The 57,671-nt window shown below is 48.9% G+C and carries 53 protein-coding genes, 1 tRNA gene and 1 pseudogene (1 of these 55 running past the window's edge); 28 read left to right on the top strand and 27 right to left on the bottom strand.

Annotation, left to right across the window (positions count from 1 at the left end):
- Positions 1-58 carry the 3' end of an ACP S-malonyltransferase gene (gene fabD, locus B5F34_RS10925; protein ID WP_087338705.1) on the top strand. The gene continues 830 nt to the left of window position 1, outside the view, so 58 of the gene's 888 nt are visible here — the last part of the coding sequence; the start codon falls outside the window, past its left edge; it ends in the stop codon at positions 56-58.
- Positions 59-475: 417 nt separating this feature from the next.
- Positions 476-2,251 (top strand): oxaloacetate decarboxylase, encoded by a 1,776-nt coding sequence (locus B5F34_RS10920; protein WP_087338702.1) that lies wholly within the window; start codon positions 476-478, stop codon positions 2,249-2,251.
- Positions 2,252-2,576: 325 nt separating this feature from the next.
- Here B5F34_RS10920 and B5F34_RS10915 read toward each other — a convergent pair whose 3' ends face one another.
- The gene (locus B5F34_RS10915) at positions 2,577-3,308 is read right to left on the bottom strand and encodes a DUF169 domain-containing protein (RefSeq protein ID WP_087338699.1); all 732 of its coding nucleotides are present in this window, start codon (positions 3,306-3,308) and stop codon (positions 2,577-2,579) included.
- Between the two features lie 15 nt (positions 3,309-3,323).
- Positions 3,324-4,532 carry a BamA/TamA family outer membrane protein gene (locus B5F34_RS10910; RefSeq protein WP_087338696.1) on the bottom strand — a complete coding sequence of 403 codons (1,209 nt, stop codon included), beginning with the start codon at positions 4,530-4,532 and terminating at the stop codon, positions 3,324-3,326.
- Between the two features lie 165 nt (positions 4,533-4,697).
- Between B5F34_RS10910 and B5F34_RS10905 the strand changes: the two genes are divergently transcribed.
- The 7 genes from B5F34_RS10905 (at position 4,698) to nqrF (ending at position 12,538) form a co-directional block, all read left to right on the top strand.
- A complete protein-coding gene (locus tag B5F34_RS10905; RefSeq protein ID WP_087338693.1) occupies positions 4,698-6,095 on the top strand; it encodes a C1 family peptidase in 1,398 nt (465 codons plus the stop codon).
- 559 nt (positions 6,096-6,654) lie between these two features.
- Positions 6,655-8,007 (top strand): Na(+)-translocating NADH-quinone reductase subunit A, encoded by a 1,353-nt coding sequence (locus tag B5F34_RS10900; RefSeq protein ID WP_087338690.1) that lies wholly within the window; start codon positions 6,655-6,657, stop codon positions 8,005-8,007.
- 61 nt (positions 8,008-8,068) lie between these two features.
- Positions 8,069-9,241, top strand: a complete 1,173-nt coding sequence (locus B5F34_RS10895) for an NADH:ubiquinone reductase (Na(+)-transporting) subunit B (RefSeq protein WP_087338687.1) — start codon at positions 8,069-8,071, stop codon at positions 9,239-9,241.
- Between the two features lie 15 nt (positions 9,242-9,256).
- A complete protein-coding gene (locus tag B5F34_RS10890; RefSeq protein WP_087338684.1) occupies positions 9,257-9,946 on the top strand; it encodes a Na(+)-translocating NADH-quinone reductase subunit C in 690 nt (229 codons plus the stop codon).
- Between the two features lie 4 nt (positions 9,947-9,950).
- Positions 9,951-10,586, top strand: coding sequence for an NADH:ubiquinone reductase (Na(+)-transporting) subunit D (locus tag B5F34_RS10885; protein WP_087338681.1), 636 nt, complete (start codon positions 9,951-9,953; stop codon positions 10,584-10,586).
- Positions 10,587-10,620: 34 nt separating this feature from the next.
- Positions 10,621-11,247, top strand: coding sequence for an NADH:ubiquinone reductase (Na(+)-transporting) subunit E (nqrE, locus tag B5F34_RS10880; protein WP_087338678.1), 627 nt, complete (start codon positions 10,621-10,623; stop codon positions 11,245-11,247).
- Positions 11,248-11,266: 19 nt separating this feature from the next.
- Complete coding sequence (gene nqrF / locus B5F34_RS10875; protein WP_162609322.1) at positions 11,267-12,538, top strand: NADH:ubiquinone reductase (Na(+)-transporting) subunit F; 1,272 nt, start codon at positions 11,267-11,269, stop codon at positions 12,536-12,538.
- 227 nt (positions 12,539-12,765) lie between these two features.
- Here nqrF and lepA read toward each other — a convergent pair whose 3' ends face one another.
- The 12 genes from lepA to B5F34_RS10815 form a co-directional block, all read right to left on the bottom strand.
- Positions 12,766-14,547: a translation elongation factor 4 gene (gene lepA, locus B5F34_RS10870; RefSeq protein ID WP_087338675.1), complete on the bottom strand. Its 1,782-nt coding sequence runs from the start codon at positions 14,545-14,547 to the stop codon at positions 12,766-12,768.
- A 170-nt stretch (positions 14,548-14,717) separates the two neighbouring features.
- On the bottom strand, positions 14,718-14,918 hold the full coding sequence (locus B5F34_RS10865) for a winged helix-turn-helix domain-containing protein (protein WP_087338783.1): 201 nt from the start codon (positions 14,916-14,918) through the stop codon (positions 14,718-14,720).
- A 193-nt stretch (positions 14,919-15,111) separates the two neighbouring features.
- Positions 15,112-15,594, bottom strand: coding sequence for a C-GCAxxG-C-C family protein (locus tag B5F34_RS10860; RefSeq protein WP_204245600.1), 483 nt, complete (start codon positions 15,592-15,594; stop codon positions 15,112-15,114).
- 98 nt (positions 15,595-15,692) lie between these two features.
- Positions 15,693-16,952: an Nramp family divalent metal transporter gene (locus tag B5F34_RS10855; RefSeq protein ID WP_087338672.1), complete on the bottom strand. Its 1,260-nt coding sequence runs from the start codon at positions 16,950-16,952 to the stop codon at positions 15,693-15,695.
- 508 nt (positions 16,953-17,460) lie between these two features.
- Positions 17,461-17,706: a TIGR03905 family TSCPD domain-containing protein gene (locus tag B5F34_RS10850; RefSeq protein WP_087338669.1), complete on the bottom strand. Its 246-nt coding sequence runs from the start codon at positions 17,704-17,706 to the stop codon at positions 17,461-17,463.
- A 9-nt stretch (positions 17,707-17,715) separates the two neighbouring features.
- Positions 17,716-18,453: a YebC/PmpR family DNA-binding transcriptional regulator gene (locus B5F34_RS10845; RefSeq protein WP_087338665.1), complete on the bottom strand. Its 738-nt coding sequence runs from the start codon at positions 18,451-18,453 to the stop codon at positions 17,716-17,718.
- Positions 18,454-18,495: 42 nt separating this feature from the next.
- Positions 18,496-20,961: a phenylalanine--tRNA ligase subunit beta gene (gene pheT, locus B5F34_RS10840; RefSeq protein WP_087338662.1), complete on the bottom strand. Its 2,466-nt coding sequence runs from the start codon at positions 20,959-20,961 to the stop codon at positions 18,496-18,498.
- Positions 20,962-22,045: 1,084 nt separating this feature from the next.
- A complete protein-coding gene (locus B5F34_RS10835) occupies positions 22,046-23,122 on the bottom strand; it encodes an ABC transporter permease (protein ID WP_087338778.1) in 1,077 nt (358 codons plus the stop codon).
- Complete coding sequence (locus tag B5F34_RS10830) at positions 23,122-24,222, bottom strand: ABC transporter permease (protein WP_087338658.1); 1,101 nt, start codon at positions 24,220-24,222, stop codon at positions 23,122-23,124. Before B5F34_RS10830 ends, B5F34_RS10835 begins: the two co-directional genes overlap by 1 nt.
- Positions 24,219-25,679 (bottom strand): ATP-binding cassette domain-containing protein, encoded by a 1,461-nt coding sequence (locus B5F34_RS10825; protein ID WP_087338654.1) that lies wholly within the window; start codon positions 25,677-25,679, stop codon positions 24,219-24,221. The genes B5F34_RS10830 and B5F34_RS10825 overlap by 4 nt, the downstream gene beginning before the upstream one ends.
- Positions 25,680-25,705: 26 nt before the next feature.
- Complete coding sequence (locus B5F34_RS10820; RefSeq protein ID WP_087338650.1) at positions 25,706-26,596, bottom strand: HlyD family efflux transporter periplasmic adaptor subunit; 891 nt, start codon at positions 26,594-26,596, stop codon at positions 25,706-25,708.
- A 114-nt stretch (positions 26,597-26,710) separates the two neighbouring features.
- The gene (locus B5F34_RS10815; protein ID WP_087338648.1) at positions 26,711-28,009 is read right to left on the bottom strand and encodes a TolC family protein; all 1,299 of its coding nucleotides are present in this window, start codon (positions 28,007-28,009) and stop codon (positions 26,711-26,713) included.
- A 175-nt stretch (positions 28,010-28,184) separates the two neighbouring features.
- Here B5F34_RS10815 and B5F34_RS10810 point away from each other — a divergent pair, with 175 nt between their 5' ends.
- Both B5F34_RS10810 and B5F34_RS10805 read left to right on the top strand, forming a co-directional pair.
- The gene (locus tag B5F34_RS10810; protein ID WP_087338645.1) at positions 28,185-29,069 is read left to right on the top strand and encodes a helix-turn-helix domain-containing protein; all 885 of its coding nucleotides are present in this window, start codon (positions 28,185-28,187) and stop codon (positions 29,067-29,069) included.
- A gap of 269 nt (positions 29,070-29,338) precedes the next feature.
- Positions 29,339-30,106 (top strand): RNA methyltransferase, encoded by a 768-nt coding sequence (locus B5F34_RS10805; protein ID WP_087338643.1) that lies wholly within the window; start codon positions 29,339-29,341, stop codon positions 30,104-30,106.
- 211 nt (positions 30,107-30,317) lie between these two features.
- Here B5F34_RS10805 and B5F34_RS10795 read toward each other — a convergent pair whose 3' ends face one another.
- The 4 genes from B5F34_RS10795 to ileS all read right to left on the bottom strand — a co-directional run bounded on the left by B5F34_RS10795 (position 30,318) and on the right by ileS (position 35,822).
- On the bottom strand, positions 30,318-31,181 hold the full coding sequence (locus tag B5F34_RS10795) for a DUF4296 domain-containing protein (protein WP_239448923.1): 864 nt from the start codon (positions 31,179-31,181) through the stop codon (positions 30,318-30,320).
- Positions 31,178-31,810 carry a lipoprotein signal peptidase gene (locus B5F34_RS10790; protein WP_087338633.1) on the bottom strand — a complete coding sequence of 211 codons (633 nt, stop codon included), beginning with the start codon at positions 31,808-31,810 and terminating at the stop codon, positions 31,178-31,180. Before B5F34_RS10790 ends, B5F34_RS10795 begins: the two co-directional genes overlap by 4 nt.
- Positions 31,811-31,907: 97 nt before the next feature.
- Positions 31,908-32,291, bottom strand: coding sequence for a TraR/DksA C4-type zinc finger protein (locus B5F34_RS10785; protein ID WP_087338631.1), 384 nt, complete (start codon positions 32,289-32,291; stop codon positions 31,908-31,910).
- 36 nt (positions 32,292-32,327) lie between these two features.
- On the bottom strand, positions 32,328-35,822 hold the full coding sequence (ileS, locus tag B5F34_RS10780; protein ID WP_087338628.1) for an isoleucine--tRNA ligase: 3,495 nt from the start codon (positions 35,820-35,822) through the stop codon (positions 32,328-32,330).
- A 30-nt stretch (positions 35,823-35,852) separates the two neighbouring features.
- On the opposite strand from ileS, the gene B5F34_RS17365 reads away from it, so the two are divergent.
- Complete coding sequence (locus tag B5F34_RS17365; protein ID WP_140392997.1) at positions 35,853-36,056, top strand: hypothetical protein; 204 nt, start codon at positions 35,853-35,855, stop codon at positions 36,054-36,056.
- 54 nt (positions 36,057-36,110) lie between these two features.
- Here the strand turns inward: B5F34_RS17365 and B5F34_RS10775 are convergent, their stop codons facing one another.
- The 4 genes from B5F34_RS10775 to B5F34_RS10760 form a co-directional block, all read right to left on the bottom strand.
- The gene (locus B5F34_RS10775; RefSeq protein ID WP_087338775.1) at positions 36,111-37,649 is read right to left on the bottom strand and encodes a bifunctional GNAT family N-acetyltransferase/carbon-nitrogen hydrolase family protein; all 1,539 of its coding nucleotides are present in this window, start codon (positions 37,647-37,649) and stop codon (positions 36,111-36,113) included.
- 36 nt (positions 37,650-37,685) lie between these two features.
- Positions 37,686-38,759: an alcohol dehydrogenase gene (locus tag B5F34_RS10770; protein ID WP_087338625.1), complete on the bottom strand. Its 1,074-nt coding sequence runs from the start codon at positions 38,757-38,759 to the stop codon at positions 37,686-37,688.
- 113 nt (positions 38,760-38,872) lie between these two features.
- Positions 38,873-40,828, bottom strand: a complete 1,956-nt coding sequence (locus tag B5F34_RS10765) for a cytochrome c biogenesis protein CcdA (protein WP_087338622.1) — start codon at positions 40,826-40,828, stop codon at positions 38,873-38,875.
- A 179-nt stretch (positions 40,829-41,007) separates the two neighbouring features.
- On the bottom strand, positions 41,008-41,307 hold the full coding sequence (locus B5F34_RS10760; RefSeq protein WP_087338619.1) for a Dabb family protein: 300 nt from the start codon (positions 41,305-41,307) through the stop codon (positions 41,008-41,010).
- Positions 41,308-41,417: 110 nt separating this feature from the next.
- Between B5F34_RS10760 and udk the strand changes: the two genes are divergently transcribed.
- Positions 41,418-42,023, top strand: coding sequence for a uridine kinase (gene udk / locus B5F34_RS10755; protein ID WP_087338618.1), 606 nt, complete (start codon positions 41,418-41,420; stop codon positions 42,021-42,023).
- Between the two features lie 307 nt (positions 42,024-42,330).
- Here the strand turns inward: udk and B5F34_RS10750 are convergent, their stop codons facing one another.
- The 5 genes from B5F34_RS10750 to B5F34_RS10730 all read right to left on the bottom strand — a co-directional run bounded on the left by B5F34_RS10750 (position 42,331) and on the right by B5F34_RS10730 (position 45,910).
- Positions 42,331-42,786 (bottom strand): DUF4293 domain-containing protein, encoded by a 456-nt coding sequence (locus B5F34_RS10750; protein ID WP_087338614.1) that lies wholly within the window; start codon positions 42,784-42,786, stop codon positions 42,331-42,333.
- Positions 42,787-42,788: 2 nt separating this feature from the next.
- Entirely contained in the window at positions 42,789-43,124 is a 336-nt protein-coding gene (locus tag B5F34_RS10745) for a DNA-directed RNA polymerase subunit omega (protein WP_087338611.1), read from the bottom strand.
- A gap of 42 nt (positions 43,125-43,166) precedes the next feature.
- Positions 43,167-43,970, bottom strand: a complete 804-nt coding sequence (bamD, locus tag B5F34_RS10740) for an outer membrane protein assembly factor BamD (protein WP_087338608.1) — start codon at positions 43,968-43,970, stop codon at positions 43,167-43,169.
- A gap of 184 nt (positions 43,971-44,154) precedes the next feature.
- Positions 44,155-44,580, bottom strand: coding sequence for an ACT domain-containing protein (locus tag B5F34_RS10735; protein WP_087338606.1), 426 nt, complete (start codon positions 44,578-44,580; stop codon positions 44,155-44,157).
- 28 nt (positions 44,581-44,608) lie between these two features.
- Positions 44,609-45,910: a phenylacetate--CoA ligase gene (locus tag B5F34_RS10730; protein ID WP_087338603.1), complete on the bottom strand. Its 1,302-nt coding sequence runs from the start codon at positions 45,908-45,910 to the stop codon at positions 44,609-44,611.
- Between the two features lie 455 nt (positions 45,911-46,365).
- Here B5F34_RS10730 and uvrB point away from each other — a divergent pair, with 455 nt between their 5' ends.
- The 15 genes and pseudogenes from uvrB (at position 46,366) to B5F34_RS10670 (ending at position 57,321) form a co-directional block, all read left to right on the top strand.
- Positions 46,366-48,429, top strand: a complete 2,064-nt coding sequence (gene uvrB, locus B5F34_RS10725) for an excinuclease ABC subunit UvrB (RefSeq protein WP_087338600.1) — start codon at positions 46,366-46,368, stop codon at positions 48,427-48,429.
- 151 nt (positions 48,430-48,580) lie between these two features.
- Complete coding sequence (locus B5F34_RS10720) at positions 48,581-49,384, top strand: MBL fold metallo-hydrolase (RefSeq protein ID WP_087338597.1); 804 nt, start codon at positions 48,581-48,583, stop codon at positions 49,382-49,384.
- A 270-nt stretch (positions 49,385-49,654) separates the two neighbouring features.
- Positions 49,655-49,727 (top strand) — tRNA-Gly (locus tag B5F34_RS10715).
- Between the two features lie 70 nt (positions 49,728-49,797).
- The gene (locus B5F34_RS10710) at positions 49,798-50,427 is read left to right on the top strand and encodes a phage integrase SAM-like domain-containing protein (RefSeq protein ID WP_239448922.1); all 630 of its coding nucleotides are present in this window, start codon (positions 49,798-49,800) and stop codon (positions 50,425-50,427) included.
- Positions 50,428-50,483: 56 nt separating this feature from the next.
- Positions 50,484-50,702, top strand: coding sequence for a dephospho-CoA kinase (locus B5F34_RS10705; RefSeq protein WP_087338770.1), 219 nt, complete (start codon positions 50,484-50,486; stop codon positions 50,700-50,702).
- A gap of 24 nt (positions 50,703-50,726) precedes the next feature.
- Positions 50,727-51,119, top strand: a complete 393-nt coding sequence (locus B5F34_RS10700) for a putative toxin-antitoxin system toxin component, PIN family (RefSeq protein ID WP_343224311.1) — start codon at positions 50,727-50,729, stop codon at positions 51,117-51,119.
- A 42-nt stretch (positions 51,120-51,161) separates the two neighbouring features.
- A complete protein-coding gene (locus B5F34_RS17590) occupies positions 51,162-51,314 on the top strand; it encodes a hypothetical protein (RefSeq protein ID WP_162609321.1) in 153 nt (50 codons plus the stop codon).
- Entirely contained in the window at positions 51,271-52,074 is an 804-nt protein-coding gene (locus B5F34_RS10695) for a fimbrillin family protein (RefSeq protein WP_087338593.1), read from the top strand. Before B5F34_RS17590 ends, B5F34_RS10695 begins: the two co-directional genes overlap by 44 nt.
- Before the next feature lie 187 nt (positions 52,075-52,261).
- The gene (locus tag B5F34_RS10690; RefSeq protein ID WP_087338590.1) at positions 52,262-52,501 is read left to right on the top strand and encodes a DUF6364 family protein; all 240 of its coding nucleotides are present in this window, start codon (positions 52,262-52,264) and stop codon (positions 52,499-52,501) included.
- Positions 52,473-52,649, top strand: a complete 177-nt coding sequence (locus B5F34_RS17360; RefSeq protein ID WP_140392996.1) for a PIN domain-containing protein — start codon at positions 52,473-52,475, stop codon at positions 52,647-52,649. Before B5F34_RS10690 ends, B5F34_RS17360 begins: the two co-directional genes overlap by 29 nt.
- Positions 52,650-52,697: 48 nt before the next feature.
- The gene (locus tag B5F34_RS10685; RefSeq protein ID WP_087338588.1) at positions 52,698-54,545 is read left to right on the top strand and encodes a fimbrillin family protein; all 1,848 of its coding nucleotides are present in this window, start codon (positions 52,698-52,700) and stop codon (positions 54,543-54,545) included.
- Between the two features lie 12 nt (positions 54,546-54,557).
- A complete protein-coding gene (locus tag B5F34_RS10680; RefSeq protein WP_087338586.1) occupies positions 54,558-55,481 on the top strand; it encodes a fimbrillin family protein in 924 nt (307 codons plus the stop codon).
- 205 nt (positions 55,482-55,686) lie between these two features.
- Entirely contained in the window at positions 55,687-55,836 is a 150-nt protein-coding gene (locus tag B5F34_RS17750; protein ID WP_204245599.1) for a hypothetical protein, read from the top strand.
- The gene (locus tag B5F34_RS10675; RefSeq protein WP_087338583.1) at positions 55,808-56,290 is read left to right on the top strand and encodes a DUF6169 family protein; all 483 of its coding nucleotides are present in this window, start codon (positions 55,808-55,810) and stop codon (positions 56,288-56,290) included. The genes B5F34_RS17750 and B5F34_RS10675 overlap by 29 nt, the downstream gene beginning before the upstream one ends.
- A gap of 53 nt (positions 56,291-56,343) precedes the next feature.
- Positions 56,344-57,321, top strand: a pseudogene (locus tag B5F34_RS10670) (DUF3089 domain-containing protein).
- The last annotated feature ends 350 nt before the right edge of the window (positions 57,322-57,671 follow it).

The raw sequence follows: 57,671 nt of genomic DNA, 5'->3' as shown, positions 1-57,671 counted from the left end.
ACTGCAAGGACTCATCAAGAAAATCGACAAAGAAGCCATAGCCCACGGCATTGCCTGATACATCCGAGCATTAAGCAAAAGATATATTGTATCTTCTATCACTACCACAAGAGCTGCAATTTTCTCGATTGCAGCTCTTTTTATAAACAGACGGCAGTAACGGTACCATTCACAGCGTATTTCCCCCTCCATCAGTAGATGTTTATTTCTTAGCTATAAGCAGCACGCTGCCACGCCATAAAAAGCCGGCTTCCAAAGTATAAGCAATCTGCTTCCGTAAGATAAGAGTCTGTCCGGCATAGCAGACCCAAGAAAATGTCACGGATTCTGGCTGGTCAACCAAAAACATGATATTAAACATATCTTCCTACTACATTTTTTTCTTCCTTTCCATGACAATATGTCAAAGGAAAGTCCTACATTTGCATCTGTTCAAAGTTAACCTACATAGAAAAACTATAATTGCAGAATCAAGATGAAAAAGGAAATCAAATTCAGCCTCGTCTATCGGGACATGTGGCAATCCTCCGGCAAGTATCAGCCACGGGTAGACCAACTGGTGCGTGTAGCTCCACTCATCATTGACATGGGCTGTTTTGCCCGCGTAGAAACCAATGGAGGTGCATTCGAGCAAGTCAACCTGCTTTATGGCGAAAACCCCAATAAAGCCGTGCGTGCTTTCACCAAACCTTTCAATGAAGCAGGCATACAGACACACATGCTTGACCGCGGCCTGAATGCGCTCCGCATGTATCCCGTACCTGCCGATGTACGCCGATTGATGTACAAGGTAAAACATGCCCAAGGCGTAGACATCACCCGTATCTTCTGCGGATTGAACGAGACAAGAAACATCATACCCTCCATCAAATATGCCCTTGAGGCAGGCATGATTCCGCAAGCTACACTTTGCATCACTTATTCGCCAGTTCATACTGTAGATTATTATGCCGACATAGCCGACCAGCTAATTGCAGCGGGAGCTCCGGAAATCTGCCTGAAAGATATGGCCGGCATCGGACGGCCGGCTATGTTAGGACGTCTTGTAAAACGCATCAAAGACAAACATCCTGATGTCCTCATCCAATATCACGGACACAGCGGACCGGGACTTTCCATGGCTTCCATCTTAGAAGTATGTGAGAATGGCGCCGACATCATCGACGTAGCCATGGAGCCAATGTCGTGGGGCAAGGTGCATCCCGATGTCATCTCCGTACAGGCCATGCTGAAAGATGCCGGGTTCCAAGTGCCCGAAATCAACATGAAAGCTTATATGGAAACACGCAGCATGACACAAAGCTTCATCGATGATTTCCTGGGCTATTTCATGGATCCCACAAACAAGCACATGTCTTCTTTATTGCTTAAATGCGGACTTCCGGGCGGCATGATGGGCTCCATGATGGCCGACTTGAAAGGGGTACACTCAGGTATCAATATGATTCTCAAGAGCAAAAACGAATCGGAATTAAGCCTGGACGATCTGCTCGTCATGCTGTTCGATGAAGTTGAATACGTCTGGCCGAAACTGGGTTATCCTCCTTTGGTTACACCTTTCAGCCAATATGTTAAGAACGTTGCTCTGATGAACCTGATGCAACAGGTTAAAGGGGAAGAACGCTGGACCATGATAGACAACCATACTTGGGATATGATCTTGGGTAAAAGCGGTCGCCTGCCCGGAAAACTGGCTCCTGAAATCGTAGAACTTGCCAAACAGAAAGGCTATGAGTTTACTGATGCCGATCCGCAACTGAATTACCCCGACGCCCTCGACACCTACCGCAAAGAAATGGATGAAAAGGGATGGGAATATGGACCGGACGATGAAGAACTGTTTGAATTGGCCATGCACGACCGCCAGTATCGCGACTATAAATCTGGCGTAGCCAAGAAACGCTTCGAAGAAGAACTGATTCGCGCTAAAGATGCTGCTATGGCTAAAGGAGGATTCAACGAAGAAGAAATCAAAAAACTGAAACGCGCCAAGGCAGATCCCATCATCGCTCCATCTAAAGGACAAGTGCTTTGGGAAGTATCGGTAGAGGGACCATCATCTGCACCGTTCATCGGCCGCAAATACCAGCATGACGAGGTATTCTGTTATGTCTCTACCCCATGGGGAGAATATGAAAAAGTGATGACCGGATTTACAGGACGCGTGGTTGAAGTATGCGCCAAGCAAGGTGATATAGTAAATAAAGGAGATGCCATCGCTTATGTAGAGCGGAGCGACATCTTTGCATGACGCGAACCGTTGCGCCACTGACAGAAAGATAGCCAATCAAGATGCAGTAATAAAGGGCGGGGATGAGTGCTTTGCCTGTCAAGCCATATCCCCGCCCTTATTTTTATGACTTTCCCGCCAACTTTTATCCAGACAAAAAATCTTCCCGTAGTTCCGTAACCCGGCATGTCACATAGGCGGAATTGGAATTATGTCAGGAAAGAGAACTGTTACGGTACAGGCTGCAAAGTCCAACCAAATCATTCTCAAGCCAAAGCATCCCGAAATTCCAGATATTCCCAATACGCTAAGGCTACTTTTTCTCTAACTTGAAAGAGCCGAATAATTATAAATCGGTTCCTTTACGGATTTCTCCATTTATACGTTTCCTTACAACAGAGTAAGCCTTCTGAAAGAGAGCAGATTGTTCCATGGTCTGCATCATCTCTTTAAACCTGCATACCGGTATGGAAAAAGTCAGTTCATGCTTTGGAATCAACGGACGAGCCGACGGGTCGAGCAAGCCAATGAAACAGCGTCGGCCACCCTCTGCATTTTCTTTCGCCGCAAAAGTCACTATACTACAACATCCTGAAGCAAACCGTGTGCAGACGGCATCATCGTCATTATTATCATAAAATGCCCAAGAACAAAGCCCGGAAAGAACATCTGGCGTAGCGAAACACAAAATGCCTTCCATTCCATCCAAATTATCCAGATGATCCATGCGGACAAAGTTGAGATATGGCTTTACGGACAAACGGATGCCTAACCGGTCAATATACGTCTTTACCTGTTCCTTGGTCTGCTTATAATGTTCTACCTCCGATACAAACGTCGGCACCCGATCAGGCATAGGGGCAAAAGCTGTGTACAAACTGCCACCACCACACAACACATTATCCGCAGAAAGTGTCAACGAGTCGCCATCGCATACTTTGCGTATGGCACCTATCATGCAACGTGGAATCTTCCTCACCTCCGTTACCGCCGTATGGCTGTATCCCCAAGCTACAGGTAAAGGTGAATTCTCGCCGAAAGCCTCTCTATATCTGATAACGAACTCGTGTACGGTCATAGTCCTGCCTTGGTTTTAAAACGCTTCTGTCATATTAAAATAGAAAAGGGTCTGGTTGTTCACCGTATTCTTGCCTAAATCCAACCGGACATTCATGCGCGGCTGTACCTCAATGCGCAAGCCCACTCCATAGTTGGGCAATACCCCTTCAACCCTTACTGGCGTAGGTCCCATGAAACCACATCCTCCCCATACGACGAATCCCAAATGGTTAATGATGCGCTTCAGCCACGTATCCTGGTCGGTATTGAACATCTGGCGATATTCAGCAAGCACCACATGCGATGATTTGTCACGGTATTGTCCCATGTAATATCCACGCAAGTCAAAAGGAGTTCCCGTCAAGGAATATTGAGTCAAGGGAATATCATTGCCAAACACGTTCTTGCTTTGAGCAGTCCAAGCAAGGACTTTTCTGTTGCCTACCTGCTTATACTGCCGATAGTCTAACTCAAGACGATAGAAATTATTATTGCTTCCGAATATTTTATGATACATCACTCCACGAAAATCAAGATATAAACCACGATAAGCATTCGACGGAACATCGCGACTGTCGTAGGTCAGCAGAAAGCCCAGACCGGAATTAAAATTTTTATAGCCATGACTATCCCCTCCGGCTGCGACATAAGAAGGCTCCTCAGCCAAGTACTTCCCCGGCTTAGTGAAATGATCATAATTGATATCAATCTGCGGTCCGGCAAAGAAATTACTTTCTCCTAACCGAAAAAGGAACCAAGGGTTGATTTGAACACCACTATACCGGTACTGACTGGTGGTATCGCTGCGCACATAATCCCGATTGGTGTTGTATCCTACCCCATAAAAATTCTCTACGGTATTCTTGTAACTGAACTTTCCGAAAATACGAAAGCGGTCATGCTTGAAAAAGAGTTGAGGCTTTGAAAAAAGATTAATGCCTCCGTCAAACATGAAAGCAATAGCCATCGGAACCACCGAACGTTTCAGCAAAGTATCCGAAGGATGCATACTAAAAGTCATCAAAGCACTTCCACCGACCAACAGCCCAAAATCAGGTGAATAGCTTGGCCCTCCCAAAATATTATAATGAAAATTACGCTGCGCCACCCGCTTCTTTCGCAATTCTTTCTTCGTAGGTGTACGCATAGTATCTGTAGTTATAGACAAAGAATCAACCTCTTGAGCCTGTACTCCGGCCGTTATCAGCCAAAACAAGAGAAAAGCATATAGAAAATGTTTCATAAATCAATTCGCATATAGTTTGCAAAATAAACACTTTTTGAGCAGAAATAGTTCCTTTAAGGCCACAATAAATCTAAAGCCAGCCCTAATTTTTCAAAAAATGCACTACATTTGCAGGCAAATCCAATTATTAAGACAAGACTTAACATAGAAAAACATTCGACAATGAAAAAGAAACTTACAACCTTGGCACTTTTCAGTGCTGCCCTGTTCACTGTTCAGGCCCAACAAAAGGCGGGAGGCATCAGTCCCGACATGCTCCAGGACATACAAAAATCGTATGTAGAAACCCCAGCCGAACGTGCTATCCGCAATGCCATCGCTCAGAACGACATCCGCAAGCTCACCCTCAACTTGGACAACCAGAAAGGACTCGACACCGAATTCTCCATCCGAGTTAAATCCAAAGGCATCACCGACCAACAATCCAGTGGACGATGCTGGCTTTTTACCGGGATGAACGTGATGCGCGCCAAAGCTATCGCACGATACAATTTACCCGAACTGGAATATTCGCAGGCTTATTCGTTCTTCTGGGACCAACTGGAAAAGGCCAACCTATTCTTGCAAGGCATTATTGACACAGCCGACAAACCTATGACCGACCAAACCGTAGAATGGCTTTTCAAACATCCGCTGAGCGACGGAGGAACTTTCACGGGAGTAGCCGATATTATAGGAAAATATGGCTTGGTGCCCAAAGAAGCAATGCCTGAAACCTATAGCAGCAACCATACCTCACAAATGTCTAACCTCATCGGATTGAAGCTCAAGGAATTCGGACTTGAACTGCGTGAAATGTCCGCACAGAAAACCAAAAAAGAAAATATAGAGAGCCGAAAAACCGACATGCTGAAAGAAGTTTACCGTATGCTCGCTCTCAATCTGGGCGTTCCCCCTACCGAGTTTGATTACATCCGCAGGGATGCCAGCGGAAAACGGGTGGAAGTCGAACACCATACCCCGATGTCATTCTTGGAAAAGTATGGCGACAAGAGCCTGTTGACCAACTTTGTCATGCTGATGAACGACCCGACCCGCGAATACTACCAATGCTATGAAATAGCTTACGACCGCCACCGCTACGATGGACATAACTGGAAATACGTCAATCTGCCTTTGGAGGATATCAAACAAATGGCTATCGCATCCTTAAAAGACAGCACTGCGATGTATTTCAGTAGCGATGTCACTCAGTTGGATGCACAGCGAGGCTACCTGGATGTGGACAATTATGACTATGGTTCGCTAATGGGCGTCAACTTCGGCATGGATAAAAAGGAACGCATCCAGACTTTCTCCAGCCTGTCTGCCCATGCTATGACCCTCATGGCAGTAGATTTGGACAAAGACGGGAAACCGGTAAAATGGATGGTAGAAAACAGTTGGGGACCTTCATACGGACATCAGGGCCATCTTATCATGAGCGACAAATGGTTTGATGAGTATATGTTCCGTCTTGTTGTAGAAACCAAGTACGTACCGGAAAAGATTCAAGCCATCTTCAAGCAAAAGCCTATTCAACTGCCTGCATGGGACCCCATGTTTGCTGAAGAACGCTGACGGGAAACCTTTGCTGATTAATCGGCAAGGAATGAAAAAGATATGCCATCGGAGCTACAAAGCCTGGTGGCATATCTCTTTTTTATACCCTAACACCATCTAAAATACAAAAAACATACAGGCGCAGGCATCGTGTGTTTCAGAAAAAAGCATCACCTGATAGCGGCAATGAAGAGATTCAGACTTGGAACGCTCCGCGCTGATGCCTCATGTGCATAAGAAAGTCCTCTGATAAGCCCTTCCTGAAAAGTTTCCACGCGATAGGCAGTGTGCTGATTATATATTAGAAGTTGAATGCTGATTATTAATAGAATACACCGTTCACCATTCATGGGTCGAAAGGTCTAAACCACCTCAATATGGCTGTTAGAATGCAACAAAACTCACGTTGCAATGCCGCATCACAAGGGTGCCCATATCAGAACAGCCATACGACAAGCAATTTCCACACAGAAAAGTTCAACTCTGACCACATTTTTGCTATCTATTCCCTTATCATTTACACAGATTTTAGTATTTTTGCGGTCAAGTAAGCAAAACCTTTAATTTAAATAAACGCATGGCAAATGTAATTAAATTGCGAAAAGGCCTTGACATTAACCTGAAAGGCAAACCCGCTAAAGAGTTGCTCAGCGTGAAAGAACCGGGATTCTACTCACTTGTACCCGACGATTTCACGGGCATCACTCCCAAAGTCGTGGTGAAAGAACAGGAATATGTGATGGCCGGGGGACCCTTGTTCATCGACAAGAATCACCCCGAATTAAAATTTGTTTCGCCTGTCAGCGGTGTAGTCACCAGCATAGAGCGTGGTGCACGGCGCAAGGTGTTGAATATCGTGGTTGAAGCTGCCCAAGAGCAGGACTACGAAGAGTTTGGTAAAATGAATCCGGCAGCGATGAGCGGAGAACAAGTAAAAGAAGCTCTGCTGAATACAGGCATGTTTGCCTTTTTCCGCCAACGTCCCTACGATGTGATTGCCGACCCTACCGTGCAGCCTAAAGCCATATTCGTTTCGGCTTTCGATTCTGCCCCACAGGCTCCCGATTTTGAATTCGTGCTGAAAGGCGAGGAAAACAACTTCCAGACAGGTCTTGACGCTCTCTCAAAAATAGCCAGAACTTATTTGAATATCAACGTCCACCAAACCAGTCCGGCTCTTACACAGGCAAAGAATGTCACGATTACCATCTTCGATGGACCGCACCCCGCAGGCAATGTAGGCGTACAAATCAACCACATTGACCCCATTGTAAAAGGCGAGACAGTCTGGACCCTCGCACCGGAAGCCGTCATTTTCATCGGACGACTGATGAATACCGGACGCGTAGATATGACACGCACCGTGGCCCTGACAGGAAGCGAAGTGCTGAAACCCGCTTATGTCAAACTGAAAGTAGGCGCCTTATTGACCCATGTTTTCAAAAACAATGTCAATGCCAATAAAGACTTGCGCTATATCAGCGGCAATGTGTTGACTGGCAAGCAAGTATCTCCCAATGGATTTCTCGGAGCATTCCATACTCAGCTTAGCGTCATTCCCGAAGGTGATGAAATCCATGAAATGTTAGGATGGATTATGCCCCGCTTTAACCAGTTCAGCACCAGCCACTCATATTTCTCATGGCTGACAGGCAAAAAGAAAGAATACGTCATAGATGCACGTGTGAAAGGGGGCGAACGCCACATGATTATGTCCAACGAATACGACCGTGTCTTTCCGATGGACATCTTTCCCGAATATCTCGTCAAAGCCATCATTGCAGGTGACATTGACCGTATGGAAGCCTTAGGCATCTACGAAGTGGCACCCGAAGACTTTGCATTATGCGAATTCGTATGCTCCTCAAAAGTGGAGGTGCAACGTATCGTGCGTGCCGGTCTTGACATGCTCCGTGCCGAAATGGCCTGACGCCACTGGATATATGTGACTGGAAAATAACAAAAAACAAACTCTTAATCATTAAATTTTAATGAATGCTTTAAGAAAATATCTGGATAAGATAAAACCGAACTTCGAAGAAGGCGGCAAGTATCATGCCTTCCGGTCGGTGTTTGAGGGCTTTGAAACATTCCTCTTCGTGCCCAATACCACTTCGAAGTCGGGAACACACATCCACGACTCCATCGACAGCAAGCGTATCATGTCGATTGTGGTCATAGCGCTGATACCGGCCTTGCTGTTCGGTATGTATAATGTAGGTTACCAGCATTTCCATGCTACCGGCATGACCGGTGGTTTTTGGGAAATGTTCGGTTATGGTTTCCTGGCCGTTCTGCCCAAAATCATTGTTTCCTATGTAGTAGGTCTTGGCATTGAGTTCATCGTCGCTCAATGGAAGAAAGAAGAAATACAGGAGGGATTTCTGGTCAGCGGTATTTTAATCCCCATGATTGTACCGGTCGACTGTCCTTTGTGGATGTTGGCCATTGCGACTGCGTTCTCCGTTATTTTTGCCAAAGAAGTATTTGGCGGAACGGGCATGAATGTGTTCAACGTAGCATTGGTGACACGCGCCTTCCTGTTCTTCGCCTATCCCACCAAAATGTCGGGTGATGCTGTATGGGTATCTTCAGACAGCATTTTCGGACTGGGACAAACCGTCGATGGGCTGACCGTGGCCACCCCCTTAGGCATTGCCAAGACTTCGGCCGCTGCTCCAGATTTCTCCTGGGACATGGTGACGGGACTCATACCCGGTTCTATCGGCGAAACAAGCGTCATAGCCATAGCCATTGGTGCCATTATCTTGCTCTGGACAGGCATTGCCAGTTGGAAAACCATGCTGTCCGTTTTCGTGGGAGGTGCTTTCATGGCCTGGATATTCAATGTGGCAGGACCAGACACAGCTGTCGCACACATGCCTTGGTACGAACATCTTGTGTTGGGTGGCTTCTGCTTCGGTGCAGTATTTATGGCAACCGACCCTGTCACTTCTGCACGCACTGAAACCGGCAAGTACATCTACGGTTTCCTCATCGGTGCCATGGCCATCATTATCCGTGTACTCAATCCGGGCTATCCCGAAGGTATGATGCTCGCTATCTTATTGATGAACATCTTTGCCCCGCTCATTGACTATTGTGTGGTGCAAAACAACATCAGTCGCCGCGAGAAACGGACAGCCCTCAAGTCGAACCATTAAAATACCGAATGACAAATGAATACCAACAGTAACACTTACACCCTCATTTATGCTTCGGTAATGGTTGTTATCGTAGCATTTCTGCTGGCTTTTGTAAGCTCGTCTCTGAAGGAAACACAGAATAAAAATGTGGAGATGGACACTAAAAAGCAAATCCTCGCCGCATTGAACATCAGAAACGTGGCTGATGCCGAGGCAGAATATAATAAATATGTAAAAGCCGACATGCTGATGCAGGAAGACGGCACACTGAAAGAAAACGAAGGCAAATTTGCGACCTCCTACGAAAAAGAAGTGAAAGAAAACAACCGCCTGCACGTGTTTGTGGCAGAAGTAGACGGACAAACTAAATATGTCTTCCCCGTCTACGGCGTAGGTCTGTGGGGAGCCATCTGGGGCTATGTAGCCTTGAATGACGACAAAGACACTGTCTACGGAGTGTATTTCTCGCATGCCAGCGAAACGCCCGGTCTGGGTGCTGAAATTGCCGGTGAACACTTCCAGAATGAATTTCCCGGACTGAAAACCATGAAAGACGGTCAGGTCGTTCTGGATGTAGTGAAAAACGGGAAAATAGAAGATCCCGAACATCAGGTGGACGGCATTTCCGGAGGCACCATCACATCAGTAGCTGTAGGTTCAATGCTGAAGGGATGTCTGGGCAACTACACCAAATTTTTAACGACTAACGATGCGGAGGATTAAAATTATGGGACAATTGTTTTCTAAAAAGAACAAAGAGGTATTTGCTACCCCGATAAGCATGAACAATCCTGTCACTGTACAGGTGCTGGGCATCTGCTCGGCTTTGGCAGTGACGGCCAAATTGGAACCGGCCATTGTAATGGGACTTTCCGTTACGGTTATCACAGCTTTCTCGAATGTGGTGATTTCGCTGTTGCGTAAAACCATTCCCAACCGCATCCGCATCATTGTACAGCTGGTGGTTGTGGCCGCTCTTGTAACCATTGTGAGCGAAGTACTGAAAGCTTTTGCCTATGACGTGAGCGTACAGCTTTCTGTTTATGTCGGACTAATCATCACAAACTGCATTCTGATGGGACGCCTGGAGGCCTTTGCCATGCAGAACGGTCCTTGGGAATCTTTCCTGGACGGTATCGGCAACGGATTGGGCTACGCCAAGATTCTGGTCATTGTGGCATTCATCCGTGAACTGTTGGGTTCGGGCACGTTGCTGGGATTCAATATCCTGAACTATGAGCCTATCCAGAACGCCGGGTATGTCAATAACGGCCTGATGCTGATGCCCCCCATGGCACTGATTATCGTAGCTTGCCTTATCTGGTATCAGCGTGCACGCCACAAAGATTTGCAAGAGAAATAATATATATAATGTAGTCAGAATATAAAGTTAGAATATGGAAGATTTCTTTAGCTTACTCATCCGGTCCATCTTTGTGGACAACATGATATTCGCCTTCTTCCTGGGCATGTGCTCGTACCTGGCCGTGTCGAAGAACGTGAAGACTGCCGTAGGCCTGGGCATCGCCGTTACCTTTGTGCTGGTAGTGACGCTCCCTGTCAACTATTTGCTGCAAACACGGGTATTGGGTCCCGATGCCATTATCGAAGGCGTAGACCTCAGTTTCCTGAGTTTCATTCTTTTTATCGCCATCATTGCCGGTATTACTCAACTGGTGGAGATGGCTGTCGAGCGGTTCAGTCCGTCGTTATATGCTTCATTGGGCATTTTTCTGCCACTGATTGCCGTAAACTGTGCCATCATGGGTGCTTCGCTTTTCATGCAGCAACGCATCAATCTGAATCTGAGCGACCCTAAATATATCGGCAACATCTCTGATGCTATTTCATACGCCCTGGGCTCGGGACTGGGCTGGATGCTTGCCATTGTGGGCCTGGCTGCCGTGCGTGAAAAAATGGCCTATAGCAATGTGCCGGCTCCCCTGCGCGGATTGGGCATCACATTTATCACCGTTGGGTTGATGGCGATGGCTTTCATGTGTTTCTCCGGTTTGAACATCTAATGAAGAAAGGGACAAAACAATGGATATGAACTTAATTTTAGCGAGTATCGGAGTATTCCTTGTAGTGGTGCTCCTGCTGGTAATCATTCTGCTGGTGGCCAAACGCTTCTTGGTACCGTCGGGAAACGTAAAAATAACCATCAACGGCGACAAAGTGCTGGAAGTGGCTTCCGGTTCTACCCTGCTCAACACGCTGGCCGTAAACGGAGTGTTCCTTTCGTCGGCCTGCGGCGGCAAAGGTTCGTGCGGACAGTGCAAATGCCAAGTGCTGGCAGGCGGCGGCGAGATTCTGCCGTCAGAAACACCGCACTTCAGCCGCAAACAGATTCAAGACCACTGGCGGCTGGGATGCCAGGTGAAGGTGAAGAATGACATGGAAATCAAGGTGTCCGAAAGCGTACTCGGCGTGAAAGAATGGGAATGCGAGGTTATCTCGAACAAGAACGTGGCCACTTTCATCAAAGAATTCATCGTGGCACTGCCTCCCGGCGAACACATGGACTTCATCCCCGGTTCGTACGCGCAAATCAAGATTCCCAAATACTCGATGGATTACGACAAAGACATCGACAAAGAACTGATTGGCAAGGAATATCTGCCTGCATGGGAGAAATTCGGCCTGTTCGGTTTGAAGTGTCACAACGATGAAGAGACTATCCGCGCTTACTCCATGGCCAACTATCCGGCCGAGGGCGACCGCATCATGCTGACTGTCCGCATTGCCACACCTCCTTTCAAACCAAAACCGCAGGTGGGTTTCCAAGACGTAATGCCAGGCATCGCTTCGTCGTACATCTTTACGCTAAAGCCGGGCGATAAAGTTATCATGAGCGGTCCTTATGGCGATTTCCATCCCATCTTCGACTCAAAGAAAGAGATGATGTGGATAGGTGGCGGTGCAGGTATGGCTCCGTTACGCGCACAAATCATGCACATGACCAAGACACTGCACACTACCGACCGCAAAATGTCTTACTTCTATGGTGCACGTGCGCTAAACGAAGTGTTCTACCTGCAAGACTTCCTCGACCTGGAGAAGGAGTTCCCCAACTTCTCATTCCACCTGGCCTTGGACCGTCCAGACCCTGCAGCCGATGCTGCCGGCGTGAAATACACTCCGGGCTTCGTGCATCAGGTCATCTATAACACTTACCTCAAGGACCACGAGGCTCCAGAAGACATCGAATATTATATGTGCGGCCCCGGCCCCATGTCGAAAGCTGTAGAAAAGATGCTGGATGACTTGGGCGTGCCGATGTCTAACCTGATGTTCGACAACTTCGGCGGATAAACAGAGTCCTGAAAGAAGAAAAGAGACATAAAATCAGGAAAGCGACATGCAGGCTTCCGAAATTTTATGTCTCTTTTTTATAATACTTACCGGAGGGGAGAACGCAACTGCTATTGGCAACTATGCAGGAAAATAACATCTGCAGATACAAACATCCGTTGATGCACACCTGCGCTTATCAGCCCCCTACCCTGAAACAACATCTGCTCCTTCTCAGGAGAAAAGGCTCAATCCAGTTTCAGCACCGCCAGGAAAGCTTTTTGCGGCACTTCCACATTACCAATCTGCTTCATGCGTTTCTTGCCTCGTTTTTGCTTCTCCAACAGCTTGCGCTTGCGGCTGACATCGCCTCCGTAACACTTGGCAGTCACGTCTTTGCGCACTGCTTTAATAGTTTCACGCGCTATAATCTTAGCACCGATAGCTGCCTGGATGGCTATTTCAAACTGCTGGCGGGGAATAAGTTCCTTCAACTTCTCGCACATGCGGCGACCCAACTCATAGGCATTGTCGAAGTGCGTCAAAGTAGAAAGAGCATCCACCGGCTCGCCGTTCAGCAGAATATCCAGCTTCACCAGCTTGGAGGGACGGAATCCATTGGAGTGATAGTCAAAAGAAGCATAGCCTTTAGAGATGCTCTTCAGCTTATCGTAAAAGTCTATCACAATCTCACCCAGCGGCATGTCGTAGAATATCTCCACACGATTGCCCGAAATGTATTCCTGCTTTACCAGTTCACCCCGTTTGCCCAGACAAAGAGTCATGATAGGGCCGATGTAATTGGTGGTGGTGATAACAGAGGCACGGATATAGGGCTCCTCGATATGGTCTATCAACGTCACATCCGGCATACTTCCCGGATTATGCACTTCGGTAACATGCCCCTGTTTATCGTAGACAAGGTAAGACACGTTGGGCACAGTAGTGATGACATTCATATTGAATTCGCGGTCTAAGCGTTCCTGCACAATCTCCATGTGCAGCAGTCCCAGGAATCCGCAGCGGAATCCAAAGCCTAATGCCAACGACGACTCAGGCTGGAAAGTGAGCGAAGCATCGTTTAGCTGGAGCTTTTCCAATGATGAGCGCAAATCTTCAAAGTCTTCCGCTTCGATGGGATAGACACCGGCAAACACCATAGGCTTCACCTCTTCAAATCCTGCAATAGCTTCGGCACACGGACGCGCAATGTGCGTAATGGTATCGCCAACCTTCACCTCGCGCGAAGTCTTGATGCCGGAGATAATGTATCCTACGTCACCTGTACGTAGCTCATCGCGCGGCACTAAGTCCATCTTCAGCACTCCCACTTCATCGGCTTCATATTCCTTTCCCGTATTAAAGAACTTCACCTTGTCGCCTTTGCGTATGACGCCATTCTCTACCTTGAAATAGGCAATGATACCCCGGAAAGAGTTGAACACTGAGTCGAATATCAGAGCTTGCAAAGGAGCATTTTCATCGCCTACAGGATGAGGGATCCGCTCGATGACGGCAGCCAGAATCTCTTCCACACCCATGCCCGTCTTGCCCGACGCACGAATGATTTCCTCCCGCTTGCAGCCCAGCAATTCTATGATTTCATCTTCCACTTCTTCGGGCATCGCACTGGCCATGTCGCACTTGTTGATAACGGGAATAATCTCCAGATCGTGTTCCAAAGCCATGTAGAGGTTGGAAATGGTCTGTGCCTGAACTCCTTGCGACGCATCTACGATGAGCAAAGCTCCTTCACACGCAGCAATAGAACGAGACACTTCATAAGAAAAGTCCACGTGTCCCGGAGTGTCAATCAGATTCAATATGTATTTTTCTCCTTTATAGACATATTCCATCTGAATGGCGTGGCTCTTGATAGTAATGCCCCTCTCGCGTTCCAAATCCATGTCGTCCAGCATCTGTCCTTCCGTGATTTGTATGGTGTGTGTAAACTCCAGCAGACGGTCGGCCAGCGTCGATTTGCCATGGTCGATGTGGGCAATAATACAGAAATTGCGGATATTCTTCATTTCAAATATTTTAGTGATAATTTCTTAGATGCGGGGATGCCCCGCTGTATTCCCATTTCTACAATCAAAATGTGTGTGCAAAGATACGAAAAAGGGTGAGACAAAAAAAATGCGCCGTACACATTCCCTTGTGCCAGCGCGTTTTTAGCTTTTTCCAGAAGGCAGCCTGCTTACACCAACTTAACAAAAAGTTCGCCTTCCACTTCCTCTACAGAAATCTTTCCTTCTCTCAGAAGCCAGCCGAAAGCCAAATACAAATCTTTGTCAATCAGCTTTGTCTGCTTCTTCAGCTGCTTTACAGGCATTCCCTCGGTACCATTCAGTACATTCCAGATTTTCCCGGCTGTCTCACCGGCTTTTTCTTTCAACATTTTCATCCAAAATTTAGTTAGACATACTATACGACTGTGCTCATCAAGCGGCAGAGGTATTGTTTTATTTCGTGCGCAAATATAGTTATTTTTTTGTTATATAGCCTATTATTGGTCCAAAAAACGGCTCAATGTAAGGAAAAAGAAAAGCAGACTTATCGTTTGGAAACAAAGCCGGAAACGATAAGGCATATTATTGCTTCTCTTCGGTTTTCTCCGGCAGCTTTCCTTCCAGATATTCCACCCAGATGTGGGCAGCCGATTCTATCATCCGCGCACACGGACGTTTCGCATAATATTCGGCTGTACGTTCTTCGGGCACAGCACTCCGTTCTGCCTTCTTCAACTGCAACAATTCCAGACACGTGATAGAGCCGTTCCTGCGTTTAAACTCTTCGGCCAGTCGTTGCACCAAAGCATAATTGGCAGATTTGCCGGCACGGTCTTTGCCTTCTACGGCACATTTTTCCAGCCCCGCCAACATAAACATGCCACACACCGCTCCACAAGTCAGGCGCATCCGTCCGATGCCTGCCCCAAACGAAGCAGCCATGTGCAGGGCCTGTTCACGAGTAAATCCATACATATCGGCAAATGCAGCCACTACAGATTGCGAACAGTTGAAGCCTTCCATAAAGTTCTCCACTGCTTTGTCTATTCTTTCATTCAATTCCATATATATACACACAATTATTAATCATATAGTTACATTTTCTTGTAATTCACCCACAAGTTGAAGGCGAATTGTAAAACACAGACAAGTCCGAAAAACTCTTACAATGCAGAGACAAGCAAGAGGATGTTCAGCACCGTCACCACCGAAGCTATTGCGTAGAGCACGAACGTACTCCAACGACTGTTGGCATACTCTCCCATGACGCGCCTTGACGAGGTGAGACTCACCTGCAGGAAGACGGTGAACGGCAACTGGATGCTGAGCACCATCTGGGAAACCAACAGGCCACGGAAGGGGTCGCCGATGAAAACAATCAGCAACAAAGCGACACCCAACGAGAGTATGACGCCTACGATGGAATGACTGTCTTTGATGTTGTACGACTCTCCGAAGATGCCCGCAAAGATGGAACCTGCCGCCATGCCGCTGGTGAGAGTAGACGAGATGCCCGCCAAAAGCAATGCTAAAGCAAAAATAACTGCCGCATGATTGCCCAGCAACGGTTCAAGCAAAGATTGAGCCTGTTGCAGCTCTTCCACTCGCACGCCCTGCTGGAAGAAAGTAGACGCTGCCAGCAGAATCATGGCACTGTTGATGGCCCACCCCACAATCATGGAGAATAGCGTATCAAACAGTTCATACTTCAGACGCCGACGGATAGAGACGTCATCGCGTTTGTTGTATTCATGGCTCTGGATTACCTCCGAGTGCAGGAAAAGATTGTGGGGCATCACCACCGCTCCCAATACACTCATAACGACCAGCATGCTGCCTGAGGGGAAAGAAGGAACCGTCCAGCCGCGCAACGCCTGAGGCCAGTCTACATCGACCAGGAACAGCTCGTAGATGAAAGACAGGCCGATGACCGACACGAAGGCTATGATGGCGCGTTCTATCTTCTTATAAGAGTTGGTAAACAGCATCACACCTACGAAGACGGCGGTCAGCACAGCTCCCCAGATGACAGGGATGCCGAAAAGCATCTGCAAGGCGATGGCACCGCCCAGAATCTCGGCCAGCGAAGTGGAAACAGATGCCAGCACTGCTGTTGCCAACACCGGCCTCGACACCCAGCGGGGCAGGTATCGGTTGGCGGCTTCGGAGAGGCACAGCCCCGTCACGATGCCCAGATGCGCCACGTTATGCTGCAATATGATGAGCATGATGGTAGACAGCGTAACGACCCACAACAATCCATAGCCGTAATCGGAGCCTGCCGCAAAATTGGAAGCCCAATTGCCCGGGTCTATAAAGCCGACTGTCACCAGCAATCCGGGACCTATGTAGCGAAATACATCCAAACCGCCCAGATAGCGCTTGTGGTCCCGCCGTTTCAAGTCTTTCAGTAGGTTCTTCATTGCTTTCTTTTCTGATAAGTAATGTGCAAAATTAAATGATACTAAGTAGTTGTTGATATTTAGTTTATATGATGGGTATCTGTCTTGTTGAGCGGAGCGGAGCGAAGTCGAAACATCTCCCGAGAGAATTGAGAATTAATAATTGAGATAATTGTGATTTGAGATAATTGTGATTTGAGATAAGTAAATGTGCAAAATTAAGTGATACTAAGTAGTCGTTGATATTTAGTTTATATGACGGGTATCTGTCTTGTTGAGCGGAGCGAAGCGAAGTCGAAACATCTCCCGAAAGACACGATTCCCTTGGATAGTGCATGTCATGAGATTCTTCGACTACGCCCTACGGGCTTCGCTCAGAATGACAGACACATCATTCTCCATGATAGTATAAACTAATTATGAACGGCTACTTAAACTAATTCTGATTGATTACTTAGCAAAGAAGCTGCACACGCCCTTTTCCGCGCTGCAGCTTCTCTGTGCGATAAATGTTTCAACAGGCGTTTCCTCAGAATCCCATTTCATGCAGTGCCTTACACAACTGGTCGGGGCAGGAAGTAGGGCGCATGCCGCAGCGTATGCCTTCGAGGCGCGAAATCACCTCTTTCACCGGAAGACCTTTCACCAGGCGGGCAACGCCTTGCAGATTGCCGTTGCATCCATTCCAATACTCCACTTCACGGACGATGCCATCTTCTACTTCGATGAAAATGTCCGTGCTGCATGTCCCCTTCGTCTTATAATGGTACTTCATGGGGAGGGATTATTCGTCGCCTTCTTCGGGCTTCATGTTGGTGTAGACAGTCTGCACATCATCAAATTCCTCCAGACGCTCCACCATCTTATTGATAGTTTCGCGATGTTCCGGAGCCACCTCCTTCAAGTCGTTGGGGAGGTATGTGAAGTCGCCGCCCACATCTTCGAATCCCTGCTCCTCCAGATGCTTCTGGATAGCTGCATAGCTCTTCGGGTCGCCATAGATGGTGATGGTTCCTTCTTCCTCATCCACGTCGTAATCTTCATCGACGTTATAGTCTATCATATCGAGCAGGAACTCATCCATGTCCATGCCGTCTTTCTTCTTGAAGGTGAACACGCACTTGTGGTCGAACAAGAACGCCAGCGACCCCATCGTGCCGAGGTTGCCCCCGAACTTGTTGAATACGGAGCGCACGTCGGCCACCGTGCGGGTGGGATTGTCGGTGAGCGTATCTACAAACACCGCGATGCCGTGCGGGCCATACCCCTCGTAAGTCATTCCCTTGTAATCGCTCTGGTCTTTGCCCATGGCATTTTTGATGGCGCGTTCGATATTGTCTTTCGGCATATTCTCGCGCTTGCAGGTGGCAATGATAGAACGCAGGGCGGGGTTATTCTCCGGTTCGGGTCCGCCAGCTTTCACGGCAATGGCAATCTGCTTGCCCAGGCGGGTAAATGTCTTGGCCATGTGGCCCCATCTTTTCAGTTTTGTAGCTTTTCTATATTCAAATGCTCTTCCCATTGGATTATTGTTTTAATGATTATTGTTTACGGTTTAAAAAAGTCAGCGGAGTTTGGCTCCGAGTTTGTTTTCAAGATTGGCGATAAGCTTCGACATGATTTTGTCTATTTGCTTTTCGTTCAGTGTGGCATTCTCGTCTTGCAACAGGAAGCTGACGGCGTAACTCTTCTTGCCGGCTTCGAGGTTCTTTCCTTCATAGACATCGAAAAGAGAGACTTCTTTCAGCAATTTCTTTTCTGTCTCATACGCTATCTTCTCTATTTCGGCGAAGGGGACCTGCTTGTCCAGCAGGAGGGCCAAGTCTCTTTTCACTGCCGGGAACTTGGAAATCTCCCGATAGCCGACTTTGACGTTGCGAACAGCTTTCAGCAGTTCCTTCCAGTTGAGGTCTGCATAATACACATCGTGTTCTATGTCGAATGCTTTCAACAGTTTGTGTTTCACGACGCCCACTGTAGCCAATCGCTTTCCTCCCCTTGTGTTGACGGAAAGAGCCACGGCATACATATCATCCGTCAGGTTTCCGACAACAAGGTCGTGCATCTGCAGCCCCAACCGTGCCAGGATATTCTCTACGTAGGCTTTCAATTCATATACGGAAGAATCTTCATCGGGATGAGCCCACGAGTTGGACACCTTCTTTCCCGTCAGCCAAAGCCCCAGGTGCAGTTCTTCGGTGTAAGGCGAGAGCACACGTTCAGGGTCTTCCTTGCTCTTGTTGTAATGATAGCAGTTGCCAAATTCGAAGAATTTCAAGTCGGCATTCTTGCGGTTGGTATTGTGTGCGATGCTCTCCAATCCGCCGAACAACAAGGTCTGGCGCATGGCATTGAGGTCTGCGCTCAACGGATTAAGCAGCATCACCAGGCTGTCTGAGGGATAAGAGGACAGGCCGTCGTAGTAGGCGGCGCGCGTCAGCGAGTTGTTTAATATTTCATTGAAACCACAGCCCACCAGTTGCTCTGCCACCAGATTCTGCAAGCGGTTGGATTTGTCTTCTTCGCCTTTCGTGGTGAGGCTGCTGTGTAGCGTGGTGGGTATTTCTACATTATTATATCCATAGATGCGCAGAATATCTTCCACCACATCGCACGGGCGTTGCACATCTACTCGATAAGGGGGCACATCGAGTGTAAGTCCTTCGGGTGTTTCGGCTACAGTTTTCATCTCCAGGCTGCCTGCAATGCTCTTGATGGTTTCCACCGGGATGGTCTTGCCCACGAGGTCGTGTACATACCGGTAAGGAAGCTCCACGCGGAAGTCGGGGAACTGTGCGTTGCATACATCCTTGATGTCCGAGGCGATGGTGCCTCCCGCCAGTTCCTTCACCATCAGGGCAGCCAGTTTCAGGCAATAGATGACGCTGTTCGGGTCGATGCCTCGCTCGAAGCGGAATGAGGCGTCGGTGTTCAGCCCGTGGCGCCGTGCGGTCTTTCGCACCCAGGTGGGATGGAAGTAAGCGCTCTCCAGGAACACGTCTTTGGTCTGCTCTGTAGAGCCGGAAGCCAGTCCGCCAAACACGCCTGCTATGCACATGGGTTCTTCGGCGTTGCAAATCATGAGGTCGCGTTCGTTCAGTTTGCGCTCCACGCCGTCGAGGGTGACGAAGGGTGTTCCTTCGGGCATGGTTTTCACAATGACGTGCCGCCCCTTAATCTGGTCGGCATCGAAGCAATGCAGGGGTTGTCCGAAGGCATGCACGATGTAGTTGGTCACATCGACCACGTTGTTGATGGGGCGCAGCCCGATGGCGCGCAGCTTGTCTTGCAGCCAGTCGGGGCTTTCCTTCACGCAGACGCCTTTCACGGTCACTCCGGCATAGCGCGGACAGGCTTCGGTGTTTTCTACCGTCACGTCGATGTCGAGGTCGTGGTTGTCGGTAGCAAAAGCTTCCACCGAGGGGCGGTGCAAGGCGGTCTGCCGTCCGTTCTGCACCAGCCAGGCGTAGAGGTCGCGCGCCACGCCGTAGTGCGAGCAGGCATCGGCGCGGTTGGGGGTGATGTCTACCTCCAGCACGTAATCGCTCTGGATGTGGTAGTATTCTTTGGCAGGTGTGCCCGGCACCGCCTCTTGCGGCAAGACGATGATGCCTGCATGGTCGGTGCCGATGCCTATTTCGTCTTCCGCGCAAATCATGCCGTTCGACTCTACGCCGCGCAATTTCGATTTCTTGATGGTGAAGCACTCGTCGCCGTCATACAGTTTGGTGCCCAGCGTAGCCACCACCACTTTCTGTCCTGCCGCCACATTGGGTGCCCCGCACACGATTTGCACCGGCTCGCCGCCGTCGCCCAGGTTGACCGTGCAGACGTGCATGTGGTCCGAATTGGGATGCGGCACACACGTCAGCACTTCGCCGATAACCAGGCCTTCCAGCCCGCCCTTGATGGTTTCGACTTCTTCCACGCTGCCCGTTTCCAAGCCGATGGAGGTCAGTGCGGCAGCCACTTCCGCAGGGGTCAGGTCGAAGTCGACGTATTCTTTTAACCAGTTGTAAGAGATATTCATATCGAATAGTTTTTATAGATTTCAAAAATGGACTTGCAAAGGTAATAAGAATTTTGATAACAGCGGGCATATCGGAGCGGAATTTAGCTACCTGCCGGAGCGGGGCGGCTCACTATGCGTAATGTGAGCTGTTTCGATAGTGTTTTTTTTGACGCACCCCTATGCCTCTGCGTTTCGTATCACTTCTTTTTCTTGCACGTCCACCCGCTGTTTATCTCTTCAAACGGCTACGCCTGCGGGCGTTTTGCAGTTGGGTTCACACCCTTTTATTGTTCTCCCTTTCGATGTCTTGGCCTTGACGATACAAAGATAGTATTTATGTTTGAAACTGCCAAACAACGGGTGCCTTTAAGGGGGATTTTGGGACGGAGGCCTGCGAGAAATCTTTGTTTCTTACTGATAGCCAGTTGCTTATACGCGCAGTGAAAATTGAGAATTAATAATTGAGATAATTGTGATTTGAGATAATTGTGATAATTGTGATTTGAGATTTGAGATAATTGAGATTTGAGATAGTAAATGTGCAAAACTGATTGATTACTTAAACACAGAGGCACGGAGACACAGAGTTTTGTTTTCTTGCCCATAGCTCACAGAGTTATTTTCCCTTCTCTCGTATGTGGCGAAGCCGCGGACTCTGTGCCCTTCCGTCATTTTGCCGACAGACCAATCTCAAAGAGGTTGAACGATGGGTAACCGCTGGTGGCTCCCCGCAGGGGAACACCTGCGGAACTATCTCATCTTCCCCCCCCTTCCATCGACCTCGAAGGGTCAAACCACGAATCTCAAATCACAATTATCTCAAATCTCAATTATCTCAATTATTAATTCTCAATTCTCAATTCTCAATTATCTTTTACTGCGCGCATAAACAACTGGCTATCAGCAGAAAACAAAGATTTCTTACAGGTCTCCGTCCAAAAATCCCCCTTAAAGGCACCCGTTATTTGGCAATTCCAAAACTTAGTGCTACTTTTGCGGCGTCAAGGCCCAGACACCGAAACAGAGAAACAACCCGAGAGCACAAACCACCCTCACCGCCGCCGAGGCAGGGGCGGGCGCTTTGCAGAAAGGAGGAAAGAAGTTACGCCCTCTTCCGGTAGCTCCTTACCGCCCAAAGGTTGAAAACCACGGCAAAGCCCGCCAAGGCACCCAGTTGCGGCAAGAGGTCGGCCACACCGCTGCCCCGCAGGTAGACCGCGCGCATCACCTCGACGAAATACCTCAACGGGTTGACCCACGTGATGGCCTGCGCCCAGAGCGGCATGCTGCGGATGGGAGTAAACAAGCCGCTCATCAGGATGAACAGAAGGAGGAAAAAGAACATGACGAACATAGCCTGCTGCAGCGTGTCGGAATAGTTGGAGATGACCAGCCCGAAGCCCGACACCACGACCAAAAAGACCAAGGCAAAGCCGTAGATGGTGAGGAAACTGCCCACGGGCACCACGCTGTAAAGCATCCACGCCAGCACGAAACACAACGTCAGCACCACGAAGCCTATCAGCCAATAAGGTACCAGCTTGGCCAAGATGAACACAAACTTGCGAACGGGAGTCACGTTAATCTGCTCGATGGTGCCGGCCTCTTTCTCGCCCACCACATTGAGCGAAGGCAGGAAACCACACAGCAAGGTCAGCAGCATCACCATCAGCGCCGGCACGATGAAGTGCTTGTAGTCCAACGACGGATTGAACAGATACTGCGTCTCTACCCCCACCTGCGGCACCCCTGGCTGCACCGACGAGAGCACCGTGGTGAGATAAGAACCTGCCAGACCGCCCTTGGTGCCGTTGACGGCATTGACGGCTATCAGCACCGGACTTTCCGCACCGCGCATGCACTGACGCTCGAAACCGCGCGGAATCTCCAAAATGGCATCTGCCTGCCCCGACTCCACACAACGCAGCGCCTCGTTCCACGTGCCCGGAAATGCCACCGTGCGGAAGTAGTCGACCGACGACGAAACCTTCTCCAACAAACGGCGCGACAGCTGGCTGTGGTCGGCGTCTACCACCGCCAGACGTATGTCTTTCACCTCCAAATTGGCTGCCCAGGGCATCAGCAACATCATCATGCAAGGGAAAATCAATATCAGCTTGGGCAGAAAAGGATTGCGCACCAATTGCTTGAATTCTTTCTCTATCAAATAACGTATCATCATAAACGGTCCTTGAACTTTTTTAAACTTATGCTTACAAACAATACTGCCATCAGCAACAACACGCCGACTTCCTGCCACACATAGCCCACATCGACTCCCATAATCATCAGCTTGCGCACCGCAGAGATATACCAACGCGCCGGCACCAAGACTGACAGCCCCTGCAACAATACCGGCATGCTCTCGATGGGAAATATCATGCCCGACAACAACATGGTAGGCATCATCAGCACCAAACCCGACACAAGCATGGCAGCCACCTGAGTCTGCGTCAGCGTGGAGATGAGCAACCCTAATGACAAAGATACGACAATAAATAATCCTGACACCGCCGCCAATCCCGACAGACTGCCCGCCACCGGCACCTGCAAGACAAAGACCGACAGAAGCAGGATGGTGAGCAGGTTGACACACGACAAGACGAAATAAGGCACCAGCTTGGCCAGAATGACATGCAACGGCCGCATGGGCGAGACAAGCAGCGCCTCCATCGTGCCGGTCTCTTTCTCGCGCACAATGGAAATGGAGGTCATCATGGCACACAACAGCATCAGTATCAGCCCCATCACTCCCGGCACAAAGTTGTAAGCACTCAGCATGCCCGGATTATACAGCAGCTTCAGCCGGGGGACAACCACTGCCACCCCCTGCCCGGGCGACAGCCACTGCTGCCCGGCAGAAAGAATGATGGAAGAGGCATATCCCGACTGCTGGGCTGCCATGTTGGGGTCGGTGGCGTCGGAGATGAGCTGTATGCGGGCTTCACCGGCAGGCAGACGGTCCATGAAACGGGGGCTGAACACGACAGCCAAGTCGATTTCGCCCCGGCGGAAAGCCTGCTCCGCTTCGAGTGGCGACGACAGATGTTCCGTCACCCTGAAATACTCCGAAGCATCTATCTGGCTGATGATGCGGCGGGTCAGGACATCGTCGGAGGGGTCGACCACCGCCGTGCGCACATCCTTCACCTCGGTGGTGATGGCAAAGCCAAAGAGGATAATCTGCACCACAGGCATGGCCAGCAGGATGAGCATCGTCCGCCGGTCGCGGAAGATATGGCAGAATTCTTTACGTACAAATGCTGCAAACTGTTTCATGATTCTCCCCACCTCGCTTCACGTGCCAGACGCCGGAATACCTCATCCATCGTTGCCGCCCCGAACCGCTCCTTCAAGGCGGCGGGGGTGTCTAAGGCGCGGATTTGCCCGTCGACCATGATAGAGAGGCGGTCGCAATATTCGGCCTCGTCCATGAAATGGGTGGTCACAAACACGGTGATGCCGCTTTCTGCCACCCGGTATATCAATTCCCAAAACTGCTTCCTGGTGGCGGGGTCTACCCCTCCCGTCGGTTCGTCCAGGAAAACGATGTCCGGACGGTGGAAGATGGCTGTCGAAAAAGCCAGCCTTTGCTTCCAGCCCAAAGGCAGACGCCCCACCGGCGTATCGCGCTCGGAAGCCAGCCCGATGCGTGCCAGCATCTCTTCCATGCGGGGAGCAATCTGTTGGCGGGGCACGCCGTAGATGCCGGCAAAGAGGCGGATGTTCTCCCATACCTTCAGGTCGTTGTAAAGAGAAAATTTCTGGCTCATGTATCCGATGTGCCGTTTGACTTCTTCCGGCTGGACAGCTACGTCATATCCTGCCACGACGGCTTTGCCTTCGGTGGGGAGGCTCAACCCGGTGAGCATGCGCATGGCCGTGGTCTTGCCTGCTCCGTTGGCTCCGAGAAAACCGAATATCTCTCCGCGGTGCACCTCGAAAGAGATATGGTCGACAGCCGTAAAAGAGCCGAAGCGTTTGGTCAGGTGCTGCACTTGTATGACGGGTTCGGGATGCTGCACGGCATGCGCATGGCTCAATGCTTCGGGGCAGAGAATGGATGCGAAACGCTGCAAGACGGCGCCGGGAACATCGATGCCGCGGATAACCCCCTCGTTGATGAAGGCGATGCGGTCGCACTGCCGTGCCTCGTCGACGATGGGCGTCGAGACTACCACGGTGATGTCTTCGCTCCGCAAGCGCTGGAGCATCTGCCAGAACTCCCGTCGCGAAACGGGGTCTACTCCGGTGGTAGGTTCGTCCAGCAGCAGCACCTCCGGTTTGTGGATGAGCGCACACGACAGAGCCAGCTTCTGCTTCATCCCGCCCGACAAGGCTCCGGCACGCCGCTTGCGGAAAGGCTCAATCTGGCTGTAAATGTCGCGCACCAATTCGTAATTGGCACGGACAGAGGTGCGGAACACGGTGGCAAACAGCTCCAGATTTTCTTCCACCGTGAGGTCTTGGTAAAGCGAAAAGCGTCCGGGCATATAGCCTATCTTGCTGCGAATCGCCTGATAATCGCGCACCACGTCGAGCCCGCACACCGTGGCCTGCCCGGCATCTGCCGTCAAGAGCGTGGCCAGTATGCGGAACAGCGAGGTCTTGCCTGCTCCGTCGGGGCCAATCAGTCCGAACAATTCGCCTTTGCGCACCGCGAAAGACACGCCCCGCAGCGCTTCCACCTTTCCGTAGCGTTTCTGGATGTCGGTAGCTACTACTGCCAGTTCCATTGCATCGCCTCCTCTTTTCTGCCTGGTTATTCTTCTTCGTCTAAACAGATTCCTCCATACATGCCCAGCTTCAAACGGCCGTCGTTGCGCACCAGAATCTTGATGGCATATACCTGGCTGGCGCGTTCGTCGTTCGTGAGGATGGTCTTGGGAGTGAATTCTGCCGTCTCGGATATCCAAGTAATCAAGCCGGGATATTCGTAGCGGATGTCTTTGCCATAGTCGGCATAGACGGTAAGTCGCTGGCCCGTATGCAGGCGCGAGAGTTGCTCGCTCGTGACGTATGCCCTCAGATATACCTGCTCCATGTCTGCCACCTTGAACAGAGGCATCCCTGTCGATACCAGTTCGCCGGCTTCGGCATATTTGGCCAGCACAGTGCCCGTCAGCGGGGAGCGCACATGACATTTGTCTAAGCGGTCGTCTACTTGAGCCACCTGCACAGCTACCGACGAGCTTTGCCAGGACAGGCTCTGGTCGTTGTTTTGCAAAGACGAATTCTGTGCGTCAAGCTGGCTGCGCAGAGTCCGCAGCAGGCTCTCGGCGTCGTCTAAGTCTTTCTGGTTGGCAGCTCCCAGCTTCAGGAGGCTGGCCAGTCGGTTGCGCTCGCGCTCAGCTTGTGATATTTGCTCTTTGGTAGCTGCCACCTGCTTCAGAATATCGGGCCGCTGACGTTCTACCGACTTCATGCTGGCCTCTAATTGCAGCTTCTGCAAATGCAGTTGCACCGTGTCGACAACGCCCACTTCCTGGCCTGCCCGCAAGCTGTCGCCCTCTTCTACGTCGAAAGCCATCAGCCTGCCTTGCGCTTCGGCAGATACCAGCACTTCGGTAGCTTCGAAGGTGCCGGTGGCATCGTAGTCGGGCAAGCTTCCCGAACACGACAGCAAAGCAGGAGCCAGCGCCAGGCTGAGCATCGGGATAGAAACAAGATGTCTTGAAAATACATGAATCATATCGGGTATCTATTAAAGTAAATTGAGTAAACAAATTCCAGAAGAAGAAAGAAGAAAAAAAGCGACATCCACCCGTCAGTCGTTCAGCACGTGCTTCCGTTGCCATATCTCCATCAACCACTGCACTTCGTGCAAAGCCTTGGCGAGGCGTGCTCCACTCTCGCGGTTAATCTCCGTCAGCAAGTCGGTCACACTCATCGTGCCATTCTTCACCTTGGCTTCTGCCGTTCTGCGGATATTGCCCCGCAGGCGGATTATTTCCTCGTCATCGGCCATCTGCCTGCGCAAGCCATGCACCTGCGCATCTTGCCTGATAGCTTCCAGGCGGGTGTTGAAGAGAAAAGCATCGCGCGACACCTCCACTTCGCGCCGCTTGACATCCAACAGTCGGCGGTCATCTTTTAAGGTATACAGGCTACCGAAATTCCAAGTCAGGCGAATACCTGCCATGAACCAGGCACTGAAGTCGTCTTTCAGCATGTTCAATCCAGGATTGCCATACGCTCCCTGCACGAACACTCCCAGACGAGGCAGGTATCCTGTCTTCAACGCCGACTCCTGCACGTCTATCTGACGCTCTTGCGCCGCCAGCCAGCCCACTTCCGGACGGGCTATGCCCGGCAAAGCAGCCACGCTCTGTTCATCTTCCTGCTCAGGCACAGGCTTCTGCAAAGATACATCTTCCGGCAGATTCCACCCGATAAAGGCACCCAACATCTGTATGTATGCCCTACGCGACACCTCCAGACTCACACGCTGCTGGCTGGCATTCAGCTCTTCCACGCGCACGGCATCCACATCGCTCTGGTTGGCAACGCCATGAGCCATATAAGCCACTACCTTGTCATACGTGCGCTTTAAGTCGTCTTGCAGAATGTCGTTCTGACGAAGCTGTTCGTCCAACAGAAGTATGCCGAAGAATAATTGATTGATGCGCTCTCTGACGGCATACATATCCACCCGCTGCTTCTCTGCATCCACCTCCGAAGCTGCCTCTGTCTGTCGCTTGCGTGCGCGAATCTGTCCACCATCCCATACCGTCTGCTGCACTTCTATTCCCACCTGATACTGGTCTTTGGGCAAGCCGATATGTCCGATGCCGGGAATGTCGAACGGCAATTCTGTGGTCTCGCTCTGATACGTTGCCTTGCCCGACAGCGACAACTGAGGCAGATAGCCTTTGGCTGCATGAGACAGGTCGTAGGCACGTGCCTGCTCAATCAGGTCATAGCGCCGCACCAGCGGATAATTGTCTTGCGCCAGACGTTGGCAAGTCTCCAACTCAAGCAGAAGCGAATCTGCCGGCACCTGGGCAGAAACGCCAGCCGCCACCATCCATGCAAGCAGGCAAAAGTATCTCTTCCATTTCCTCATATCTTCTATGCTTTCTTTTTATACATTCTTCTGAATGCAAAGATAAGGGTTAGCTTCCGGACCTCGCCTTTCCATTACACATAAGATATGTTCTCATAGTACGATACAGTCAGATAAATCGTGCTTCAAACGAAATAATTCTTATCTTTGCCACAGAATCATCACACACTTATCCATGAAAGAAAGACCCATCGAACTGATTTTTGAAGAAGTACGCGCCCAACGACAGCTGACTACCGAACCGGGATGCCGCTTCGTAAGCAATGACATCGCCATGCTCTACACAATCGAGCCTTATAAAAACAACTTGCCGGTTATGCTGAGACAGCCCTACCGGCTGCGGGAATACCGCATCGTCCGCGTGCTGAAAGGAACCGGACTATATGTCATCAACCTCACTGAATATGAAGTCAGCGAAGGAGATGTTATATTTTGCCTGCCCAACGACATCATTGAACTGCGCCATATCAGCCGGGATTGCGATTTCCAAATGATTGCCCCTTCCGAACGAATGATGCCCGACCTTCCATCTATACGCGAAATGGGGCTGCAACAGGGCGTCTGCTTCAATCTGGAAGCCAGCGCCAGGCAACACATCTCTGCCTATTTCGAACTGCTCTGGGCATCTCTGTTCCGCACTCCGTTTAATGCCGGTGCTGTCTGTCATCTGCTGGCATCCTTGCTGTTTGCACTGAAGCCTTTGTATGAGGCGCACGAAACTAATAGCTCCACTCACTTGCCACGCCGGGAAGAGGTGTTCAGGCAATTTCTCGCTTTAGTCAACCAATATGCCCGCACCGAGCGCAACATCGACTTTTATGCCGACCGCCTCTTCCTCTCGCCTCACTACTTGAGCGGACTGGTGCGCGAAACCAGTGGAAAAACTGTGATGGACTGGATAAACCGCTCAGTCATTCTGGAAGCCAAAGTCTTGTTGAAGCACAGCAATCTGCTGACTTACCAGATAGCTGATGAACTGAATTTCCCCAATCCATCGTTCTTCTCAAAATTCTTTAAACGCATGACGGGAATGACGCCTGGAGAATACAGAAACGAATAGCCATGAGGCTTGTATGCCGTTCATAATCAGCAGGCTGTTTCTAACATACAACCAGCAAAGTGCTTATTGCTTGGCAGCAGGCTGCTTATTGCTTGGCAGTGTTCCGGAAAGCGTTTATCAGAGAGTTGTTTCATGCACACGTGGCATCGGCACAGCGCATCAGAAATGTAAATGGCATCCATATTGGGATATATTTCCCTTGCCAAAACAGCCTCTTCTTTTGATTATATAAGAATAATGACGTACTTTTGCAGGAGAAAAGTTTTATTATGGCATTAAGCAAGAACCGCATCAAATATATCCACTCACTGGAAATAAAAAAGCATCGAGACGCCAACCAAGTTTTCGTAGCTGAGGGGCCCAAATTAGTTGGTGAACTGTTAGGACATTTTCCTTGTCAGCTATTGGTCGCCACATCTGACTGGATGGACCAGCAGCATACCCCTCCCGTATGCGACGAATTTATAGAAGTTTCGGAAGAAGAGCTTGTCCGTGCCAGTTTTCTAAAAAGTCCGCAACAGGTGATGGCAGTTTTCCACCAACGCAAAGAAGCGTTTCCGACAGATGCTGCCAAGCATAACCTTTGTCTGGCTCTGGACGGGGTGCAAGATCCGGGTAACTTAGGTACTATCCTTCGTTTGGCCGACTGGTTCGGTATCCGCCACATTCTCTGCTCACCCGACACAGCGGATGTGTATAATCCCAAAACCGTACAAGCCACTATGGGAAGCCTGGCCCGCGTTTCTGTTCACTACACCGATTTGCAGGAATTCATCCGGCATCTGCCTACGAATATCCCCATATATGGCACCTTTCTCGACGGAGACAATATCTACTCCCACCCTTTGTCTGCCAATGGACTGATTATTATGGGAAATGAAGGGAAAGGCATACGCAAAGAAATAGAATCTTTAGTTACCAGGAAACTATATATCCCGGCTTATCCTACGGAACGGGGAAATTCCGAATCACTCAATGTGGCCATCGCTACCGCAATTGTTTGCGCTGAGTTCCGGAGACAGGCCGCATGGCAATAAAATCGAACGGATCGCAATGAAAGACACGCTGGTCTTCTTCTATCTCCAAAACGCCGGGTAACCACTGTGTATGCGCCGTCTCACCCTCTTCTAAAGCGAATACGCGAACTGCTTTCCCGCCTGCTAACTCTACGCCATGCCGCTTCAGGAAACCGCGACCCGGCACATAAACAAAATGGGAAGCATAACGTGTCATACCTGCATGGGATAACTATTTCTTAAGAGCAGCCGACGGGCGAACTGATAGGGGTTTGGCTTCCTTACGCTGAGAAGAATGCCGACTTCCAACACTATCTCCTTCGGCATGATAACGCATTAACATTACTTCATCGGCCAACAGGACATGCCCGGCAGATTGCATCGGATAATAGACAAAACCTGCCACATTCTTGATGCCTCCCAACGAATCTGCCCACAGACTGATAAGTTCTGTACCAGACTTATCAATGCGGCGCATCTCATGAAGAACCGTATCTGTATCGTAATAAATCTGCATGGCCATAACTGGAGCGTAAAGCGTATCAGCCGGTCCTTCACCTTCATAACGGAAGCGTACACTCCAACGCAGAGTATCCCTGTCGTAGAAATTGGAATCGGAAGGCAAATCAAACTGTATACGGTTATTCAATGGCATGCCTGTTAATCTGTACGTTCGTTGCCAAGCCCATACATCAATACTATCGCCCGGCTTTGACATTTTTGGTTTATTATCCCGCTTGGCTATCAAGTCGTCTATCTTCTCTTTCTCTGTTTTCAGGCGCTTGTTGACCTTTTCATATATATCCCTCAAAACTTCTGGATGACGGGAGAACCAAACCATCGAGGTATCAAACTGAGCTTCGGTTATACCATGTTTCTTATAGACAGATTCCATATAAAGCACGCGCTTATAACTTTCATCATAAGCTACCTGCTCCCCCATTGCTTTGGCGATGTGATAATCGTAAAGTATAGCTTCCATCTTTTCATCAGACAAGACTGTATCAGGGCGTTCAACCTTGCACGAAACCAGGCTGAATGCAATCACACCCATGTATAGCCACTTGCTGATATGTCCCAGTGTCTTATTCATCATTTCTTCTTGACTACCAAATGATAAGCTTCACTAAAGGATTTACTGTAGAAAAGGAACAAGGCAATCACCCCACAACTAATAGCAGCATCGGCGAAATTAAAGATAGGACTAAAAAAGATGAAGTGCTCCCCTCCCACAAAAGGTACCCACTGGGGCCAATGTGTATCAATAATGGGGAAATAGAACATATCCACTACCTTACCGTAAAACAAAGGAGCATATCCACCACCTTCCGGCAAGAAAGCAGCTATCTGAGAAGGAGTGCTCTCGCTGAATAATACACCATAGAATACGCTATCTACAATGTTGCCCAACGCACCGGTCAAAATCAAGGAGATGCAGACAATAAATCCCGTCTTGAGATTGTTCTTGATACTTTTATACAAAAACCAGCCAATGACTGATACAGCCACTAAGCGGAAAATAGTCAAGAACAGTTTTCCGAAGATTTCCATGCCGAAAGCCATGCCCACATTCTCGATGAACAAGATATAAAACCAATCCGTCACCCGTATGCTTTCATGCCAATACATGTGCGTCTTTATCCATATCTTGATAACCTGATCTATTATCAACACAGACAGAATAATGAGCCACGCTATCCGTCCCTTCGTAAAGTATTTATTCATCTTACTTAATTCTGATACCTTTGTGTTAGCAATAAATTACGAGCTACAAGCGCCGCCTTTTCCGCTTCATCTTGTAGCCCGTATTTCACTCACGTTCTTATTTCTTGCCTTGGTGGTTCTTGGCTTCAATGCTCAATGTGGCATGAGGAACAGCACGCAGGCGCTCAGCAGGAATCAGTTTTCCCGTTTCGCGGCAAATGCCATACGTCTTGTTTTCAATGCGCACCAAAGCAGCCTGCAATCCTTGAATAAACTTCAACTGACGCTGGGCCAAACGTGTGGTTTCTTCCTTGGAAAGAGTGTTGGCACCTTCTTCCAATACTTTATAAGTGGGCGACGTGTCATCCACATCATTTCCATCCGCTCCAGTCAAGCTTGCTTTCAACATATCATAATCGCGTTGAGCTAATGCCAACTTTTCCAAGATGATGGCGCGGAATTCTTCCAACTCGGCATCCGAGTATCTTGTTTTTTCTGCCATAACGTAACGTGTTTAAATCATTTGGTATTAAGTAGTTTATTCCTTGACCACACTGACTTGAACGGAGAAATCATCGAAGTTGAGTTCGGTTCCATTCTCTACTTCATCAGCCAGTGTCAGCCGAGTTCCTAAAACTTGGTTGCAAATATAGTCTTTATATTCGGTTACAGCATCATCCGTTTGCGGATTTTTAGATAATGTGATGCTTATTTTATCTGTTATCTCAAATCCACTCGACTTGCGAAGGTTCTGGATGCGGTTTACCAGTTCGCGAGCGATACCTTCCCGACGGAGTTCATCGGTAAGGGTCACCTCAAGAGCCACAGTCAGCCTACCTTCATTAGCCACGAGCCAACCGGGAATGTCCTCGCTGAAAATATCGACATCTGATACATCAATGACGGCATTTCCACCTTCAGGCAAAATGAATGTATAAGTACCGTTCTTTTCCAACTCGGCAATGGCTTCCTGACTCATGCCGTTTACCAGTGCAGCTACAGCCTTCATCTGCTTGCCGAACTTGGGTCCCAGCTTCTTGAAGTCACACTTCACTTTCTTGACCAGTACACCTGCCGCACCTTCCACAAATTTAATTTCCTTGACATTTACTTCAGTCATGATGAGAGTTTTTACAGCTTCGATATGAGCGCGTTGTTCTTCGTCCACCACAGGAATCATGATGCACTGCAGAGGCTGGCGCACTTTGATGTTGACTTTACGGCGTAAAGCAAGCACCATGGAGGTTATGTCTTGTGCCATCTGCATACGAGCCTCCAAGTCAGTGTTTATCAGACTATCATTGCACTCGGGGAATTTAGCCAGATGAACAGAAACCACCTTGTCACGTCCAGTCACCTCTATCAGGTCAGTATAAAGCATATCGGCATAGAAGGGGGCAATTGGCGCCATCAGCTTGGCTACAGTTTCCAAACAAGTGTAAAGAGTCTGATAAGCCGAAAGCTTGTCTTGTGTCATGCCTCCTCCCCAGAAACGCTTGCGATTCAAACGGACATACCAGTTGGAAAGATTATCATTGACGAAATCAGAGATAAGACGTCCGGCACGGGTAGGCTCGTAATCGTTGTAGCAAGCATCCACACTCTTGACCAACGAATTAAGCAGAGAGAGAATCCAACGGTCAATCTCAGGACGCTCATTCATGGGCACATCAGGCTCCTTATATTCGAATCCGTCCACATTGGCATAAAGAGCAAAGAAAGAGTACGTATTATATAAAGTGCCGAAAAACTTGCGGCGAACCTCTTCTACACCATCCACGTCAAACTTCAGGTTATCCCAAGGTGAAGAATTGGTTATCATATACCAACGCAAGGGATCGGAGCCATATTTCTCTATGGTAGAGAAAGGGTCTACAGCATTACCCAGTCGCTTAGACATTTTGTTGCCGTTCTTGTCCAACACCAGTCCATTGGAGATAACAGCTTTGTAAGCAACGGAGTCGAACACCATCGTGGCGATGGCATGAAGCGTAAAGAACCATCCGCGGGTCTGATCCACTCCTTCGGCAATGAAGTCGGCAGGATACACCTGACGGCTGTCCAGAGCTTCCTTGTTCTCAAAAGGATAATGTATCTGAGCGTAAGGCATCGAACCGGAGTCGAACCACACGTCGATAAGATCTGCTTCACGCTTCATGGGTTTACCATCGGAAGAAACAAGAATAATATCATCCACGTAAGGACGGTGTAAGTCTATCCTGTCGTAGTTTTCCTTCGTATAGACACCAGGCTGGAAGCCGAGGTCTTTGTAAGGATTAGAGGCCATGAATCCAGCAGCTACAGACTTTTCTATCTCGTCGTAGAGTTCCTCCACAGAGCCGATACATTTCTCTTCGCTGCCATCCTCAGTACGCCAGATGGGAAGCGGGGTACCCCAATAACGCGAGCGGCTCAGATTCCAGTCATTCAAGTTTTCAAGCCATTTGCCAAAGCGACCAGTACCAGTCGACTCCGGCTTCCAGTTGATAGTCTTGTTCAGTTCGATCATGCGCTCCTTACAAGCTGTGCTTCGGATAAACCAGCTATCCAAGGGATAATAAAGAATAGGCTTATCTGTACGCCAGCAATGCGGGTAATTATGCACGTGCTTCTCTATCTTAAAGGCCTGATTAGAAGCCTTCAGCATCATACAGAGATCGAGGTCGAGCGATTCGGCAGCCTGGGCGGCCTTCTCGTCATACTTGCCGTCGATGGTGAAGCGCGGGTCGTAGGCGTTCTTTACCCAGCGGCCCTGGTACTGTTTATATAAATCTACGTTAACACAAGCCTGTACGAAGACTGGATCCAGTTCGTCCAGCAGATAAAACTTGCCCGTAAGGTCCACCATAGGACGGGTTTCTCCCCGCTTGTTTATCATAAAAAGAGAAGGAATGCCAGCCTGGCGGGCTACGAAAGCATCATCAGCGCCGAAAGTCGGAGCAATATGCACAATACCCGTACCGTCTTCAACAGTAACATAATCGCCGGGAATGACACGGAAAGCCTCTTGTTCAGCTTCGACCCAGTTGCTATCCTCGTCTACAGACACAGGTTTCACCCAAGGAATGAGCTGCTCATAATGCATGCCAACCAAGTCAGGTCCCTTATATTCACCTACTACACGGAAAGGAATGAGTTTATCACCAGGTTTATAGTCCTCTAAGGCAATACCTTCTGCTTTCTTGTTAAAGTGAGTATAGAGCAATTCCTTAGCCAAGACTACGGTCATCTTCTCGCCTGTATATCCGTTGTAAGTCTGCACAGCCACATAGTCAATCTTAGGTCCTACACAGAGGGCTGTGTTAGAAGGAAGTGTCCAAGGCGTAGTTGTCCATGCCAAGAAATAAGGCGTGCCCCACTCCGCCATCTCTGGTTTGGGGTCTTTAATGCGGAACTGTGCTACCGTAGTGAGATCTTTCACATCGCGATAGCAACCAGGCTGATTGAGTTCGTGCGAGCTAAGTCCGGTACCGGCAGCTGGCGAATAAGGTTGAATGGTGTAACCTTTATAGAGGAGCCCCTTAGCATAAAGCTGCTTCAGAAGCCACCAAAGGGTTTCAATGTAGCGGTTATCATAGGTGATATAAGGATCGGTCATATCCACCCAATAGCCCATCCGACGAGTAAGGTCCTCCCACTCCTTGGTAAACTTCATCACATCCTTGCGGCAGGCTGCGTTGTAGTCGGCTACAGAAATGGTACGCCCAATGTCCTCCTTGGTGATGCCCAATGCCTTCTCCACACCCAGTTCTACGGGCAACCCGTGGGTATCCCATCCTGCCTTACGGTTCACCAGAAATCCTTTCATGGTTTTATAGCGACAGAAGGTATCCTTGATTGTGCGTGCCAATACATGGTGTATGCCCGGCATACCGTTGGCCGAAGGAGGTCCTTCGAAAAACACGAAAGAGGGGCATCCCTCACGTTCTGTCACACTCTTGGCGAAGACCTGGTCTTCGTCCCATTTCTTCAACACGTTTTTGTTGATTTCCGAGAGGTCAAACTTCGGATGTTCGGCAAATCTCTTACCCATTTTATAGTTGTTATCTGTTTATTATCCTCAATGTTAGGTGTATTCTACACTTCAAGGGCGCAAAATTACAAAAAAGTTGGAGAAATCCGTACTTCTGCCTCACTTTTACGTTCTCCCATCTATAAAAGAAAAGAAGCAGATGCAAAGAAAGATGCCGTCATGGAGCGAGGAGAGCATACCTCCCCCACATGGCACGAAATAATGCAAAGAGAAAAAATGCTCTACCCTGGGTAATAGCAAAAACTACCCAGGGTAGTAGGCATTCCGGTTCATGAAGCAGATACCGGTTCAGTTACGGTTTTTAAGCTTCACTTCATAGAGGTCGGAACGACGGTCTTTGAGGTTGCGCACACTACCGTAAGTATGTAGTTCATTAAGGAGATCCAAATCGACATCGGACACAAGAATCATTTCTGTATTGGGTGTAGCTTCGGCCCGCCGTCCATCGGTAGGAAAAGCAAAGTCGCAAGGGGTAAACACGCCGCTCTGTGCATATTGTATGTCCATGTTGTGCACACGTGGCAAATTGCCCACACTTCCGGCTATAACAACGAAACACTCATTTTCGATGGCACGTGCATGAGCACATACCTGCACACGACTGTAAGCATTTTGCGTATCGGTCAGAAATGGCACGAAAAGAATCTGCATCCCCTGGTCGGCCATGATGCGCGAAAGTTCGGGAAACTCCACATCATAACATATCAGCACACCAATACGGGCGCAGTCAGTCTCGAAAGTGCGTATCATTTTGCCGCCACTCAGTCCCCAACTCTTGATTTCGTCTGGCGTGACGTGTATTTTCTCGTACATTTCATAAGATCCGTCGCGCCGACAAAGGAAACCGACGTTGTACAACCGTCCGTCATCCTTGATAAGAGGCATACTCCCTGTGATGATATTAATATTGTAGCTGATGGCCAGTTTTACGAAGCGGTTACGTATTTCTTCGGTGTAAGCAGCCAGCCCACGAATGGCCTGCGACTCACCTTCATCGTTGAAACGCGCCATGAGCGGGGCATTGAAATATTCAGGGAAAAGCACGAAATCGCTTTTATAATCGGACACAGCATCAACGAAGAACTCTACCTGCTCAAACAAGTCGTCCAGCGTTTTATATGCACGCATCTGCCATTGTACCAACCCTACACGCACCGATGTCTTGGGCGTGATATACTCCTGCGTAGGAGGTTGATAATAAATATTATCCCATTGGAGCAGGCAGGCGTAATGGCGTGACTCTTCGTCGTTGGGCAGATAATTACGCATCACCTTGCGCACGTGGAAATCATTGGACAGTTGGAAAGTGAGCACGGGGTCATAAATCTCTTTCTGACGCACTTTGTCAATGTATTCCTTAGGACGCATCTGATCGGCATATTTATGATAATTAGGTATGCGTCCGCCAAACATGATGGCTTTCAGGTTGAGTTTCTCACACAATTCCTTGCGGTACTCGTACATACGCCTGGCGAGACGAAGCCCGCGGTATTCAGGATGCACAAACACTTCAATGCCGTAGAGTATGTTACCTTTAGGGTTGTGAGTGTTGAATGTTTCCTTACCTGTTACCTGAGCATAGGTATGGTCGTTCTTTACTTTGTCATAATCCACAATAATAGAGAGCGCACACCCCACGATTTTCTCATCCACCACCGTCACAATTTGCCCTTCGGGAAATATCTTGATGAGTTTCTCGATCTGTGCATGGGTCCAGAACACGTCACTGCCGTCGGCATAAACACGGGTAAACGACTGTGCCAGCTGGTCATAGTCTTCTATTTGCAGATTGCGTATCTGCACTTTGTTGATTTTCAGTTCGTCCATAATCATGATATTTTAAAAGCAGTGCAAAGGTACGCTTTATCCTGCCACCTGGTACGTGCCGGGGGCAGATTTTTTCACCTCTTCCACGGCTATCTTCATTACCCCATCCTCCTTGCTCTCAAAAAGGCGATAGGCCTCACCGATGCGATTCAGCGGAAAACGGTGGGTAATTAGAGGTGTAGTGTCAATCTTCCCCTGAGCTATCAGGCGAAGTATCTCGGCACAGTCGCATCCATCCACGCCTCCAGTCTTGAAGGTGAGGTTCTTGCCATACATATCGGGCAGAGGAAGCAACTGAGGATGGTCGTAAAGAGCTACGATTGTGACCGTAGCATTGGGTCGTGCACACTCCCATGCCAAGCGGAAAGATTCATCCGTACCGGCTACTTCCAGTACGCGGTCTGCACCTCCATGATCAGAATGTCTTCTTACAAAGCTAAGACAGTTTTCAGGTTTCGTCAGCAACACGTTGGGATAATGTTCCTGCACAAAGCGGCACCGTTCTTCCGACTGTTCGCACACAATGATGCGTTTGGGCTGCTTCAACATCACACAAAGTAAGGTACAGATGCCCGTGGGGCCTGCACCGATAATAAGCACAGTATCATCAGGCGTGATGTCTGAGATGCGAGCCGCCCAGAAACCGGTAGCCAACACATCGCCGACAAAGAGAGCCTGCTCATCGCTCACTGTATCGGGAATACGGTTTAAACCCTGATCAGCATGGGGCACTCGCACGTATTCGGCTTGTCCACCGTCAATGCGACACCCTAATGCCCATCCTCCATCGGGATCGGTGCAGTTATTGACATAACCATGTCGGCAGTAGAAACATTCGCCACAGAATGTTTCTACGTTCACCGTCACTCGATCTCCAGGGCGAACGCTCACTACCTCCGAACCAACTTCTTCAACCACACCCACCATCTCATGTCCTACGGTGATTCCAGGCACAGCGCGAGACACACTGCCGTGCTTGATGTGTAAATCGCTGGTACAGATACTGCCCAGTGTGACGCGAACAATAGCATCGCGCATGTCTTGCAGGGCAGGCTTCGGTTTGTCCATAAACCTAAATTCCCCTTTTCGGATGTAAGTATATGCCAACATATTTCTTATTTTATAGCGTTAAAAATCAAGAAGTCAAGGAGTCAAGCCGATAATGTTCCGGGGTATTCCCGACCTCAACTTGACTCCTTGACTTCTTTCAAACTTATGTTTCTTTATTTCTTCTGATAGTTATTCAGCCCTGTTTGCAGAAAATCCACATACTTGGCAATATCCTCGTCATACGAATATGACTTGTTCAAAGGATTACCCTCGTTGTCAATCAGCACGTAGAAGGGCTGTGCATTGGCACCGAACTTCACACGTTGCAAGTAGCTCCACTTGTCGCCTACAGTACGCAGCGTGCGTTCCTTACCGTTTTCCATCACTTTGACAGGCTGCGGCAGCGGCGTTTTCTCGTCCACATAGAGCGTAATAAGTACATAATCGTTGTTGATGAGGTCGCTCACCTTCGTATCCGTCCACACGGAAAGCTCCATTTTGCGGCAATTTACACAGCCATAACCGGTAAAATCCAGCATCACGGGTTTACCTTGCTGCCGAGCATAGGCCATACCCGCATCATAGTCGGTAAACTTAGCATGTACTTCGTTCGTATAGAGGTTGAAGTCCTGCGTCTGGAGAGGCGGAGCAAAAGCGCTCACAGCCTTCAGCGGAGCCCCCCAGAGACCGGGTACCATATAGACGGCAAAAGCCAGCGAAGCCAAGGCCAGAAAGAAACGAGGCACGCTGACCTTAGTATTGTCGTCGTCATGAGGAAATTTAATTTTACCCAACAGATAAAGACCAAGTAAGGCAAAAAGCACTATCCAGATGGACAGGAACGTCTCACGGTCGAGAATGCGCCAACCATAAGCCAAATCGGCCACAGAGAGGAATTTCAGCGCAAAGGCCAGTTCAATGAAACCCAGTACTACCTTAATGACGTTCATCCACCCGCCCGACTTAGGCATAGACTTGAGCCATGAGGGGAAAAGAGCAAAAAGCGTGAAGGGCAAAGCCAGTGCCAAGGCAAAGGCAAACATGCCCACTGCCGGTCCCACGATGCTACCCGTTGTAGAAACCTCCACCAGCAGGAAACCGATGATAGGACCCGTGCAGGAAAAAGATACAAGCGACAGCGTAAAGGCCATCAGGAAGATACTGATAAGTCCCGTTGTCTGCTCTGCCTTACTGTCCACCGCATTGCTCCACTTTGAAGGAAGAGTGATTTCAAAGGCTCCGAAGAACGAGGCAGCAAACACCACAAGCAAGAGGCAGAAGAAAATATTGAAAATAGCATTCGTGGAAAGCGCATTCAAGGCATTGGCACCAAACAGAGCGGTGATAATCAGTCCCAATGCTACATATATAACAATGATAGATGCACCATACGTAAAGGCATCACGTATACCTTTCTTCTTGTCTTTCGTACGTTTCAGAAAGAAGCTGACGGTCATCGGAATGATAGGCCATACGCAGGGAGTGAACAAAGCGAGCAAACCGCCTACGAAGCCCATACCGAAGACATAAAGCCACGACAAGTCGCGCTGAGCAACACTCTCACCAAACGAATTCAACTCGTCGACAACCGGTTTCCAATAATCAGGTTCAGCCGAAAGAGACGTCGTGACATTTGCCGCCTCTTCGTCAGGATTTGCTTCTGCTTTGCCCTCGGCAAGAGAAGCAGAAGCCTGCGATACTCCATCAGCCTTGCCTTCGAAACTGAAAGGCACCTGCGTGGGAGGCAAGCAGTTTTCGTCGTTGCAGGCACCGTATTCCAGATAACCTGCTACCTGCCAGGCACCGCCCGTCAGCTTCAGTTCCTGTACGAATTGCGCCGTTTTCTCAAAATAGCGTACCTGCATCTCAAACAACTTGTCGTAGGCAGAGATTTCCTTACCTACGGGTTTCAGTTTACCTACAGGTTCAGCCCCCTGAATCTTATCTACGTTGAACGTAGCTGATATAGGACCTCCGTCTCCCAATTCTGTTGAATAGACATGCCAACCGGCATCGATGGTTCCCGTAAATACCACCTCTACTCTATCGTCGGACACCTGCTTCACTTCCGTCTTGAAGGTAACCGGCTCCAAGATTTGCGCCCGAACCGCCAAGACCGTCAGGAGCATAAAAAATGTAATGATCGACTTCTTCACAATGATACAATATAAACGGTTAATTATTAATTAGCAATGGTTTATGGTAGATTGCAGGAGCCGACAGAGAACGAAGCGATGCAAAGCCGGCTGAGTTTTGCAACTCGCCTCCTGTGAATTCTCCTTCCACCCTGAACCATGTATCGTCATTTCTATATTTCGTAATCCACGCATGCCCGGTTTTCTTTTACCTCAGCCAACAGACCGGCAGCTGCCACGTGATCGGGATGTGTAGAATAAGCTTTCACATCTTCCAGCGTGTCAAACTCGCTGTACAGGGCGATATGCCACGTTTCACCCGGGTTCATATTCAACCCCACTTCTACCTTGCGGATAAAGGGTATCTTGGCAGGCAGAGCCTCTATAGCCTGCTTGAAAGCGTGCATCGCCTCCTGCTTCCGGTCGGTCGGTGTTTCGTCTTTCAATTTGAATAACACAATGTGTTTTACCATAACTTTTGTAAACTTAATAATTTGTTCTTATATTTGTCAGCCAAAAGAGAACGGCCGAACTTCTTAGGCTGCAAAATTACTGGTTTTGTTTCAAATATATACGTAAACAGATGTTAATAATAGGAATTGCAGGCGGCACGGGGTCGGGAAAAACCACCGTTGTACGCAAAATCATCGAAAGTCTGCCTGCGGGGGAAGTCGTGTTACTCCCGCAGGACTCATACTATAAGGACAGTAGCCATGTGCCCGTGGAAGAGCGTCAGAACATCAATTTCGACCATCCCGACGCCTTCGACTGGCCCCTGCTGGCTGCGCAGGTAGCCGCTTTGCGTCGGGGCGAAAGCATCGAGCAACCGACCTATTCCTATCTGACCTGCACGCGTCAGCCGGAAACCATACACATCGAACCGCGCGAAGTGGTCATCATAGAAGGCATTCTGGCATTATGCGACCCTGGGCTTCGCAGTATGATGGATTTGAAAGTTTTCGTAGATACCGACCCCGATGAACGTCTGATACGCGTCATACAGCGAGATATGCTGGAACGCGGACGCACGGCAGAAGCGGTGATGGAGCGTTATATCCGCGTGCTTAAGCCCATGCATGAGCAATTCATTGAACCTTGCAAGCGTTATGCCGACCTCATCGTGCCTGAAGGTGGAAGCAACCAAGTGGCCATCGATATTCTAACAATGTTTATACAGAAACACATATAACATTGTCTATTCGCACTGTCTCTCAAGTAAGTTTATAGCAGGACAAAAGCTGTTTGCGAATAATGAACTGGAACGCATAGATACGAAGGCACAAGCGAAACCAAGAAGCACATACGGTAAGGAAAGGTAAATAAAATGGAAAGCGTTTTATATGAGCGAAAAATCACAGAGGCACAAAGCATTCTGCATTTTACATCACAAAGACAATAACAAGATATGACTTTGTACCCCGGAATCACGGATGTTTCCTATCCGGATAAAAAGCAAGTTCTCTACGTCTTTGTGCCTCTGTGTTTGAAAAGAATCATTACCGGATGCGGTCGGCTGCCTTAACCAACTGATCGTCTTGACGGATAGCGCCGAAAGCCAGCCAGTTCAAGATAATAGCCACTACCGGCAAACAAAGAGCCCAATTCAATTGGAATGAACTGTTCAAATCACTCTTCAATGTAGATATAAAAAGAAGCAAAACAAAAAAGTAAGCTACCAGCAGCACCACATTGAATACAATCATACGCATCTGCAAACGGCGGTTGCGAAACAAGAAAATAGTGCAGAAAGACACAACGGCACTCAATAACAACAGAGAGAAGACTCCCCATGTTGAAAGCAGACTACCATCTGCCTGTATAACTCCCAATGGTTTGAACGCTAAAGCATCAACTTGGTCTGCACCGACAAAATACCCCAAAGGCAGGCACAAGGCACAAATCAACACGATAACCGCCACCAGAAGGTAAACGGATTGTTTGCGTTGTATCATAATTATTGCAGTTTGTCTTTTTCTTTAGCAGGGTTACGATAATATATCTTTCCTTCTATATATTCTTGAGTAGCTATTAACGTAGGTTTCGGCAATTTCTCATAATAGCGGGAAATCTCTATCTGTTCACGGTTCTCAAATACCTCCTCCAGATTATCATTGTATGAAGCAAACTCTGCCAGTTTCTTCGAAAGGTCGTTTTTAATTTCCACACTAATCTGGTTGGCACGTTTAGCAATGATTGCCACTGTTTCGTAGACATTGCCCGTGTCTTTGCACAAATCCATCATATCACGCGTGATAGTGGTGGTAGGAGCATTAGTTTTTCTGTAATCCATACGTTTTATTACTATTATAACAGTTTAATTACAATTTTTCCATCAGTCTTTCAATACTTTCTCGGATTCCTCAAAAATACGCTTGGCTTCCTTGGCATACTTGCTGTCTGGGAATTCATTGATGAAAGCATAGTATTCATCCACAGCCTCCCGGTAACGTTCTTCCTTTCTTTCCTCAACACTATATACGGCCAATTCATATTTAGCACGCAGGATAAGAATGGAAAGGTCTTCCCGAAGATTGGTATAGGGGTAATCTTTCAAAGCATTCTGAGCCGTAATGACACACGACAAGTAGTTGTTTCCTCTGTAGTTTCCCAGGTTATAATACAGTCTTGCAGAAAGATATTCTTTCATCACCAGCTTATCCTGCAAAGCGAAAATCATATTCTGAGCTTCTTCGCGATGGATGCTTTGAGGGAAATATTCCATGAACATCTGCAACTGCTGGATGGCGCTGTATGTACCGGATTGGTCCAGACGCGGTTCGGGTGTATCCAGATACAGTGCTTTACCTGCATAAAAGCGTGCCAGTTCCGTAAAAGTTCCGCGCGGATAAGAGGTATAATATTGGATAAAAGTCTGAGCTGCGGTAGCGTAATCTTCCTGATTAAAATAGCTCATACCCAGCATGTAAAGAGATTCTTCACCCTTGTCGAACCCTTTGAGAATCGTTATCAGTTCATTCAACAAAGTTATGGAACGACTAAACTGACCTTTAGCGAAATAAGCCTTGGCTGCCTCGTATTTGTATTCGTAATCGGTACTTTTCAACAACTGGTTGTATTCTCCGCACGAAGAGAGCATACCTGCAGCCAGCACAAATATTAGGATGTTCTTTTTCATCACATTCACTCAAATAATGTGCAAAGATAGAGGTTCACACCGAATTAACCAACGATGTGAACCTTAATTTTTCAAAAACTTGTTTTTCTCCATGCCGTTCAGCCTATCGGCATGAGGTATAGCCCGCCCGAGGTTAAGCGAACAAGCGGCTCAGCAAGCCGAGATAAGCCCTTCTGCTCCGCGCTTACAGTTTATACAGGTCACTGGCAGCCAGGAGGTCGACTTTTTTCTCCATCAGAATGCGGATGCAGTCGGCCAAGTTATTGGGGCGGATGATGACATGAGCCGTTTCACCGTTGGCGAAGGAATACATGTATTCAATAAAGACACCTTCGTCCGACAAATAGCGGAGCACCCGCGCCAAAGCTCCTGGCACATTGGGGCAGCTGATGCCTATGACATCTGTCACGTTTACAGCAAAATGCCGGCTCTTTAGAGCTTCGTATGCCTTATCCGGTTCGGACACAATACCGCGAAGTATGCCAAAGTCGGCGTTTTCTGCGATGGAAAGGGCGGAAAGATTGATGCCTTCCTCTGCCAGCGCCTCAGTAACTTCGGTGAGGCGACCGGATTTATTTTCCAGGAAAATAGAAAGTTGCTTTGCTACCATTATATATATTGATTTCGTTAAACATTAGTCAATCCATTCGCCGGTTATCAATAACCCGCCGTGCCTTGCCTGTGCTGCGCTCTATGGTTCGGGGTTCAACCAGCCGGACATTCACGCTCAGCCCCAGCACACTTTGCAGACGCGAGCCGAGTTTTTGCTTCAGAGACAACATTTTATTGATTTCATCAGAATAGAAGTCGGGGCGCACCTCAACCTGCAATTCCATCGTATCTGTGTTGTTCACCCGGTCTACCACCAACAGATAATGCGGTTCAAACTCGGGCATCTCCAGAATGACGGACTCGATCTGTGTCGGGAAGACATTGACTCCACGAATGATAAGCATATCGTCGCTTCTCCCCAAAATGCGGTCCATGCGCACCAAGGTACGTCCACAAGGACAAGTGTCATAATGCAGGGCCGTCAGGTCCTTGGTCCGGTAACGTAACAAAGGCATACCTTCTTTAGTGAGATGGGTAAATACCAACTCGCCAGTTTCTCCGGGTGCCACAGGTTCCAAGGTGACCGGGTCGATAATTTCCGGGAAATAATGGTCTTCGTTCAAGTGGGTGCCGTGCTGGCATTCGCATTCGTACCCCACACCGGGGCCTGCCACTTCGCTCAACCCGTATATATCATAGGCTTTGATGCCCAGCTTGGTTTCAAGATCCCGGCGCATACGTTCTGTCCACGGTTCGGCACCGAAAGCGCCGATACGCAACTTAAATTCATCCCGCGGCAATCCCGAATCGACAATTGCATCGGCCAGATAAAGTGCATACGAAGGGGTACAACACAGCACGGTAGCTCCGAAATCGTGCATCAGCGTAATTTGTTTTGCCGTATTTCCGCTGGACATGGGGATGACAGAAGCACCGATATTCTCAGCTCCGGCATGGGCTCCCAAACCGCCCGTAAACAAGCCATAGCCATAAGACACCTGGAAAATGTCCGACTTGCCGGCCCCATAGGCGGTGAAGGCACGCGACAGGCATTCGGCCCAGACCGACAAATCCTTGCGGGTGTAGCCCACTACAGTCGGCTTGCCCGTGGTGCCAGACGAGGCATGAATGCGCACAATCTGACTCATAGGTACGGCACAAAGACCGAAAGGATAATTGTCCCGCAAGTCATATTTAGTAGTAAAAGGCAGTTTTACAATATCGTCAATGCTTTGAATGTCATCGGGAGTGATACCCAACTCCTGCATTTTCCGACGATAAAAGGGGGTGTCATGATAAACTCGTTCCACCGTCTTGTGAAGACGGATGCTCTGAATCTTACGAAGACTCGCCCGGTCCATACACTCGATACTTTCGTTCCAAATCATGTTTTTCTATGGTTATGATGATACATACTGCGAAACACGTTGCCAAGAAACTCGCCAGCAAAGTTTGCCCAAGAGGAAGCCTGACCGCCCTAAAGGCGTTGTTTTTGCCAGACTTTGTCTCTGCTTTTTCCGGACTTCTTTATCAACATGTTCCATTATCGGGAAGTGGCTTAAACTTTTATGCGCAACACCGGCATACCTGCATAGAGCGGCTTCTTTGCTAACCCTTTTCTAAGAAGTTTCTAAGCGATAAGCACCCTGCTTCCGAGCGATAAGCAGCAAGTTCGTCATACCTACGAAGCAACAAGCTGATTATCAACAAGAAGGCAAGCATACCATTCATCGCGCGCCAAGTTCTCACTACTTCCTAACTAAACTCCTGCTGCAAAGTAAGCGATTTTTTTTGTTTATATCAAAGATTTTACCGAATATTGCTACCTCTTAGCATTAGGAAAATGAACAAATTTGAATTGACATCTGATTATAGCCCTACCGGCGACCAGCCGGAAGCCATTGCCCAACTGACCGACGGTCTCCGTCAGGGCCTTCCTGCACAGACGTTATTGGGTGTGACTGGGTCTGGAAAGACTTTCACGATAGCCAACGTAGTGACCAACATCAACAAGCCGACGCTTATACTGAGCCACAACAAGACACTGGCAGCCCAACTATATACAGAATTTAAGAATTTCTTTCCACACAACGCGGTAGAATACTATGTGTCATATTACGATTATTACCAGCCCGAAGCTTATGTCCCCTCTACCGATACTTATATAGAGAAAGACCTGGCCATCAATGATGAGATAGACAAGCTCCGGTTGGCAACCCTCTCTTCGCTGCTTTCCGGACGAAAAGACGTGATTGTGGTGTCTTCCGTTTCCTGCATCTACGGCATGGGCAATCCGTCTGATTTCTATCAGAATGTTATCGAAGTCAAACGAGGTAAGAACTTCAGCCGTAATGTATTCCTGCGCCGCCTGGTGGACAGTCTTTATGTACGTAACGATTTAGAACTGAACCGGGGCAATTTTCGGGTAAAAGGAGACACTGTGGACATCTACCTGGCATACGCCGATACGTTATTGCGCATCATCTTCTGGGGCGATGAGGTAGACGAGATTGACGAAGTAGACCCCATAAGCGGGGTCACACTGGCCCGGCTGGACTCTTATCTTATTTATCCGGCCAATCTCTTTATGACGACAAAAGAAAATACACTGCGCGCCATCCATGAGATAGAAGACGATCTGAAGAAACAGGTGGAGTGGTTCGAAGAACGCGGGCAGATGCTGGAAGCCAAACGCCTCCAGGAACGTGTGACATACGACATGGAAATGTTGCGCGAATTGGGCCATTGCGCAGGTATAGAGAACTATTCGCGCTATTTCGACAACCGCCCGCCCGGCACACGCCCTTATTGCCTGCTGGATTTCTTTCCCAAAGATTATCTGATGGTTATTGACGAGAGCCATGTCAGCATTCCACAGATACGGGCCATGTATAGCGGCGACCGCGCCCGTAAATCTAATTTGGTAGAATACGGATTCCGGTTGCCGGCTGCTTTCGATAACCGCCCGCTCAAATTCGAAGAGTTTGAAGAAATGACCAGGCAGGTCATCTATGTAAGTGCCACGCCTGCCGATTATGAATTAAGCAAGTCGGAAGGCATCGTGGTAGAACAGGTCATCCGGCCGACAGGGTTGCTGGATCCCGTCATCGAAGTACGCCCCAGCATGAACCAGATAGACGACCTGATGGAAGAGATTCAGCTGCGCATCGAACGAGGGGAACGTACTCTGGTGACAACCCTGACCAAACGAATGGCCGAGGAACTGACGGAATACCTGCTGAACAACAACGTGAAATGTAACTACATCCATAGCGACGTGGACACCTTGGAACGTGTGAAAATTATGGCAGACTTGCGAGAAGGTGTTTACGATGTGCTGATAGGCGTCAATCTTCTGCGCGAAGGACTGGACCTGCCGGAGGTTTCTCTCGTTGCCATTCTCGATGCAGACAAAGAAGGCTTCCTTCGTTCGCATCGTTCTCTGACACAAACCGCCGGACGTGCAGCACGCAATGTGAATGGCATGGTTATCATGTATGCCGACCGGGTAACAGACAGCATGAAGCAAACCATCGAGGAAACCAACCGGCGTCGCGAAAAGCAGCTCCGCTACAATGCTGAGCACGGAATTACTCCGCAACAAATCAAAAAAGCCAAACCTACCAATATTTTCGCTACTTCAACGGAAACTTCTCCTGCCGGTACACCCCACACGAAAGGAGAACAGACGGCTCCCCGGCCTTACATCGAACCCGAAGCAACTGTGTTTGTCGCCGCCGACCCGATTGTAGACTACATGAACAGAGAGCAACTGGAGAAGAGCATGCTCCGCACCCGCAAGCTTATGCAAGAGGCTGCAAAACGGCTCGATTTTATAGAGGCTGCCCAATATCGGGACGAAGTGTTGCGTTTGGAAGAAATACTCAAAAGCAAACCTGGTAAATAAAGAACCTTCTGCAAAAAAACTTCCTTAAATCAACGGAAGTCGCGTAAAAGTTGCAATGGTTTTCCGGCAAAGAAGCGATAATATGGCAGAGTTTTCTTATCTTTGCGGTCAATTTGCCTGAAAAGGCAGGTTAATAAATGACTGACAGATTATGAAGGTAAGATTTATGAGCTTGGCAAGCGGCAGCAGCGGCAACTGTTATTTTCTTGGTACTGAAGAATATGGTATATTGATTGATGCAGGAATTGCTGCACGTACCATCAAAAAGCATTTACGCGATGCGGGAATAGGCATAGAAACCATACGGGCCATTTTTATCACACACGATCATGCTGACCACATCAAAGGAGTTGCCGGATTAGGCGAGCGGTTTCATATACCAGTCTACGCTACCGCACTCACCCATAAAGGCATTGAGCGCAGTTACTGTGTAACAGAAAAGCTTACTACATCTGCCCATATCATCCCCAAGGAAGTTCCTCTGACATTGGAAGACTTCCAGATAGAAGCCTTTGAGGTGCCACACGACGGAACCGACAATGTCGGCTATTGCATAAGCATAGCGGGGCGCGTATTCGTTTTCCTGACAGACTTAGGGCACATTACTGCAACAGCAGCAGCCTATATTTCACGTGCAAATTACCTTATCATGGAGGCGAACTACGATGAAGACATGCTGCGCATGGGACCCTATCCTTACTACCTCAAAGAACGTATTACAGGTTCGACAGGGCATTTGTCCAATGCTACGACAGCCGATTTCTTAGCTGCCCACTTTCCACAAGGCTTACGCCACATCTGGCTTTGCCATTTGAGCCGTGAGAACAATCACCCGGAACTGGCTGTCAAAACAGTAGAATTGCGCCTGAAAGAACACGGAATTATAGTAGGACGCGATGTCTTGCTGACTGCACTAAAGCGCACTACCCCGTCAGAAATTTATGAATTAGACTGAATAGGTAAATGTGCAAAATGAAGTGATACTAAACGCAGAGACACGGAGCCACAGAGTTATTTTCCTCTCCCGTGTGCGGCGAAGCTGCGAAATCCGTGTCTCTCCCATTGCCTTTCCGACAGGACATTACGGAACTTGGCAGATCTGTGTTTCACATCAATTACACATAAATTAAGTCCGGTTGATTACTTAAATGTCTTATCTCTTGCATATATCAAAAGTATTTTGTTATTTTGCACCGCATTTTTATGGAATGAATGCTTTTAACCTGCGGCAATAGCTCAGTTGGTAGAGCATCAGCTTCCCAAGCTGAGGGTCACGAGTTCGAACCTCGCTTGCCGCTCATAGAAAAGAGGCTAATCTGAAAAGATTTTCCTCTTTTTTTGTTGTATGACAGTCGTTTGCAACAAACAGTGAAGAAAGATGTCGAAGAATCACATTCTACAAGTAACATTTTTAACCTACAAGTAGCCGATTTTTGTTTTAGCAATGTTTTAGCAGAAAGAGCTATGGCAACATTCAAAGCAACAATATTCAAAGACAGACAGCGTGAGGACAAAACATGGAACGTATTCATCCGGTTCACGCATGAAAGAAAAGTGAGGTATATCGCTACAACGATGTATGTCACCAAGAAGGACATGACTGCCAGCTACAAAATAAAGAATCAGCAGATAATTGATAAGTGCGATGCGCTTATACGTACATACCGGGAGAAAATTGCACCTCTCAATCTCGAACTGAATGACATGCCCATAGATGATATAGTAGAGTATATCAAATCTGGCAAAAAGGATAATGGAGGTATTGATTTTATTGGATTTTCCCGTAAATGGTGCTCGTCCCACCCGGAGTTGAAAGACATTAAGAATTATATTTCTGCCATAAACTCATTCTGCTTGTTTTTTGAGCGAGAGCACATCCTATGCAGTGAGGTGACAGTTAAAACAATGAAGGCATTTGAAGAATTCCTTTCGGAAAAGAAACGGGCGCAATCACTGTACACATCAAAAATCGTCCGCTTGTTCAACGAACACACATGAAGTTGTGGTTTAGGGAAAAAAAGAAGTATCTTTGTCTCACGAAAGGAGATAAAGATATGCAAAGCACTGTATTCAACAACGCACAAATGGAATTGCTGGACATGATGTCTTTCGTTGATACGCCTGAAATGCTGGCTCAACTGAAGCAGGCTATATCTGATTTCTTTGCCCGCCGGGCAGAAGAAGAAATAGATCGGCTATGGGAAACGGGGGCATTGGATGAACAAAAGGTTGAAAACTTCCGAAACTTACACGAACGGACACCTTATAACTAATCAGACTCTTCCATGTAACACATTGTGCTTGATACAAATAGCCTGATTATGGCTATTTCTTCACGTAACCGTTATCATAAGGTATGGAGGGCCTTTCTGCAAGGCGACTACATCTTATGCATCACGAATGAAATTGTTGAAGAATATCACGAAGTCATTGCCCGTAACATTAACAAGCTAGTGGCAGAAGCTATTGTCTACGTCATACTGGCACGAAACAACATAAAGAGATTGGCACCTCATTTCCATTTTCACCTGATTGAAGCAGATGAAGATGACAATAAATTTGTGGATTGCGCCATTGCAGCCAACGCCCGCTACATTGTAACGGAAGATCATCACTTCGATGTGCTTAAAAAGATTCCTTTTCCCTCCGTAGCCGTCATTAGCATTGACGACTTCCTGAAAGAACTTTAACTTCCTTCTTTTACTTGAACGCTCATAAAGACAAATTCATTTATGAGCAATATGAAATATGTATTATTCATCGCAGCAGCCGCGCTTGCATTGGCGGCTTGCACGGGCGACGAGAATTTGAACGACGGGCCGGTGGCTATCCGGCTCAGCAGTGCAGACCCGTGCGGCATCGGGCATCCAAGGCAGTGCGTTTGATGAAGGCGAGTCTGTGGACATATTCATCACCGAAGCTGTGGAGGCAGACGAGTCGGCAACTACCACTTATCCGCAGCCGTTGACCTATACCACGGGGACGAACGGAACGATGACACCTCCGACAGGCGGACAGCCTTACTTCCCGACCAGCGGCAATGGGGTGAACATCTATGCCTATTACCCTTCGGGAGCTGTGACGGATATGGGTGCATCGGGTGTGGCTTTCACAGTGAAGACTGACCAAAGCACGGATGCAGCTTACAAGGCCAGCGACCTGATGTTTGGCACGGCAGCCAATCCCGTCAGTCGCCAAAGCAGTGCAATCCCCGTCACATTCCGGCACCTGCTCTCCAAGATAACTGTCAACCTGACTTCCGGCGACGGCAATCCTTCGTTGGACGGTGCTACGGTTTCGTTGATGAACGTCCGCCTCGATGCACAGCTTACACCATCCGATGGTACGGTGGCAGAAGGGACGGGTACCCAGGACGAAAGTGTCACGGTGACAACCGGCACCGGCGGCAGTGCCATCATTCCCGTTCAGACCGTTGCGAGTGGCAAGCAGTTTATCCGGGTTCAGTTGCAAACAGGAGGCAAGCTGTATTACACGCTGCCCCAAAATGCCACGTTCCAGGGTGGAAAGGTATATACCTACAACATCAAAGTAAACCTGACAGATTTGGAGGTCACGTCAAGCATTACCGACTGGACAACAGACGGGGACTACTCCGGCGACAGTAACGGTGAAGCCAACATGTAGTAAATTCCTACAAAAATCAGCCATCCCGTGCATTGGCGTAAGTACGGAGATACGCTATATAATAATGGTGTAGCGGGCGGTATCGCAACCGCCGGTAGTATATGTAAAAACAAGAGCGTTCTTTGACAGATTGGATTGGAGATTAGAGAAAAAGACGTAACTTTGCGGAAATTAAAAAAGCAAAGGTATGGAAGCGATAAAATTGAAGCAGTCTCTGTTATCGACGATTGACAACATCGACGAAAGAAATACGGACTTACAGCAAAAGTTAGTGGCTGCGGTAAAAAGTATCATCCGGCAGAATGCGAAAGAGCGTACAGACGAGATAACCCCTTTTGTGCAGAGCATGAAAGTAGGTGTCAAGCTGCCTGCCGATTTGGATGTAAAGGCTTTGCGTGATGAACATCTCAAAGAGAAATACTCATGAACAAAGTTCTTTTTCGGATTTTGAGGATGCACTTCAATACCATTCGGCAGTAAATGCGGGAGCAACGATGATTATCACCCGCAATAAAAAAGACTATCAGCTGTCTGCCTTGCCTGTATTTACACCGGACGAATATCTGAATCTCTAACCCAATACCTTCTCTCAAAGTGCGCTCATAAAGAATCGATTTAGATTTATGAGCGACATGAAACATACCTTAATCCTTGCAGCCACGGCATTCCTGTTTGCCGCCTGCACGCAGGACGAACTAAGCTCCCCCACGGGGGGAGTTGAGGGGGCTGTGCTGACTTTCACCGCCAGTATAGAGGGCGGCGGCCTAACCCGTGCCACAGTGGACAACACATGGAGCGGCGACGAGACCGTGGCCCTGCAAATCAACGCCGGGGGCTGGCTCAACTATACGGCAGATGCCTCCGGCAACTTGACCGGCAACGACTATTATTGGCAAAACACAGACCCAGTCACCGTGCAGGGCATCTGCCCGGCCACAGCAGCGGGAAGCACGACATGGAGCGTGGAGAGCGACCAAAGCAGTTACCGGAATTATCAGTCGGGCGACCTGCTGGCGACCGGAATGACGACCGTAACCTATGGCAGTGCCGCCAACCTTACCTTTCGCCACCAGACCGCCAAGCTGGTGGTGAATATCGTGGATGGGCCAATTGTTCCTGATGATCCGGAAGTAACTGTCGGTGACAATAACCTCGCGCTCACGGGCACCTTCACCAAGCCGTCCTCTGGCAGTAGCTTCGGCACATGGACTCCGGGAGCGCAGACCGGAAGCATCACGCCGTATCGCCTTCCAAACCCCAACACGGTAGCGGAAAAGAATATCAAGGTGAGCTATGCAGCCCTTGTCATTCCACAAAACCTCATGGAAAGCATTAGACTGATAAGCATCCTGATAAACGGGCAGCTATACACTTACGAACTCCCCCTTGACATCACTTGGAAGCCGGGCTGTGTATATACTTATACCATCACCGTGCGGGCAGAAGGCTTGGAGGTATCGGTGGACACCATCCAGGATTGGACCGACGGTGGCGGCGAGAGCGGTAATGCGACAGACCCGGGTGACGGATACACGGTTTCCGAAGATGGTAACACCTATACCGTCTATACCGCCGACGGTCTGATGGCATGGGCGGAAGCGGCGCAGGGTAACCCGTCGTTGAATTGTACCTTGACCCATGACATAGACCTTTCGGGTACTGAATGGGAACCGATAGGCGACAGAAACAATGTTTACACAGGCACTTTCGATGGTAATGGGCATACGATTAGAAATATGGCAATTACAAAGGAGAATCTGTCTTTCGGTGATGATTGTGGAATGTTTGGCCGTGTGGGTACAAATGCAACCATAAAGGATCTGACCCTTGAGAATGTGCGCCTGGATGTTGGTGCTGATGGCATTCCTATAGGAGCTTTGGCCGGATCTAATCAAGGAACCATCTCGAACTGTAAGGTTTCCGGGAATATCTCCGTTACAAACAATGAAATGCAGTATGTCGGAGGCATCGTCGGGTGGATGGAATCCGGAGTTATACAATATTGCCATTCCTCGGCTTCCGTTCAAGGCGGAAACTCAGCTTATGTAGGCGGAGTATTGGGAGGCGAATATATAACGGCAACAGTTATCAAAGGTTGCTCGTTTTCGGGTTCAGTTACCGGTGATCGATTTGTTGGCGGCATTGCAGGATATTGCCGGTCCTTCGATAAGAAAACTGCCTGCTATTCCACAGGCTCTCTCTCTTCTACAGGTGGTTTTGCAGGCGGCATTGTCGGAGCCCTACAGATTACCAGTGAGGCAAATGCTTGCTATTGGAGTAATTTCGATGGTGAAGGTGTCGGCTATGGTTATAACTCAAGTGAAGGAACCGGCCTCTACAAGGTTGACGGCACCACCCACACCTGGCAGACCGCCACCGGAGCGATGAACGTCGCCCTCGGCGCGGACAGCGAATATATATGGGAAACCACCGACGCGGACACGCCGCCGACCCTTGTAAAGAACAGATAAAACCTATATAAGATGAAACGACATTTTTTAGTATACACTACGCTTGCCTCTGTGCTCGGCCTTGCAGCCTGCACGCAGGAAGAAAGCTCCCCCTCGGGGGGAGTTGAGGGGGCTCCCCTAACCTTGACCGCCTCCATAGAGGGCGGCGCCGACACTCGCGCTACGGTGGATAACACATGGAGCGGCGGCGAGACCATGGCCCTGCAAGTGAACGGTAGGGACTGGTACAATTACACGGCAGACGCCTCCGGCAATTTTACCGGCAACTACTATTGGCAAAACAAAAACCCCATCACCGTGCAGGGCATCTGCCCCGCCACAGCCGTGGAAAGCACGACATGGAGCGTGAAGAACGACCAAAGCAGCGATGCGGACTATCAGTCGGGCGACCTGCTGGCAAGCGAACTGACGAACGTAAATTATGTCAGTACCGCCCACCTTACCTTCCGCCACCAGACTGCCAAAGTGGTGGTGAACGTCAGCCGGGAAGGTCTGCCCGACGCTATCGGTGCCACGGCGCAAGACATCAGCTTGGGCATAGGTGAGGATGAAAACATCTTGATGGACGGCACCTTTACACTCCCGACGGGCGGTAGCGGATACGGCACATGGACACCCGGCACCACGGAAGGCAGCATCACGCCCCACCTGTCCGGGACTGCGGCAGACGGCTGCGTAGCTACCTACGAAGCCCTTGTCATCCCGCAAACCATCAGGAGCGGTGCATGGCTGCTGACTTTCAACGCCACGAAGGACGACACCGGCTACGGCCCATTCTACTATATGCTACAGAAAGACACCGAATGGAAAGCTGGCTATAAGTACACCTACAATGTTACCATCACCCTCTACGGCCTTCAGGTATCGGTCGATACCGGTAGCATGACATGGGAAGAGGGCACAGGTGGCGAAGGCTCGGTAGATCTGCCCATTTAATGAAGGAAAAAGACATGTTTGAGCGGATAAGAATATACTTGAAATACGAAACCCCGGAATAAAGTGTAGCGGGCGGCATCGCAGCCGTCGGTGGCACAAAAAGAGTGTAAACAAGAGCGTTCTTTGAAAAAATGGTATAAGAAGAAAAGGATATTCTCGCAAAAAAGCGTTACCTTTGCCAATAGAATCAACAAAGGACAAGTTTATGAACAAGAAGAATGTAATAAAGGACAAGGCTAACATCTTCCAGCGCATGTTGGAAGACAAGCGTGCCATTCGCCGTTGCATTCAGAAAGGCGAGGACTTGAACAAACTGGCAAAACAGCGTGGAATCAAATTCGTTACTCCCCTATAACATTACGGAAGAAGCGGATTTGACCTATTCTTTCACAACGAGGCATGGTATCACTTATCATGCCTATTTCCTTGACTATTCCTGCTATCATCCGGCATTTGCCAACGTCTATACGTTCAATATTGAACCGGAAGAAGATACGCCTCATCCCATAGACCAGCGCATTGCGCTGACCGTTATCCACATCTTGAAGCTGTTCTTCAGCCGTAACGAGAATGCCATGATTATGATATGTGACAATCTCGACGGGAAGGAACGGAAGCGGGAAATGCTGTTCACGCGTTGGTTTATGCGCTATAATGATGGAATCATACAGAAATACGATGCGTCATCGACCACAGACGACTACATGCTATATGTGTCGTTGTACATACATCGGGATAATCCCGACGCACGGCAACTTGTAGCCGCCTTCTACGATTTGGTGAAGAACAATCTTTATCCGTTGGAATAGTCTTTTCCTTTTATACCTTTCTTTTGAAGCACGTTCATAAACGAATATTATTTATGAGCGATATGAAACATACAGCATTGCTATTTATGGCGGCACTCCTGCTCGCCTCGTGCAACCACAATGACAGGGGTGCCGGCACGGATGCCGCCACCTACATCCCCGATGCGCCCGACTATGCCGACGCCGCGATGTGGTACACCCGCGAGAATAGCACGGCGGACAAGGGCGCGGACATATTCTACCTCGTCTCCACCTGGGAGACCGACTGGACTACGGGGGACGGGCGCGTCTGCCACTATGCCGACGTGCATAACGCCACGCACCGTGCCAACATGGACAAGGAGATTTCCCGCATCGCCGCTTACATGGGTGAGGCAGGCGACTTCTATTCGCCCTACTACCGCCACATCACCATCGAGGGATGGGCGACGCTGAACGAGGATACCATCAACAACCGCTTCCGCACCGCCTTCAGCGACGTGCAGGCGGCCTTCGACACCTTCCTCCGCGGGCGCCCCGACCCCGACCGGCCCTTTGTGCTGGCGGGCTTCAGCTAGGGCGGCAAGGCGGTGGTGGAGCTGCTGAAGACGATGCCCGCAGACGTGGCGCGCCGTCTGGTGGCGGCCTATGTGCTGGGCTATAAGGTGACACCCGCCGACACGCTCGCCACGGAGAGCATCCGTCCGGCGCGGGGAGCCACGGACACGGGCGTGACCATCTGCTACAACTCCGTGTCCGACGTGCGCTACATCCAGCCCGTGGTGGCAGCCCCCTGTGCGATGTGCATCAACCCCGTGAACTGGTGCACCGATGCTACGCCCGCTACGCTGCACGACACCATCACCGTCAGCGTCTCGCCCGAGCACCACGTACTGGTCGTGAAAGGTTACAGCGGTTCGGAATACCAGCCCATCCTGGGCTTCCTCAATGTGGGCGACTTCCACAGCGCCGAGCCGTGGCTCTACGAGGAATGCCTGCGCGAGAACATCCGGGCACGGGTGGAGGCGTATTATAATAATGGTGAATGGTGAATGATGAATGGTGAATGGTGAATGATGAATGGTGAATGATGAATGGTGAATGGTGAATGATGAATGGTGAATGATGAATGGTGAATGATGAATGGTGATGCGTTGTCAGTATTCGTGTCATACCACAGGGAAATTCTTCACTCTTCATTATTAGTTCTTCATTAATCAAGCGTTCTTTGACAGACTGGGAAACAAAAGAGATGAAATGATGAGGAATAATTCAATTAATTCCTTAGAGCCTGTTTAAATTTTAAAGTTTAATATAGAAAGAGTGTTTCTTCTTTCTTCGGAAATGATTATTTTTAAGTTTCCACACTTGAAATAATTATGTATCCGACAGATTTAGAAGA

The organism is Mediterranea sp. An20 (genome assembly GCF_002160055.1).
In the GTDB taxonomy this organism is placed as follows: Bacteria; Bacteroidota; Bacteroidia; order Bacteroidales; family Bacteroidaceae; genus Bacteroides; species Bacteroides avicola.
This window is presented reverse-complemented; position numbering and strand designations above follow the sequence as displayed.

Coding starts and splice junctions, on each gene's coding strand:
- uvrB (WP_087338600.1), top strand. CDS start 46,366: ATGAACAAATTTGAATTGACATCTGATTATAGCCCTACCGGCGACCAG.
- B5F34_RS10855 (WP_087338672.1), bottom strand. CDS start 16,952: ATGAAGAACCTACTGAAAGACTTGAAACGGCGGGACCACAAGCGCTAT.
- B5F34_RS10690 (WP_087338590.1), top strand. CDS start 52,262: ATGGAAGCGATAAAATTGAAGCAGTCTCTGTTATCGACGATTGACAAC.
- B5F34_RS10900 (WP_087338690.1), top strand. CDS start 6,655: ATGGCAAATGTAATTAAATTGCGAAAAGGCCTTGACATTAACCTGAAA.
- B5F34_RS10680 (WP_087338586.1), top strand. CDS start 54,558: ATGAAACGACATTTTTTAGTATACACTACGCTTGCCTCTGTGCTCGGC.
- B5F34_RS10830 (WP_087338658.1), bottom strand. CDS start 24,222: ATGAAACAGTTTGCAGCATTTGTACGTAAAGAATTCTGCCATATCTTC.
- lepA (WP_087338675.1), bottom strand. CDS start 14,547: ATGAAGAATATCCGCAATTTCTGTATTATTGCCCACATCGACCATGGC.
- B5F34_RS10770 (WP_087338625.1), bottom strand. CDS start 38,759: ATGTTGGCATATACTTACATCCGAAAAGGGGAATTTAGGTTTATGGAC.
- B5F34_RS10860 (WP_204245600.1), bottom strand. CDS start 15,594: ATGGAATTGAATGAAAGAATAGACAAAGCAGTGGAGAACTTTATGGAA.
- B5F34_RS10785 (WP_087338631.1), bottom strand. CDS start 32,291: ATGGCAGAAAAAACAAGATACTCGGATGCCGAGTTGGAAGAATTCCGC.
- B5F34_RS10825 (WP_087338654.1), bottom strand. CDS start 25,679: ATGGAACTGGCAGTAGTAGCTACCGACATCCAGAAACGCTACGGAAAG.
- B5F34_RS10765 (WP_087338622.1), bottom strand. CDS start 40,828: ATGCTCCTGACGGTCTTGGCGGTTCGGGCGCAAATCTTGGAGCCGGTT.
- B5F34_RS10920 (WP_087338702.1), top strand. CDS start 476: ATGAAAAAGGAAATCAAATTCAGCCTCGTCTATCGGGACATGTGGCAA.
- B5F34_RS10845 (WP_087338665.1), bottom strand. CDS start 18,453: ATGGGAAGAGCATTTGAATATAGAAAAGCTACAAAACTGAAAAGATGG.
- B5F34_RS17360 (WP_140392996.1), top strand. CDS start 52,473: ATGAACATCTCAAAGAGAAATACTCATGAACAAAGTTCTTTTTCGGAT.
- nqrE (WP_087338678.1), top strand. CDS start 10,621: ATGGAAGATTTCTTTAGCTTACTCATCCGGTCCATCTTTGTGGACAAC.
- B5F34_RS10805 (WP_087338643.1), top strand. CDS start 29,339: ATGGCATTAAGCAAGAACCGCATCAAATATATCCACTCACTGGAAATA.
- B5F34_RS17590 (WP_162609321.1), top strand. CDS start 51,162: ATGAGCAATATGAAATATGTATTATTCATCGCAGCAGCCGCGCTTGCA.
- B5F34_RS10760 (WP_087338619.1), bottom strand. CDS start 41,307: ATGGTAAAACACATTGTGTTATTCAAATTGAAAGACGAAACACCGACC.
- B5F34_RS10835 (WP_087338778.1), bottom strand. CDS start 23,122: ATGATACGTTATTTGATAGAGAAAGAATTCAAGCAATTGGTGCGCAAT.
- B5F34_RS10790 (WP_087338633.1), bottom strand. CDS start 31,810: ATGAATAAATACTTTACGAAGGGACGGATAGCGTGGCTCATTATTCTG.
- B5F34_RS10815 (WP_087338648.1), bottom strand. CDS start 28,009: ATGAGGAAATGGAAGAGATACTTTTGCCTGCTTGCATGGATGGTGGCG.
- B5F34_RS10685 (WP_087338588.1), top strand. CDS start 52,698: ATGAGCGACATGAAACATACCTTAATCCTTGCAGCCACGGCATTCCTG.
- pheT (WP_087338662.1), bottom strand. CDS start 20,961: ATGAATATCTCTTACAACTGGTTAAAAGAATACGTCGACTTCGACCTG.
- ileS (WP_087338628.1), bottom strand. CDS start 35,822: ATGGGTAAGAGATTTGCCGAACATCCGAAGTTTGACCTCTCGGAAATC.
- B5F34_RS10735 (WP_087338606.1), bottom strand. CDS start 44,580: ATGGTAGCAAAGCAACTTTCTATTTTCCTGGAAAATAAATCCGGTCGC.
- B5F34_RS10905 (WP_087338693.1), top strand. CDS start 4,698: ATGAAAAAGAAACTTACAACCTTGGCACTTTTCAGTGCTGCCCTGTTC.
- B5F34_RS10885 (WP_087338681.1), top strand. CDS start 9,951: ATGGGACAATTGTTTTCTAAAAAGAACAAAGAGGTATTTGCTACCCCG.
- B5F34_RS10720 (WP_087338597.1), top strand. CDS start 48,581: ATGAAGGTAAGATTTATGAGCTTGGCAAGCGGCAGCAGCGGCAACTGT.
- bamD (WP_087338608.1), bottom strand. CDS start 43,970: ATGAAAAAGAACATCCTAATATTTGTGCTGGCTGCAGGTATGCTCTCT.
- B5F34_RS10810 (WP_087338645.1), top strand. CDS start 28,185: ATGAAAGAAAGACCCATCGAACTGATTTTTGAAGAAGTACGCGCCCAA.
- B5F34_RS10795 (WP_239448923.1), bottom strand. CDS start 31,181: ATGATGAATAAGACACTGGGACATATCAGCAAGTGGCTATACATGGGT.
- B5F34_RS10730 (WP_087338603.1), bottom strand. CDS start 45,910: ATGATTTGGAACGAAAGTATCGAGTGTATGGACCGGGCGAGTCTTCGT.
- B5F34_RS17750 (WP_204245599.1), top strand. CDS start 55,687: ATGAACAAGAAGAATGTAATAAAGGACAAGGCTAACATCTTCCAGCGC.
- B5F34_RS10865 (WP_087338783.1), bottom strand. CDS start 14,918: ATGTTGAAAGAAAAAGCCGGTGAGACAGCCGGGAAAATCTGGAATGTA.
- B5F34_RS10820 (WP_087338650.1), bottom strand. CDS start 26,596: ATGCTCAGCCTGGCGCTGGCTCCTGCTTTGCTGTCGTGTTCGGGAAGC.
- B5F34_RS10915 (WP_087338699.1), bottom strand. CDS start 3,308: ATGACCGTACACGAGTTCGTTATCAGATATAGAGAGGCTTTCGGCGAG.
- B5F34_RS10745 (WP_087338611.1), bottom strand. CDS start 43,124: ATGGATTACAGAAAAACTAATGCTCCTACCACCACTATCACGCGTGAT.
- B5F34_RS10910 (WP_087338696.1), bottom strand. CDS start 4,532: ATGAAACATTTTCTATATGCTTTTCTCTTGTTTTGGCTGATAACGGCC.
- B5F34_RS10705 (WP_087338770.1), top strand. CDS start 50,484: ATGCAAAGCACTGTATTCAACAACGCACAAATGGAATTGCTGGACATG.
- nqrF (WP_162609322.1), top strand. CDS start 11,267: ATGGATATGAACTTAATTTTAGCGAGTATCGGAGTATTCCTTGTAGTG.
- B5F34_RS10750 (WP_087338614.1), bottom strand. CDS start 42,786: ATGATACAACGCAAACAATCCGTTTACCTTCTGGTGGCGGTTATCGTG.
- B5F34_RS17365 (WP_140392997.1), top strand. CDS start 35,853: ATGTTAGGTGTATTCTACACTTCAAGGGCGCAAAATTACAAAAAAGTT.
- udk (WP_087338618.1), top strand. CDS start 41,418: ATGTTAATAATAGGAATTGCAGGCGGCACGGGGTCGGGAAAAACCACC.
- B5F34_RS10890 (WP_087338684.1), top strand. CDS start 9,257: ATGAATACCAACAGTAACACTTACACCCTCATTTATGCTTCGGTAATG.
- B5F34_RS10850 (WP_087338669.1), bottom strand. CDS start 17,706: ATGAAGTACCATTATAAGACGAAGGGGACATGCAGCACGGACATTTTC.
- B5F34_RS10775 (WP_087338775.1), bottom strand. CDS start 37,649: ATGGACGAACTGAAAATCAACAAAGTGCAGATACGCAATCTGCAAATA.
- B5F34_RS10895 (WP_087338687.1), top strand. CDS start 8,069: ATGAATGCTTTAAGAAAATATCTGGATAAGATAAAACCGAACTTCGAA.